Origin of the sequence: Curtobacterium sp. 179-B 9B NHS (assembly GCF_045370965.1) — a bacterium.
Classification (GTDB): Bacteria; Actinomycetota; Actinomycetes; order Actinomycetales; family Microbacteriaceae; genus Curtobacterium.
In genome coordinates, this window is sequence record NZ_JBIQDQ010000005.1 from 57,322 (window position 1) to 112,652 (window position 55,331).

At 70.3% G+C, this 55,331-nt stretch carries 61 protein-coding genes (1 of these 61 running past the window's edge); 57 read left to right on the plus strand and 4 right to left on the minus strand.

Annotated features, from left to right (window positions below; all coding sequences use genetic code 11):
• The 43 genes from ACH0A8_RS06565 to map form a co-directional block, all read left to right on the plus strand.
• A protein-coding gene (locus tag ACH0A8_RS06565) for an ATPase, T2SS/T4P/T4SS family (RefSeq protein ID WP_326495852.1) crosses the window boundary here: on the plus strand, nucleotides 1-1,466 show its 3' portion. Its footprint begins 205 nt before the window's first position; 1,466 of the gene's 1,671 nt are visible here — the last part of the coding sequence; its start codon lies off the left edge, out of view; it ends in the stop codon at nucleotides 1,464-1,466.
• Nucleotides 1,467-1,485: 19 nt separating this feature from the next.
• Entirely contained in the window at nucleotides 1,486-3,159 is a 1,674-nt protein-coding gene (locus ACH0A8_RS06570; protein WP_406906853.1) for a type IV pilus twitching motility protein PilT, read from the plus strand.
• On the plus strand, nucleotides 3,159-4,382 hold the full coding sequence (locus tag ACH0A8_RS06575; RefSeq protein ID WP_081985133.1) for a type II secretion system F family protein: 1,224 nt from the start codon (nucleotides 3,159-3,161) through the stop codon (nucleotides 4,380-4,382). The genes ACH0A8_RS06570 and ACH0A8_RS06575 overlap by 1 nt, the downstream gene beginning before the upstream one ends.
• Before the next feature lie 192 nt (nucleotides 4,383-4,574).
• Nucleotides 4,575-5,006, plus strand: coding sequence for a type II secretion system protein (locus ACH0A8_RS06580; RefSeq protein ID WP_066657068.1), 432 nt, complete (start codon nucleotides 4,575-4,577; stop codon nucleotides 5,004-5,006).
• Between the two features lie 73 nt (nucleotides 5,007-5,079).
• Entirely contained in the window at nucleotides 5,080-6,540 is a 1,461-nt protein-coding gene (locus ACH0A8_RS06585) for a hypothetical protein (protein WP_144411395.1), read from the plus strand.
• The gene (locus ACH0A8_RS06590; RefSeq protein WP_144411394.1) at nucleotides 6,537-7,241 is read left to right on the plus strand and encodes a type II secretion system protein J; all 705 of its coding nucleotides are present in this window, start codon (nucleotides 6,537-6,539) and stop codon (nucleotides 7,239-7,241) included. Before ACH0A8_RS06585 ends, ACH0A8_RS06590 begins: the two co-directional genes overlap by 4 nt.
• Nucleotides 7,242-7,291: 50 nt before the next feature.
• Nucleotides 7,292-9,112: a hypothetical protein gene (locus ACH0A8_RS06595; protein WP_406906854.1), complete on the plus strand. Its 1,821-nt coding sequence runs from the start codon at nucleotides 7,292-7,294 to the stop codon at nucleotides 9,110-9,112.
• Nucleotides 9,109-9,939 (plus strand): A24 family peptidase, encoded by an 831-nt coding sequence (locus ACH0A8_RS06600; RefSeq protein ID WP_271826700.1) that lies wholly within the window; start codon nucleotides 9,109-9,111, stop codon nucleotides 9,937-9,939. The genes ACH0A8_RS06595 and ACH0A8_RS06600 overlap by 4 nt, the downstream gene beginning before the upstream one ends.
• Nucleotides 9,940-9,959: 20 nt before the next feature.
• Nucleotides 9,960-11,012: a type IV pilus assembly protein PilM gene (gene pilM / locus ACH0A8_RS06605; RefSeq protein WP_066657057.1), complete on the plus strand. Its 1,053-nt coding sequence runs from the start codon at nucleotides 9,960-9,962 to the stop codon at nucleotides 11,010-11,012.
• Nucleotides 11,009-11,725 (plus strand): hypothetical protein, encoded by a 717-nt coding sequence (locus ACH0A8_RS06610; RefSeq protein ID WP_066657054.1) that lies wholly within the window; start codon nucleotides 11,009-11,011, stop codon nucleotides 11,723-11,725. Before pilM ends, ACH0A8_RS06610 begins: the two co-directional genes overlap by 4 nt.
• Nucleotides 11,722-12,417 carry a hypothetical protein gene (locus ACH0A8_RS06615; RefSeq protein WP_066657051.1) on the plus strand — a complete coding sequence of 232 codons (696 nt, stop codon included), beginning with the start codon at nucleotides 11,722-11,724 and terminating at the stop codon, nucleotides 12,415-12,417. Before ACH0A8_RS06610 ends, ACH0A8_RS06615 begins: the two co-directional genes overlap by 4 nt.
• A 173-nt stretch (nucleotides 12,418-12,590) precedes the next feature.
• Nucleotides 12,591-13,244 carry a hypothetical protein gene (locus ACH0A8_RS06620; RefSeq protein ID WP_406906855.1) on the plus strand — a complete coding sequence of 218 codons (654 nt, stop codon included), beginning with the start codon at nucleotides 12,591-12,593 and terminating at the stop codon, nucleotides 13,242-13,244.
• Between the two features lie 52 nt (nucleotides 13,245-13,296).
• Nucleotides 13,297-13,755 (plus strand): DUF6121 family protein, encoded by a 459-nt coding sequence (locus ACH0A8_RS06625; RefSeq protein WP_066657046.1) that lies wholly within the window; start codon nucleotides 13,297-13,299, stop codon nucleotides 13,753-13,755.
• A gap of 170 nt (nucleotides 13,756-13,925) precedes the next feature.
• The gene (locus tag ACH0A8_RS06630) at nucleotides 13,926-15,059 is read left to right on the plus strand and encodes a hypothetical protein (protein ID WP_406906856.1); all 1,134 of its coding nucleotides are present in this window, start codon (nucleotides 13,926-13,928) and stop codon (nucleotides 15,057-15,059) included.
• A 336-nt stretch (nucleotides 15,060-15,395) separates the two neighbouring features.
• The gene (rpsL, locus tag ACH0A8_RS06635) at nucleotides 15,396-15,764 is read left to right on the plus strand and encodes a 30S ribosomal protein S12 (RefSeq protein ID WP_058728453.1); all 369 of its coding nucleotides are present in this window, start codon (nucleotides 15,396-15,398) and stop codon (nucleotides 15,762-15,764) included.
• Between the two features lie 5 nt (nucleotides 15,765-15,769).
• The gene (gene rpsG, locus ACH0A8_RS06640) at nucleotides 15,770-16,240 is read left to right on the plus strand and encodes a 30S ribosomal protein S7 (protein WP_058742332.1); all 471 of its coding nucleotides are present in this window, start codon (nucleotides 15,770-15,772) and stop codon (nucleotides 16,238-16,240) included.
• Between the two features lie 102 nt (nucleotides 16,241-16,342).
• Nucleotides 16,343-18,457 (plus strand): elongation factor G, encoded by a 2,115-nt coding sequence (fusA, locus tag ACH0A8_RS06645; protein ID WP_066657042.1) that lies wholly within the window; start codon nucleotides 16,343-16,345, stop codon nucleotides 18,455-18,457.
• 136 nt (nucleotides 18,458-18,593) lie between these two features.
• Nucleotides 18,594-19,781, plus strand: a complete 1,188-nt coding sequence (gene tuf, locus ACH0A8_RS06650) for an elongation factor Tu (RefSeq protein WP_058728450.1) — start codon at nucleotides 18,594-18,596, stop codon at nucleotides 19,779-19,781.
• A 143-nt stretch (nucleotides 19,782-19,924) separates the two neighbouring features.
• Nucleotides 19,925-20,902: a DNA topoisomerase IB gene (locus ACH0A8_RS06655; RefSeq protein WP_066657035.1), complete on the plus strand. Its 978-nt coding sequence runs from the start codon at nucleotides 19,925-19,927 to the stop codon at nucleotides 20,900-20,902.
• Between the two features lie 81 nt (nucleotides 20,903-20,983).
• A complete protein-coding gene (locus tag ACH0A8_RS06660) occupies nucleotides 20,984-21,799 on the plus strand; it encodes a DarT ssDNA thymidine ADP-ribosyltransferase family protein (protein ID WP_406906857.1) in 816 nt (271 codons plus the stop codon).
• Between the two features lie 861 nt (nucleotides 21,800-22,660).
• Nucleotides 22,661-22,969 carry a 30S ribosomal protein S10 gene (rpsJ, locus tag ACH0A8_RS06665; RefSeq protein WP_022903286.1) on the plus strand — a complete coding sequence of 103 codons (309 nt, stop codon included), beginning with the start codon at nucleotides 22,661-22,663 and terminating at the stop codon, nucleotides 22,967-22,969.
• Between the two features lie 13 nt (nucleotides 22,970-22,982).
• A complete protein-coding gene (gene rplC, locus ACH0A8_RS06670; protein ID WP_406906858.1) occupies nucleotides 22,983-23,636 on the plus strand; it encodes a 50S ribosomal protein L3 in 654 nt (217 codons plus the stop codon).
• Between the two features lie 2 nt (nucleotides 23,637-23,638).
• Nucleotides 23,639-24,298, plus strand: coding sequence for a 50S ribosomal protein L4 (gene rplD / locus ACH0A8_RS06675; protein ID WP_066657033.1), 660 nt, complete (start codon nucleotides 23,639-23,641; stop codon nucleotides 24,296-24,298).
• Nucleotides 24,295-24,594, plus strand: a complete 300-nt coding sequence (rplW, locus tag ACH0A8_RS06680; RefSeq protein ID WP_058742338.1) for a 50S ribosomal protein L23 — start codon at nucleotides 24,295-24,297, stop codon at nucleotides 24,592-24,594. The genes rplD and rplW overlap by 4 nt, the downstream gene beginning before the upstream one ends.
• Before the next feature lie 18 nt (nucleotides 24,595-24,612).
• Nucleotides 24,613-25,452, plus strand: coding sequence for a 50S ribosomal protein L2 (gene rplB, locus ACH0A8_RS06685; RefSeq protein WP_058728264.1), 840 nt, complete (start codon nucleotides 24,613-24,615; stop codon nucleotides 25,450-25,452).
• A gap of 11 nt (nucleotides 25,453-25,463) precedes the next feature.
• Complete coding sequence (gene rpsS, locus ACH0A8_RS06690; protein ID WP_017885529.1) at nucleotides 25,464-25,745, plus strand: 30S ribosomal protein S19; 282 nt, start codon at nucleotides 25,464-25,466, stop codon at nucleotides 25,743-25,745.
• Between the two features lie 25 nt (nucleotides 25,746-25,770).
• Nucleotides 25,771-26,163: a 50S ribosomal protein L22 gene (rplV, locus tag ACH0A8_RS06695; protein ID WP_056121420.1), complete on the plus strand. Its 393-nt coding sequence runs from the start codon at nucleotides 25,771-25,773 to the stop codon at nucleotides 26,161-26,163.
• The gene (gene rpsC, locus ACH0A8_RS06700; RefSeq protein ID WP_066657031.1) at nucleotides 26,163-26,969 is read left to right on the plus strand and encodes a 30S ribosomal protein S3; all 807 of its coding nucleotides are present in this window, start codon (nucleotides 26,163-26,165) and stop codon (nucleotides 26,967-26,969) included. Before rplV ends, rpsC begins: the two co-directional genes overlap by 1 nt.
• Before the next feature lie 2 nt (nucleotides 26,970-26,971).
• Nucleotides 26,972-27,391 carry a 50S ribosomal protein L16 gene (rplP, locus tag ACH0A8_RS06705; RefSeq protein WP_066657030.1) on the plus strand — a complete coding sequence of 140 codons (420 nt, stop codon included), beginning with the start codon at nucleotides 26,972-26,974 and terminating at the stop codon, nucleotides 27,389-27,391.
• Entirely contained in the window at nucleotides 27,391-27,708 is a 318-nt protein-coding gene (gene rpmC, locus ACH0A8_RS06710; RefSeq protein WP_058728265.1) for a 50S ribosomal protein L29, read from the plus strand. The genes rplP and rpmC overlap by 1 nt, the downstream gene beginning before the upstream one ends.
• Nucleotides 27,708-27,992, plus strand: coding sequence for a 30S ribosomal protein S17 (gene rpsQ, locus ACH0A8_RS06715; protein ID WP_066657023.1), 285 nt, complete (start codon nucleotides 27,708-27,710; stop codon nucleotides 27,990-27,992). The genes rpmC and rpsQ overlap by 1 nt, the downstream gene beginning before the upstream one ends.
• 31 nt (nucleotides 27,993-28,023) lie before the next feature.
• Nucleotides 28,024-28,392 (plus strand): 50S ribosomal protein L14, encoded by a 369-nt coding sequence (rplN, locus tag ACH0A8_RS06720; RefSeq protein ID WP_017885523.1) that lies wholly within the window; start codon nucleotides 28,024-28,026, stop codon nucleotides 28,390-28,392.
• A gap of 3 nt (nucleotides 28,393-28,395) precedes the next feature.
• Complete coding sequence (rplX, locus tag ACH0A8_RS06725) at nucleotides 28,396-28,755, plus strand: 50S ribosomal protein L24 (RefSeq protein ID WP_066657021.1); 360 nt, start codon at nucleotides 28,396-28,398, stop codon at nucleotides 28,753-28,755.
• Complete coding sequence (gene rplE, locus ACH0A8_RS06730) at nucleotides 28,755-29,345, plus strand: 50S ribosomal protein L5 (protein ID WP_066657018.1); 591 nt, start codon at nucleotides 28,755-28,757, stop codon at nucleotides 29,343-29,345. Before rplX ends, rplE begins: the two co-directional genes overlap by 1 nt.
• A 179-nt stretch (nucleotides 29,346-29,524) precedes the next feature.
• Nucleotides 29,525-29,923, plus strand: a complete 399-nt coding sequence (gene rpsH / locus ACH0A8_RS06735; protein WP_065960021.1) for a 30S ribosomal protein S8 — start codon at nucleotides 29,525-29,527, stop codon at nucleotides 29,921-29,923.
• A 6-nt stretch (nucleotides 29,924-29,929) separates the two neighbouring features.
• Nucleotides 29,930-30,466 (plus strand): 50S ribosomal protein L6, encoded by a 537-nt coding sequence (gene rplF, locus ACH0A8_RS06740; RefSeq protein WP_066657016.1) that lies wholly within the window; start codon nucleotides 29,930-29,932, stop codon nucleotides 30,464-30,466.
• Nucleotides 30,467-30,468: 2 nt separating this feature from the next.
• The gene (gene rplR, locus ACH0A8_RS06745; RefSeq protein WP_066657014.1) at nucleotides 30,469-30,840 is read left to right on the plus strand and encodes a 50S ribosomal protein L18; all 372 of its coding nucleotides are present in this window, start codon (nucleotides 30,469-30,471) and stop codon (nucleotides 30,838-30,840) included.
• Complete coding sequence (rpsE, locus tag ACH0A8_RS06750) at nucleotides 30,837-31,610, plus strand: 30S ribosomal protein S5 (protein ID WP_081985128.1); 774 nt, start codon at nucleotides 30,837-30,839, stop codon at nucleotides 31,608-31,610. The genes rplR and rpsE overlap by 4 nt, the downstream gene beginning before the upstream one ends.
• A complete protein-coding gene (gene rpmD / locus ACH0A8_RS06755) occupies nucleotides 31,610-31,795 on the plus strand; it encodes a 50S ribosomal protein L30 (RefSeq protein WP_031273241.1) in 186 nt (61 codons plus the stop codon). The genes rpsE and rpmD overlap by 1 nt, the downstream gene beginning before the upstream one ends.
• Nucleotides 31,792-32,256 carry a 50S ribosomal protein L15 gene (rplO, locus tag ACH0A8_RS06760; RefSeq protein ID WP_066657012.1) on the plus strand — a complete coding sequence of 155 codons (465 nt, stop codon included), beginning with the start codon at nucleotides 31,792-31,794 and terminating at the stop codon, nucleotides 32,254-32,256. Before rpmD ends, rplO begins: the two co-directional genes overlap by 4 nt.
• 146 nt (nucleotides 32,257-32,402) lie before the next feature.
• Complete coding sequence (secY, locus tag ACH0A8_RS06765; RefSeq protein ID WP_066657008.1) at nucleotides 32,403-33,725, plus strand: preprotein translocase subunit SecY; 1,323 nt, start codon at nucleotides 32,403-32,405, stop codon at nucleotides 33,723-33,725.
• Nucleotides 33,722-34,312 carry an adenylate kinase gene (locus tag ACH0A8_RS06770; RefSeq protein ID WP_209684904.1) on the plus strand — a complete coding sequence of 197 codons (591 nt, stop codon included), beginning with the start codon at nucleotides 33,722-33,724 and terminating at the stop codon, nucleotides 34,310-34,312. The genes secY and ACH0A8_RS06770 overlap by 4 nt, the downstream gene beginning before the upstream one ends.
• Before the next feature lie 59 nt (nucleotides 34,313-34,371).
• Nucleotides 34,372-35,151, plus strand: a complete 780-nt coding sequence (gene map / locus ACH0A8_RS06775) for a type I methionyl aminopeptidase (protein ID WP_209684942.1) — start codon at nucleotides 34,372-34,374, stop codon at nucleotides 35,149-35,151.
• 209 nt (nucleotides 35,152-35,360) lie between these two features.
• On the opposite strand, the gene ACH0A8_RS06780 is transcribed toward map, so the two are convergent.
• Nucleotides 35,361-36,638, minus strand: a complete 1,278-nt coding sequence (locus ACH0A8_RS06780; protein WP_406906859.1) for an LCP family protein — start codon at nucleotides 36,636-36,638, stop codon at nucleotides 35,361-35,363.
• A gap of 285 nt (nucleotides 36,639-36,923) precedes the next feature.
• Here ACH0A8_RS06780 and infA point away from each other — a divergent pair, with 285 nt between their 5' ends.
• The 7 genes from infA (at nucleotide 36,924) to ACH0A8_RS06815 (ending at nucleotide 41,372) form a co-directional block, all read left to right on the plus strand.
• Nucleotides 36,924-37,145: a translation initiation factor IF-1 gene (gene infA / locus ACH0A8_RS06785; RefSeq protein WP_017885509.1), complete on the plus strand. Its 222-nt coding sequence runs from the start codon at nucleotides 36,924-36,926 to the stop codon at nucleotides 37,143-37,145.
• Between the two features lie 70 nt (nucleotides 37,146-37,215).
• Entirely contained in the window at nucleotides 37,216-37,332 is a 117-nt protein-coding gene (gene rpmJ / locus ACH0A8_RS06790) for a 50S ribosomal protein L36 (protein ID WP_022903266.1), read from the plus strand.
• Nucleotides 37,333-37,481: 149 nt separating this feature from the next.
• Nucleotides 37,482-37,856, plus strand: a complete 375-nt coding sequence (gene rpsM / locus ACH0A8_RS06795; RefSeq protein WP_058728274.1) for a 30S ribosomal protein S13 — start codon at nucleotides 37,482-37,484, stop codon at nucleotides 37,854-37,856.
• 9 nt (nucleotides 37,857-37,865) lie between these two features.
• Nucleotides 37,866-38,264, plus strand: a complete 399-nt coding sequence (rpsK, locus tag ACH0A8_RS06800; protein ID WP_017885507.1) for a 30S ribosomal protein S11 — start codon at nucleotides 37,866-37,868, stop codon at nucleotides 38,262-38,264.
• Nucleotides 38,265-38,469: 205 nt separating this feature from the next.
• A complete protein-coding gene (locus ACH0A8_RS06805; RefSeq protein WP_066656999.1) occupies nucleotides 38,470-39,465 on the plus strand; it encodes a DNA-directed RNA polymerase subunit alpha in 996 nt (331 codons plus the stop codon).
• 66 nt (nucleotides 39,466-39,531) lie between these two features.
• Entirely contained in the window at nucleotides 39,532-40,089 is a 558-nt protein-coding gene (gene rplQ / locus ACH0A8_RS06810) for a 50S ribosomal protein L17 (RefSeq protein WP_271826942.1), read from the plus strand.
• A 170-nt stretch (nucleotides 40,090-40,259) separates the two neighbouring features.
• On the plus strand, nucleotides 40,260-41,372 hold the full coding sequence (locus tag ACH0A8_RS06815; protein WP_209684907.1) for an aromatic acid exporter family protein: 1,113 nt from the start codon (nucleotides 40,260-40,262) through the stop codon (nucleotides 41,370-41,372).
• 12 nt (nucleotides 41,373-41,384) lie between these two features.
• Here ACH0A8_RS06815 and ACH0A8_RS06820 read toward each other — a convergent pair whose 3' ends face one another.
• Nucleotides 41,385-42,533, minus strand: a complete 1,149-nt coding sequence (locus ACH0A8_RS06820) for a hypothetical protein (RefSeq protein WP_406906860.1) — start codon at nucleotides 42,531-42,533, stop codon at nucleotides 41,385-41,387.
• A gap of 105 nt (nucleotides 42,534-42,638) precedes the next feature.
• On the opposite strand from ACH0A8_RS06820, the gene ACH0A8_RS06825 reads away from it, so the two are divergent.
• Nucleotides 42,639-45,842 carry a BTAD domain-containing putative transcriptional regulator gene (locus ACH0A8_RS06825; RefSeq protein WP_406906861.1) on the plus strand — a complete coding sequence of 1,068 codons (3,204 nt, stop codon included), beginning with the start codon at nucleotides 42,639-42,641 and terminating at the stop codon, nucleotides 45,840-45,842.
• A gap of 42 nt (nucleotides 45,843-45,884) precedes the next feature.
• Here the strand turns inward: ACH0A8_RS06825 and ACH0A8_RS06830 are convergent, their stop codons facing one another.
• On the minus strand, nucleotides 45,885-46,721 hold the full coding sequence (locus ACH0A8_RS06830) for an ABC transporter permease (RefSeq protein WP_209684910.1): 837 nt from the start codon (nucleotides 46,719-46,721) through the stop codon (nucleotides 45,885-45,887).
• Nucleotides 46,718-47,725 carry an ATP-binding cassette domain-containing protein gene (locus ACH0A8_RS06835; RefSeq protein WP_406906862.1) on the minus strand — a complete coding sequence of 336 codons (1,008 nt, stop codon included), beginning with the start codon at nucleotides 47,723-47,725 and terminating at the stop codon, nucleotides 46,718-46,720. Before ACH0A8_RS06835 ends, ACH0A8_RS06830 begins: the two co-directional genes overlap by 4 nt.
• Before the next feature lie 233 nt (nucleotides 47,726-47,958).
• On the opposite strand from ACH0A8_RS06835, the gene truA reads away from it, so the two are divergent.
• The 6 genes from truA to glmM all read left to right on the plus strand — a co-directional run bounded on the left by truA (nucleotide 47,959) and on the right by glmM (nucleotide 55,190).
• A complete protein-coding gene (gene truA, locus ACH0A8_RS06840; protein WP_406906863.1) occupies nucleotides 47,959-48,891 on the plus strand; it encodes a tRNA pseudouridine(38-40) synthase TruA in 933 nt (310 codons plus the stop codon).
• Complete coding sequence (locus ACH0A8_RS06845) at nucleotides 48,888-49,634, plus strand: MBL fold metallo-hydrolase (RefSeq protein ID WP_251155202.1); 747 nt, start codon at nucleotides 48,888-48,890, stop codon at nucleotides 49,632-49,634. The genes truA and ACH0A8_RS06845 overlap by 4 nt, the downstream gene beginning before the upstream one ends.
• A 139-nt stretch (nucleotides 49,635-49,773) precedes the next feature.
• Complete coding sequence (locus tag ACH0A8_RS06850; RefSeq protein WP_406906864.1) at nucleotides 49,774-52,569, plus strand: ExeM/NucH family extracellular endonuclease; 2,796 nt, start codon at nucleotides 49,774-49,776, stop codon at nucleotides 52,567-52,569.
• Between the two features lie 253 nt (nucleotides 52,570-52,822).
• A complete protein-coding gene (rplM, locus tag ACH0A8_RS06855) occupies nucleotides 52,823-53,269 on the plus strand; it encodes a 50S ribosomal protein L13 (protein ID WP_022904636.1) in 447 nt (148 codons plus the stop codon).
• Nucleotides 53,270-53,305: 36 nt separating this feature from the next.
• Complete coding sequence (gene rpsI / locus ACH0A8_RS06860; RefSeq protein ID WP_066656983.1) at nucleotides 53,306-53,791, plus strand: 30S ribosomal protein S9; 486 nt, start codon at nucleotides 53,306-53,308, stop codon at nucleotides 53,789-53,791.
• A gap of 22 nt (nucleotides 53,792-53,813) precedes the next feature.
• Nucleotides 53,814-55,190, plus strand: coding sequence for a phosphoglucosamine mutase (gene glmM, locus ACH0A8_RS06865; protein ID WP_066656981.1), 1,377 nt, complete (start codon nucleotides 53,814-53,816; stop codon nucleotides 55,188-55,190).
• Nucleotides 55,191-55,331 lie beyond the last annotated feature (141 nt).

Sequence of the window (55,331 nt, forward strand, 5' to 3'; positions counted from 1 at the left end):
GCACGGCGGTGTCGATGCTGCCCGCGGCGCTCTGCCGTCGGCACGGTGTGCTCGGTGTCGGGTTCGAGGGCGAGACGCTCGTGCTGGCGATGGTGAACCCCTCGAACGTGCTCGCGATCGACGACGCCCGCACCGCCTCCGGTCGCTCGATCAAGCCGCTGCAGGTCGACGAGCGCGACCTGGTGAGCGCCCTCGACCGGTACCTGCGCGCCGACGACGAGCTCAACGACCTGACCTCGTCGTTCGAGGACCAGTCGGCCGCCCCGACCCAGCAGCAGGTGGACCTGACCGACGGCGCGCTCGACGACGTGCCGATCGTCCGCTTCGTGAACCTGCTCGTGTCGCAGGCCATCCAGGACCACGCGTCCGACATCCACATCGAGCCGGGCGAGCACGAGGTCCGGGTGCGCTACCGCATCGACGGCGTGCTGCACGAGATGGCCCCGGCGCCGAAGAACATCCAGAACGGTGTCATCAGCCGGCTCAAGATCATGAGCGACATCGACATCGCCGAGCGTCGGAAGCCGCAGGACGGCCGCATGTCGGTGCGCCACGGCGGTCGGCAGATCGACCTGCGTGTGGCGACGCTGCCGACCGTGTGGGGCGAGAAGGTCGTCATGCGGATCCTCGACAACACGAACACGTCGCTGACGCTCAAGGACCTCAACCTGCTCGAGCAGAACTTCCAGGCGTACCAGCGGTCCTACTCGAAGCCGTACGGCATGATCCTGGTCACCGGGCCCACCGGTTCGGGCAAGTCGACCACGCTGTACACGACGCTGAACGCCGTCGCGAAGCCCGAGATCAACGTCATCACGGTCGAGGACCCGGTCGAGTACCGGATGGCCGGCATCAACCAGGTGCAGGTGAACCCGAAGGCCGGGCTGACGTTCGCGTCCGCGCTGCGCTCGATCCTGCGCTCCGACCCCGACGTGGTGCTCCTCGGTGAGATCCGCGACCACGAGACGGCGCAGATCGCGATCGAGGCCTCGCTCACCGGTCACCTGGTGCTCTCGACGCTGCACACCAACGACGCACCGTCGGCCGTCACCCGTCTGACCGAGATGGACATCGAGCCCTTCCTGGTCGGCTCCGCACTCGACTCGGTGGTCGCCCAGCGTCTGGCCCGCCGGCTCTGCGACCGGTGCAAGGCCCCGGCGGTGTACGAGGCCGAGCAGCTGCACGCGCTCGGGTTCCTCGACCGTGCGGACGCGGCCGTGCCGGAGTTCTTCGCGCCGATCGGCTGCGCCGTCTGCTCGAACACCGGCTACCGCGGCCGGATCGCCCTGCACGAGGTCATGACCGTCACCGAGGAGATCGAGCGGCTCGCCGTCGCGCGGGCCTCGAGCGCCGAGATCAGCCGCGTCGCCCAGCAGCAGGGCATGCTCACCCTCCGACAGGACGGGTGGGAGAAGGTCAAGCTCGGCATGACCAGCGTCGACGAGATCCTGCGCGTGGTCGCGTAGTCCCGGGAGCACGAGGACGATGAACGAATCGGTGTACGACATCGAGGCCGGCGACGACCCCGTCGCCGGATGGCACCCCGGACAGCCGGGCAACGAGGTCGGCGGTCGTCGGGCTGCGCGGCTCGCTGCCGCTGCTGCGGCCGCTGCGGCGTCGGCACCCTCGGCGTCGTCGAGCGACCGCTCGCCCGTGCCGACGTCGAGCAGTGCCGTGTACGACCTGTCGACCGAGCCCGCGTGGGGCGCACCGGCGGCGTGGGGCGGCTCGTCCGCGGCTGCGACCTCCAGCGGATCCTCGTGGCCGCCGCCCGCCGGCGACCCCGTCGCCGTCCCGGTCGCGCAGCCGCAGGCCGCGCCGGCCACGCCCCCGGCGGCCGTCCCGCCGTCGACCGCCGCGTACGGCTACGCCGAGACGGTGACCGAGCACCTGCCGGTGGCGCCCGCGGTGCCGACCACGAGCCTCCAGGCCGTCACCACCACGACGCAGGGCCGCGCCGTCGACGCCGGCGCGCACCCCGAGATCGGCTTCACGCGCCACGCGCGCGAGGTCGCCGACGCCGACCTCATCACGGCGCTCTCGCAGGTCGTGTACCAGGGGGCCTCGGACCTCCACGTCACCGCCGACGCCCCGCCCACCGTGCGGGTCGACGGCTCCCTGCGGCCCGCGGTCCCCGGGGGACCCTGGGCACGCAACAAGGTGATCGCCGCACTGAAGACCCTGTTGAGCCCGGAGCAGGCCGGGCAGTTCGACCACGAGCAGGAACTCGACTTCGCGTACTCCCTGTCGCCGGAGTTCCGCTTCCGCGTGAACTACTACCAGCAGCGCGGCAACTGGGGCGCGGCCTTCCGCATCATCCCGACGAAGATCAAGACGCTCAAGCAGCTCGGCATCCCGGAGCACGTGGGGGAGTTCGCGAAGCTGCCCCGCGGCCTCGTGCTCGTCACCGGGCCGACCGGTTCCGGCAAGTCGACGACCCTCGCAGCGCTCATCGACCTGGTCAACGAGACCCGGGCCGACCACATCGTGACGGTCGAGGACCCGATCGAGTTCATGCACGACCACAAGAAGGCGATCATCAACCAGCGCGAGGTCGGGGCGGACACGCACTCGTTCGCCGCCGCGCTGAAGCACGTGCTGCGGCAGGACCCCGACGTCATCCTGATCGGTGAGCTCCGCGACCTCGAGACCATCTCCGTCGCGCTCACCGCGGCCGAGACCGGCCACCTCGTCTTCGCGACGCTCCACACGCAGAGCGCTCCGGGCACCATCGACCGCGTCATCGACGTGTTCCCGCCGCACCAGCAGGGGCAGATCCGAACGCAGCTCGCGGCGACACTCGAGGGTGTCGTCTGCCAGACGCTCGTGCCGAAGGCGAACGGCACCGGCCGGGTCGTCGCCACCGAGATCATGCGGACGACGCCGGCGATCGCGAACCTGGTGCGCGAGGGCAAGACGTACCAGATCACCTCGGCGATGCAGGCCGGCCGAGACGCCGGGATGCACACGATGGACCAGGACCTGGCCGAGCTGGTCAACGTCGGCACCGTCACCCGGGCTGCGGCGATGGAGAAGGTGCACGACGAGGACGGCTTCGACCGGCTCGTCCAGCGCGTCGAGTCGCCCTCCGACTCGTCCGCCGCCGCGATCGCCGCATCCGAGATCGACTTCGGCGACAAGTACTCCGGAGGCCACTGATGTCGCTCGCGTTCGACTACCGGGGCCGCGACGGCGCCGGCAAGCTCGTCAAGGGTCGGCTCGACGCCGCGTCCGAGGGTGCGGTCGTCCAGCGCCTGCGCGGCATGGGCGTCTCGCCGATCGCCATCACCGAGGCGAAGCCCGGCACCGGGCTGCAGACCGAGATCAAGATCCCGGGGCTCGAGAAGGGCGTCGGGCTCAAGGACCTCGCGATCATGTCGCGCCAGGCCTCGACGATGCTCTCGTCCGGGCTCTCGCTCCTGCGTGCGCTGACGATCCTGGCGGGCCAGACCGAGAACAAGAAGCTCAAGGAGATCCTCGGCAAGGTGCGGGACGACGTCGAGCGCGGCGTCTCGTTCTCGGACGCCGTCGCGAAGTACCCGGTCGACTTCCCGCCGATCATGATCAACATGATCCGCGCGGGGGAGACCGGCGGATTCCTCGACCAGGCGATGGACTCGATCGCGACGAACTTCGAGAAGGAGCACAAGCTCCGGTCGACGATCAAGTCGGCCATGACCTACCCGGTCGTGGTGCTCGTGATGTCGCTGCTGGCAGTCGTCGTCATGCTCGTCTTCATCGTGCCGATCTTCCAGGACATGTTCGCGTCGCTCGGTGGGCAGCTGCCGTTGCCGACCCGGATCCTCGTGCAGCTCTCGCACGCGATGCGCTGGGCCGGACCGATCCTGGCGGTACTCGTCGTCGTCGGGTGGCTCTGGTACCGGGGGAACAAGAACACGGACCGCTTCCGGGCGTTCCGGGACCCGATCCTGCTGCGGATGCCGGTGTTCGGGCAGTTGACGAAGAAGATCGTCATCGCCCGGTTCGCCCGGAACTTCTCGAACATGATCGGGGCCGGCGTCCCCATCCTGCAGGCATTGAAGATCGTCGGAGAAGTATCCAACAACTTCGTCGTGCAGAAAGCGCTCGACCGGGTCGCGGAAAGCGTCCGGAAAGGCGAATCGATCGCCGAGCCACTGGCAAAGGAGAACGTCTTCCCGCCGATGGTCGCGCAGATGATCGCGGTCGGCGAGGACGCCGGTTCGCTCGAGGTCATGCTGGAGAAGATCGCAATCTTCTACGACTCCGAGGTGGAATCGACCACGGAATCCCTGACGTCGCTCATCGAGCCGTTGCTCATCGCATTCCTCGGCGTCGTGGTCGGCGGCATGATCGTCGCGCTCTACCTGCCGATCTTCCAGATCTCCTCGCTCGTCAAGTAACTCGACGGCGCACGCCCTCCGTTCGGGGGTCGGTCAGGAATTCCGCACCCCCGGTACTGGGGGCATTTCGCAGCACGGATCACCCCCGTTCTCGGGATTATGCCCGGAAAGTGCCGTCAATACGCTTGCCAGCGGCGGCGGAGCAGTCTGCGGCACAACCCCCATCGCATTCCCGAGAAGAACGGAACCACCATGTACTTCGCTCTCATGGGCAAGCTCGACGCTCGCCGCAAGGGCCTCCTCGAGGACAAGGAGAAGGGCTTCACGCTCATCGAACTCCTGGTCGTCGTGATCATCATCGGCATCCTCGCCGCGATCGCCATCCCGGTGTACCTGAACGTGCAGAACAACGCGAAGGACGCGACGGTGAAGTCCGACCTGGCGAACGCGAAGACGGCGGTCATCGCGTTCCAGACGGACAAGAACGGGACGCTGCCGACGATAGCGGAGTTCGCCGTTCCGGCGACGATGACGCCGTACGGCTACACGAAGAGCACGGGAACGGAATTCAACTACAAGCCCGGCGCGACGCCCGACTCGTTCTGCATCGGCGGCAAGGGCGCGACCGGCAAGTGGTTCAACATCACCGCCACCACCGCGGCCGCCGACGGCAACTGCGCCTGATCGATCCTGATGCGAGAGGCGGCCCGCGACAGCGGGCCGCCGTTCTCGTCGCTCGGCCCCTGAGGAGGTGACCGTGATCCGCACCCTGCAGCGCGTCCTGCGCCCGGTCGACCCGACGACCCGTGAGGCGGGCCTCTCGGTCATCGAGGTCATGGTCGCCATGATGGTCTTCGCCGTGATGAGCGTCGGGATCGCCTACGGCATCGCGAACACCCTCCAGCTCACCCAGACGAGCCGTGGCCGCGAGACCGCGGTGGCGCTCGCCTCGCAGGACATCGACTCGATGCGGCAGACGGCCGCCGCGACGACCGCCGGCATCTTCAAGGTCATCAGCAAGGACGGGGCGGTCAACACGAAGACCCTCGGCGGCGTGACCTACCAGATCGACCGGTCGGTGCGGTGGGTGCAGAGCGACGGTGCGAGCGGCGCGTGCGGCACCTCGAACGGCAAGCTCGCCTACAAGAGCGTCGTCGCGACGGTGTCCTGGCCGAACGCCCGCGGCGGTACGTCCTCCACGTCGATGACCTCGGCGATCGCCCCGAGCGACGCCGTCACGGACCCGGGCTACGGCACCGTGATCGTCTCGGTCGCGAACGCGTCCGGTGCGCCGTTCGCCGGCGTGACCGTCTCGTTGACGCCGATCTCGGGCAGCGGCGCCGTCGCACCGAGCACCTCCCCGCTGCCGACCGACTCCCAGGGCTGCTCGTACGCGGTCAACGTGGCGCCGGGTGACTACACCGTCACCGCCAGCGTCGCGGGCGGCATCGACACCGACCAGAAGCAGCCCTCCCAGCAGACCCCGATCACCGTTGCCGCCGGCGCGAGCGCCCCCGTCCCGTTCGTCTACGACCGCGCGAGCCGACTGACGCTCGGGTACGCGCAGTCCTACGGGGCGACGCTCCCCACGAACATGCCCACCGTGCTCTCGAGCACCGGCGGCGGGCTCGACACGGTGACGCCCTGGGACACGACGAGCACGACGCTCGCGATCACCTCGACCTCGACGCCCTCGCTCCCGGTCTTCCCCTTCACCTCCGGGTACACGGCCTACGCCGGCCCCTACTCGAACAGCCCGAACGCCAGGGTCAACTGCCTCAGCCCGAGCCCCGCCGCGTGGACCACGCCCAACGCGGACGGAGCGGTCGGAGCCACCCTCGACGTGATCACGACGAGCGCGGGTGAACCCTCGAGCGGTTCCGTGCGCATGGGTGTCGCGACGGTCAAGGGCGTCAAGGGGCGCTACGTCACCGCGGTCTCCTCCGCGAACCCCGGTCCGGGCGATCCGGGCTGCGCAGCGGGCATGACGATGAAGTTCCCGGTGTCGTCCGCGGACACCGCCACCATCGCCCTGCCCTTCGGCACGTGGACCATCTCGTCCGGCACGACGTTCGGGTCGACGTCGCGCAACGAGATCGCCACGAACGCCTCCAACGTCGCGCCGGTCACGCCCGGGACGGTCAACAGGAAGACCGCGCTCATCGTCATCAGCTACGACAACACGCTCACCCTCGACCCGCGCGGGCAGACCTCGTGATGCGGGTGCTCCGTCGCTTCCGGCACGAGGACGACGGCGTCGGGCTCATGGAACTCATCGTCGCGATGAGCATCTCGATGGTGATCCTCGTCGCGGTCGGGGGCTTCTTCACCGCGACGCTGCGTGCCGGGTCGACGAACACCCGGTCCGACCAGAACGCGCGATCGGCGTCGGTCGTGATGAACTCGCTCACCCGCTACGTGCACGCGGCGAGCCTGCTGCCGAAGGCGGACGGCACCTACGCGTCCGCGGTGACCCAGGCCGACGGTTCGAGGATGACGTTCACCGCCTTCGTGAACCTCGACGGCAACGCCACCGACGTCCCGGTGCAGGTGCGGTACTCGCTCAACGGGGCGAAGGGCATCGTGCTCGACCGGTGGACGGGCACCACGACGAAGGGCTTCACGACCTTCCCCGCACCGACGCAGCCGCCCACCACCTCGACCGTCCTCGGCGGAGCGGTGTCCTCCCCGACCGGGGACGGCGACCCGCTCTTCACCTACCTCGGTGCGAACGGGACTCCGCTGCCGACCCTCGCCGACGGTTCCCTGGCCACGACGCAGCTCGGAGCGGTCCGCGCCGTCCGCGTGAACCTCGAGCTCGGAGCCCCCACGGCGGACACCCCGGGCAACACCCACATCCAGAACACGCTGTACCTCTTCAACGTGGCGTACGGCACGAACTCCGGAGCGACACCGTGATCGGCCGGATCAGCGCTGCCCTCCGCCGCGCGCACGGGGACGAACGGGGCATGGCCCTGGCGAACGTCGTGATCTTCGGCACGGTCATGCTCATGCTCGTCGCGACGATGGTCGCGGTGTCCACCTCGGGGGCGGTGAAGTCGGCGACGGACCGGAACTTCCAGAACGCCATGGCCGCGGCGTACGCCGGCCTGGCCGACTACCAGTCGAAGCTGTCCAACGACAACGGCTACGCGCTCTACGGCAATGCGGCAGCACAGTTCAGCAAGACGAGCGGGTCGACGTTCACCGGCGACGACAAGAACACCGCCTTCACCAGCAGCGGCTCGCAGTGGGCGTCCGTCGTGGGCTCCACGGACCAGTTCTTCCGGTACGAGGTCGACAACGCCGACTACTCGTCGAAGGGCGTGCTCCGGGTCCGCGTCACGGGGAAGTCCGGCGGGAGCGTCCGGTCGCTCGTGGCGAACCTCAAGGGCGACGGCTTCATCAACTACCTGTACTTCACGAACTACGAGTCGTCGAGTCCGTCGATCTCCGGCAGTGACTGCACGACCGCCTACCAGTGGCAGGGAGGCGTGTCGAACAGGTGCCAGGCCGTGCAGTTCGCCGGGACCGACGTCCTCAACGGCCCGATCCGGACGAACGACGTCTTCACGGCGGCGTGCGCGACGACCTTCAACGGCAGCGTCGAGCAGCACGACACGCGGGTGCGTCCGTCCAGCGGGACCTGCAGCGGCCAGTTCCTCGGTGGTGACCCGTCACCCGTGCCGTACCTGGGGCTTCCGGCGCTGAACTCGAACATGTCCCAGGAGACCCGGACCGACATCCCGGCGACGGTTCCCCGTCCCGGCTGCCTGTACACGGGCCCGACCCGGGTGACCTTCCTCGGAGGCGGCAAGATGACGGTCTGGTCGCCGTGGTCGAAGGCGACGCAGATCCGGGTGGACAGCCAGTCCGGCGAGGTGTCCGCGAGCGTGGACACCGCGAAGGCAGCGTCGCTCTGCGGGTCGATCGACGCCCTGCAGAGCCAGGGCGGCGCGACGATCCCCACGCTGCCCGCGAACCTCGTGTACGTGCAGGACGTCCCGTCGGCGACGAACAACGTGAACACCTGGTCGGGGACCTTCCCGTCGAAGTACACCAACACCTACTGCACGACGACGGTCACGGTCGGGGCGAACGGCCGGGCGACGACGAAGGCGAACCAGCCGTTCAGCAACGGCATGGGCTACCCGGCCGCAGGGGAGTGGGTGAACGGCCGCAGCGCCGGCCGCAACAACACGACGCAGGCCGGTTCCGCGCCGGACACCTACTCGTGCACCGCCGGCGACGTCTTCGTCAGCGGGCCGTTCGCCGGCGCGATGACGATCGCCTCGTCGGGCACGATCTGGGCGACCGGCAGCGTGACGTACGCCGACCCCACCACCGACATCCTCGGCCTCGTCGGCCAGAACGCGGTCGAGGTGTACAACCCGACCAAGTGCACCTCGTACGCGTCCGACGGCACCGCCTGCAACAACTCGGGGATCGCCCTGCTGAACCGCTCGACCGGGGACGGCATCACCATCAGCGGTGCCATCGCCAGCAACGCCGGGACGTTCTGGAACCAGAACTACGACGTCGGACCGAAGCTCGGCACGCTCAAGGTCGTCGGCTCCATAGCGCAGAACTGGCGCGGACCGGTCGCGACCACCGGGAACACCGGCTTCTCGAAGAACTACGTGTACGACCAGCGGCTGCTCACCACCGCCCCGCCGAAGTTCCTGCAGCCCGTCTCGACCTCGTACGGCGTGACGACGCAGGTCGAGGTGCAGTCCGCGTACCAGGTCGACGGTGCGTGCGCGAGGACGAGCACGGGAGCCTGCCGGTGAGCGCGGCCTGGGTCCTCGCCGCCCTGGCCGGTGTGCTCGGTCTGGCGATCGGCTCCTTCCTCAACGTCGTCGTGCACCGTGTCCCCGCCGGGATCTCCGTCGTCGCGCCGGCGAGCGCGTGCCCGCGGTGCGACCACCCGATCCGCAGGCGGGACAACGTCCCGGTCCTCTCGTGGATGCTGCTGCGCGCGCGGTGCCGCGACTGCGCCGCTCCCATCTCGGCCCGCTACCCCGCGGTCGAGGGCGCGACCGCGGTCCTGTTCGTGCTCGTCGCCCTCGTCGTCCCCCAGCCGCTCGGCGCCACCACCGTCGGCGAGGCCCTCGGTCGGACCGTGATGCTCGCCGCTCTCCTGTTCCTGATGGCGGTGAGCGTCGCGCTCTCGCTGATCGACCTCGACACGCACCGGCTGCCGAACGCCGTCGTCTACCCGGCTGCCGTCGTGCTGCTGGTGCTCCTCGGCGCGGTGTCCGCGGTGTCCGGGGACTGGGGCGCCCTGCTGCGCGGTCTCCTCGGCGCCGTCGTGCTCGGTGGTGCGTACCTGGTCTTGGCGCTCGCGGTCCCCGGGGGGATGGGGCTCGGCGACGTCAAGCTCGCCGTGGTCCTCGGCCTCGTGCTCGCGTACCTCGGATGGGGACCCCTCGCAGTGGGAGCTTTCGGCGGCTTCCTCGTCGGCGGTACGGTCGCGATCGCACTCGTCGCCGTCGGTCGCGCACGGATGGGCAGCGGAGTCCCCTTCGGGCCGTCGATGCTCGTCGGCGCCTGGATCGGAATCGTCCTCGGCGCACCCCTCTGGTCGGCCTACCTCGGGCTCCTCGGCCTCTCCTGACCCTCAACGAAAGCAGCACCATGGGAAAGAGCATCGTCGGCGTCGACATCGCCGCGTCGTCGATCCGCGCGGTCGAGGTCGGGGACGCCGACCGTGACCGCCCCGTCGTCCTCCGGGTCGCCGAGGTGCCGACACCCGAGGGTGCGGTCAGCCGCGGCGAGGTGCTCGAGCCGAACACGGTGGGGGCCGCGCTGCGGCAGCTCTGGTCGGTCGGCAGGTTCCGGTCGCGCGACGTCGTCCTCGGCATGGGCAACCAGCGGGTCCTCTCGCGTGACCTCACCGTGCCGCACGCTCCGCTCGCGCAGATCCGCGAGAGCCTCCCCTTCCACGTGCAGGACATGCTGCCGGTGCCGGTAGGGGACGCCATCCTCGACTTCTACCCGGTCAGCGAGGGTGTCGACGAGACCGGTCCGGTGATCAAGGGCCTCCTGGTCGCGGCGATCAAGGACGCCGTGCTCGCCAACGTGCGCGCCGTGCGGCTCGCGGGTCTCAACCCGGTCGGTGTCGACCTCATCCCGTTCGCCCTCACCCGGGTCCTGAGCCCGACGCAGGCGCAGCACGGCACCATCGCGATCATCCAGGTCGGTGCGGACACCACGAGCGTCGTGCTCGCCACGGACGGTGTGCCGCAGTTCGTGCGGATCATCCCGTCCGGCGGTGACGACATCACCCGGTCGCTCGCCGGTCGACTCGACATCCCCTTCGCCCAGGCCGAGGCGGTGAAGCGGCACTTCGGCATCGGACCGGGGGCCCGCACACCGGACGACGTCCGCGCCGTCGCGGCGGTGTTCGACACGGTGAACGAACTCGTGACGAGCCTCCGCAACACCATCAACTACTACGTCAACACCCGTCCGGACGAGGTCGTCGCCGGGATCGCACTCGTGGGCGGCGGCGCGCAGCTCATCGGGCTGCGCGAGGCACTCGCCGACACGACACACCTGCCGGTCTCGACCCCCTCCGCCTTCCGCGGTGCGGGCTTCGGGCGGGCGGTGCGCGAGGAGGACGTCCTCGCGCACGGCGACTCGGTGGCGGTCGCGTACGGACTCGCGGTGGGGAGCAAGGCAGCATGACCAGCACAGAGGAACGCACGGACGCGATGCAGGGTCGTCGGGGTCGGGCAGGCCGTAGAGCGGCTGCGGACTCGACCGCGGGGCGCACGCCCCGTGTAGACCTCCTGCCCGCGGAGGTCTACGTCGAGCGTCGGCAGCGCGCGGTCACGCGTCGCGCCTGGCTCGGTGTCGTGGTGGCGGCAGCCGCCGTCGTGCTCGCGAGCGGTGGGGCGATGGCGCACCAGATGGCCACGGCGGCGGCGCTGACCGCGGCGCAGGGTGAGACCACGACGCTCCTCGCCCAGCAGCAGCGGTACGCGGAACTGCGTGCGGCAGAACGCGACACCGACCTCCTCGACTCCGCCCGCGCCGTCGGCGGGTCGACGGAGGTCGACTGGGACGGCACGCTCGGCGGCATCCGGGACGTCCTGCCGGCAGACCTCGCGATCAGCGGGATGACCATCGCGTCCGCGACCGTGACGGAGCCGTTCGGGCAGCCGGCGGACGCAGGACCCACGCCGAGGGTCGCCACCCTCACGTTGACCGCCCGGTCGACGACGATCCCGTCCGTCCCGGACTGGACCTCGCGCCTGTCCGGGACCACCGGCTACCTGGACTCGTCGATCTCGTCGATCTCGTACGACGAGGACCGCGGCGAGTACACCTCCGTGATCGAGCTCGAGCTCGATGCGCGGGCCTACGACGGCAAGTACGAGAAGGACGCCGACCGATGACGAAGCACCACCTGTCCCTCGTGATCGCGCTCGTGGTCTGCGCGGTCGTCCTGGCCGGGGGCTGGTTCCTCGGTGTGCAGCCGCAACTCGCGGCGGCGTCGTCGAACCAGGCGCAGCAGAGCACCATCGACGCGACGAACGACAAGAACCGTGCGGAGCTCACGCGGCTCGCCGCGGCGTTCGCCGGACTCGACGCCACGAAGGCCGAACTGGCGCAGCTCCGGGCATCGGTGCCGTCGACGACGGACAGCGAGTCCTTCGTCCGGCAGATCGACGCGAACGCCGCCGCGGCCGGCGTCCAGGTCACGAACGTCACCATCGGGGACGCCACCGCCTACGCCCCCGCCACCGAGCCCACGGCGGAGACGACGGCATCCGCGGCGCCGTCCGCGGCCGCGACCTCGAGCACCGACGAGGACGTGCCCTCGGCGCAGCCGGCGACCGACCCTGCGGTCACCGACGCGAACTTCTCGCTCGTCCCCGTGACGGTGGCGGTGCAGGGGTCGTACGACCAGGCGCTCGCGTTCACGAAGGCGATGCAGTCCGGGTCGCGGCTCTTCCTCGTCTCCGGCATCGCGGCCGCGAGCGAGGAGGAGGACGACGCGCCCCCGATGGAGTCGCAGTCCTGGTCGCTCTCCGGATCGGTCTACGTCTTCACGGACACCTCGTCGACGGCCTCGGCGAACGGCTGACACCCCCTCCGCAGAGCCCCCCGCGAAGTGGGTGCGACACGCCACGCCGCACCCACTTCCGCGACACCCGTCGGTGTGCCTACGATGCTCCCGACGCCGCACTCGCGGCTGCTCACACCCCTCTCGGACGGTCGCCTCAGGACGGCCGTTCCTCGTCGTGCCCGGAGTCGCGCGTGTTGGTCGGAATCGTGGAGTTCCTCGGCTGGTTCGGAGCCGTAACCGTTCTCGCAGGTTACCTGCTGTTCTCACTGGGCAAGATCCCGAACGGGCCGCTCTACCAGTCCCTCAACCTGGTCGGCGGCCTCTCCGTCGCCGTCAACGTCGCTGCGCACCACGCGATCCCGTCGACGATCGTGAACGGTATCTGGGCGGTCATCGCGGTGGTCGTCCTGGTCAGGATGGGCCGCGCACGTCGGGCCGCCCGGAACCAGGCTTCGGCCCTGCCGAGCGCGTCGGCCCTGCCGAGCGCGTCGGCCCTGCCGACGGCGCCGGTCCTGCACAGCGAGCCGCCGACGACGACGGCGGTCCTGCCGGTCGTCGGGCCGGCCCTGCGCGACCACGAGGCGGAGCCGGGGGAGCGCGACCGCGGCGAGTCGCGCCTCCAGGACGGCACAGTGACGGCCCCCGTCGCTCCCATGACGGAGTCCGTCCCCGTCATCACGGCGACGATCGCGCTCGCGCTCGTCGCGGCCGCGCAGCACCAGGCGACCCAGGGCGGCCCCGAGCAGCACCAGGCGACCCAGGACGACTCCGCGCAGCACCAGGTGACCCAGGGCAGCCCCGCAGCGCAGGGACCCCAGCACGCGCAGGAGCACGCCGCACGGTGACGTGACGGCGCCGCAACCCGCCACCCAGGGTGCCCGGCAGTAGCATCGAGCCATGTCCCGGTGGCTGATCGCGACGATGACGTCGGTCCTCTTCATCGCGCTCGTCATCGCGGTGACGGGCTTCGAAGCCCTGCTCGCCGACGTCGAGGCGATCCCGCAGCCGGACGCGAGTCCCTACCTCGGCCCCACGATGGTGGTCGCGGCGGCCGCGGTCGTGTTCCTCGCCACCGCCGCGGGCATCCGCGAGGGCAACCCGGGCGTCACCGGGCTCGTCGCCGCTGCCGGTACGTACCTCGTCATGCTCGGCACGGGTGCGATCGGGTACTCGATGACGCGGGGCGACGGTACCGAGCTCCTCGTGTTCCCGGCGGGGTCCGCGTTGAGCCCGTTCGTCGTGGGGTCCGTCGTCGTGGCGCTGCTCTGCGTCGTCGGCGGCGTCTCCGCCGCCCGCTACCAGGCCCGGCAGCGTCCGGCGGGCGCGACCCCCGGCGTGGAGGGCGACCGCCGCTAGGAGTCACCCGCGCGCTCGGCCCCCCCCGGCCGTCGCGCGCCGTGCATGCGTGCGCCCCCGACCCCGCTCCGACTCCGGCCCGCGCTCCACAGCGCCGGCCACAGCCCCGGTCCCGCGGCGCCGGTCGGCGGTAGGATCCGGGGGCACGCAACAGGCACGACGGGGGACGCATGACCGACCATGAGCCGGACGGGTGGGCACGTGTCCCGCACGTCGACACGATCCGCGGGACGCAGGAAGCACCGGTCCCGGCGGCCGTCCCCGTTGCACGACGGCCTCGTCGCCGGATGCGCCGCGGCGCACTGGTCGGGATCATCGCCGGCGGTGCCGCCGTGGTCCTGCTGCTCGCGACGGGGGTCGTCGGGTACGCGCTCCAGTCCTCCTCGCACTCGGCCGACCGGCCGGTGCGGGCCTTCCTCGACGACCTGACCGCCGGTCACGTCGACGACGCGCTGCGTCTGGCGGGTGTCGACCACGACGACGAGGACGTCCTGCTCACCGACGCCGCCTACGCGAAGGCGACCGACCGGGTCACCGGGTACCGCATCGCGGCCACGCGCACCGACGGCGACACCGCGACCGTGCGTGCCTACCTCCGTCAGGGCGGCCGGGACGTCGCCTCCACCTTCACGCTCGACCGCACGGCGACCGACTGGGGGGTCTTCCCGGTGTGGGAGCTCGAGGCCCCCGACCTCGGCCGGGTGCAGGTCTCGGTGCGCGGCCCCGGCGGGACCCCGGTCGAGGTCGCGGGCCAGCGTGTCCGGACGTCCGACGACGGCATCGCGAACCTGACCGCGCTGCCCGGGACGTACGACGTGACCGTCGACGGCGGGAAGTGGTTCACGGCAGAGCGCGCCTCCGCTCGTGTCCCCGGGTTCAGCGGGACCGGTTCGGTGCCGGTGTCCTTGACGACGGAGCTCACCGACGACGGCAAGCAGGCCGCGCAGCAGGCGGTCGACCGCTGGGTGGACGGCTGCATCGCCTCCACCGACCCCGCCCCCGCGGGCTGCAGCTTCTACGCCTACGGCGAGGACCCGGCGTACACCTACACCAACCAGAAGTGGACGCTCGAGCAGCGCCCGGAGGTCACGGTCGGCGGTTGGCTGTCGCGCGGGTGGACGATCTCGACGACGACGCTCGGCCGCGCCACCTTCACCGCGGACATCTCCGGACCCGACGGTGTCGGCACGGCCACGGCGGGGCCGATGAACGTGAACGCGAGCGGGTACGTGTCGGGCTTCTCCGACGACGGCGCCACCTTCGAGTCCGCCGTCGGGAACGGGTCGTCGGACTCGGGTTCCTGACGCGGACCGGCCCGGACCCGCGGTCGACGGCCGGGAGGCCCGCCCCGCCTCCGCCCCGACCGGTGCGGTCCGGTACGGGGCTGGGCTGGCGCGTCGGCGGGTCGCTCGGAGCGCGACGCGCCCGGATTGATTTCGCCGTGTGACGCGGGTAGTCTCTACCGGGTGTGCGCTCTCGGGCGCGCCCGAAATCCCGGGTCACCCTCGTCGTCCTCGACGAGACCGTACCGGGTCATCCATCCCACGACCTCCCCTCCGCCGTCAGGCGGTGATCAGCGTGGGATGAGGAAGCCGACGGAAGGCGTCGGCCAGAACACGAGCGAAGAACCAGGAGAACAGTTGCCTACCATCCAGCAGCTCGTTCGCAAGGGTCGTACGCCCAAGGTCGTCAAGACCAAGGCGCCGGCACTGAAGGCGAACCCCCAGCAGCGTGGTGTCTGCACCCGCGTCTACACCACCACCCCCAAGAAGCCGAACTCGGCCCTGCGCAAGGTCGCTCGTGTCAAGCTCTCGAACGGCACCGAGGTCACGGCCTACATCCCCGGTGAGGGCCACAACCTGCAGGAGCACTCGATGGTGCTCGTCCGCGGCGGTCGTGTGAAGGACCTCCCCGGTGTGCGCTACAAGATCATCCGCGGTGCCCTGGACACCCAGGCCGTCAAGAACCGTAAGCAGGCCCGCAGCCGCTACGGCGCGAAGAAGGGTTGAGTTAGATGCCTCGTAAGGGTCCCGCCCCGAAGCGTCCCGTCGTCGCCGACCCGGTGTACGGCGCGCCGATCGTCTCGCAGCTCGTCAACAAGATCCTCCTGGACGGCAAGAAGGGCCTCGCCGAGCGCATCGTCTACGATGCACTCGAGGGCGTCACCGCCAAGAACCAGCAGGACGCCGTCGCAACGCTGAAGAAGGCGCTCGACAACGTCCGTCCGACCCTCGAGGTCCGCAGCCGCCGCGTCGGTGGCTCGACCTACCAGGTCCCGGTCGAGGTCAAGCCGCACCGCGCGAACACCCTCGCGCTCCGCTGGCTCACCTCGTACGCCAAGGCCCGTCGCGAGAAGACGATGACCGAGCGTCTCATGAACGAGATCCTCGACGCGTCGAACGGTCTCGGTGCCGCGGTCAAGCGCCGTGAGGACACGCACAAGATGGCCGAGTCGAACAAGGCCTTCGCCCACTACCGCTGGTAAGTCCGGCGCTGGTAGTCCCGGCTCCGGGTGGGTGCCGGCGGTCATGAACCGTCGGCGCCCACCCGGACGCCAACCTCTCCTACAACTCTTCCGGAGGAACCTGTGGCACAGGACGTGCTCACCGACCTGAACAAGGTCCGCAACATCGGCATCATGGCGCACATCGATGCCGGCAAGACCACGACGACCGAGCGCATCCTGTTCTACACGGGCATCACGCACAAGATCGGTGAGGTCCACGACGGCGCCGCGACGATGGACTGGATGGCGCAGGAGCAGGAGCGCGGCATCACGATCACGTCGGCCGCGACGACCTGCTTCTGGGACAACAACCAGATCAACATCATCGACACCCCCGGTCACGTGGACTTCACGGTCGAGGTGGAGCGCTCGCTCCGCGTCCTCGACGGTGCCGTCGCCGTCTTCGACGGCAAGGAGGGCGTCGAGCCCCAGTCCGAGACCGTGTGGCGTCAGGCGGACAAGTACGACGTCCCGCGCATCTGCTTCGTCAACAAGATGGACAAGCTCGGCGCTGACTTCTACTTCACCGTCGACACGATCATCAACCGCCTCGGTGCGGAGCCGCTCGTGCTCCAGCTCCCGATCGGTGCCGAGAACGACTTCGTCGGCGTCATCGACCTCATCGAGATGCACGCCAAGGTCTGGCCCGGCGACGCCAAGGGTGACGTGACCATGGGCGCCCAGTACGAGGTCCAGGAGATCCCGGCGGACCTCCAGGACCGCGCCGAGGAGTACCGCGCGAAGCTGATCGAGCGCGTCGCCGAGACCGACGACGCCCTGCTCGAGAAGTTCTTCGGTGGCGAGGAGCTCACCAAGGACGAGATCAAGGGCGCGATCCGCAAGCTCACGATCGCCTCCGAGGTCTACCCCGTCCTCTGCGGCTCGGCCTTCAAGAACCGCGGCGTCCAGCCGATGCTCGACGCGGTCATCGACTACCTCCCGTCCCCGCTCGACGTGCCGCCGATGATCGGCCACGACGTCAAGGACGAGGAGAAGGAGATCATCCGCAAGCCCGACGCCACCGAGCCGTTCTCGGCCCTGGCGTTCAAGGTCGCGGTGCACCCCTTCTTCGGTCGTCTGACCTACGTCCGCGTGTACTCCGGTTCGATCGAGTCCGGTGCCCAGGTCATCAACTCGACCAAGGGCAAGAAGGAGCGCATCGGCAAGATCTTCCAGATGCACTCCAACAAGGAGAACCCGGTCGACAACGTCACCGCCGGTCACATCTACGCGGTCATCGGCCTCAAGGACACCACCACCGGTGACACCCTGTGCGACCCGTCGGACCAGGTCGTCCTCGAGTCGATGACGTTCCCGGAGCCGGTGATCGAGGTCGCCATCGAGCCGAACACGAAGGCCGACCAGGAGAAGCTCTCCACGGCCATCCAGAAGCTCGCGGAAGAGGACCCGACGTTCCGCGTCGAGCTCAACGCCGAGACCGGTCAGACGACGATCAAGGGCATGGGCGAGCTCCACCTCGACATCCTCGTCGACCGCATGAAGCGCGAGTTCAAGGTCGAGGCGTCCGTCGGCAAGCCGCAGGTGGCCTACCGCGAGACCCTGACCAAGGTCGTCGAGCGCTACGACTACACGCACAAGAAGCAGACCGGTGGTTCCGGCCAGTTCGCGAAGGTGCAGATCGCCCTCGAGCCGATGGAAGTCACGGCCGAGAAGGTCTACGAGTTCGAGAACGCCGTCACCGGTGGTCGCGTCCCGCGTGAGTACATCCCGTCGGTCGACGCCGGTATCCAGGACGCCATGCAGGTCGGCATCCTCGCCGGGTACCCGACCGTCGGCGTGAAGGCCATCCTCAAGGACGGCGCGGCGCACGACGTCGACTCGTCCGAGATGGCGTTCAAGATCGCCGGTTCGATCGCCTACAAGGAGGCCGCCCGCAAGGCCGGCCCCGCCATCCTCGAGCCGATCATGGCCGTCGAGGTGCGTACTCCCGAGGAGTACATGGGCGACGTCATCGGTGACCTGAACTCCCGTCGTGGCCAGATCGCCTCGATGGAGGACGCCTCGGGCGTCAAGGTGGTCCGCGCGAGCGTGCCGCTGTCCGAGATGTTCGGCTACGTCGGGGACCTCCGGTCCAAGACCTCTGGTCGTGCGGTCTACTCGATGACCTTCGAGACCTACAGCCAGGTCCCGGCCAAGGTCGCCGAGGAGATCATCGCGAAGAACAGCGGAGAGTAACGCTCCGGCGTTCTCTCCACAGGCGAGGGTGCCCGGCGACGGGCCCCTCGTCACCAAGTACAGTTAGACACACACCCTGCTCGCCAACGGTCGTCAGACCGGGGGCGTGCTCTCCGAGTCCTGAGGAGGACCCACAGTGGCCAAGGCCAAGTTCGAGCGGACCAAGCCGCACGTCAACATCGGAACCATCGGTCACGTCGACCACGGCAAGACCACGCTCACGGCGGCGATCACCAAGGTTCTGCACGACCAGTACCCGGACCTCAACGAGGCCCGTGACTTCGCTCAGATCGACAGCGCTCCCGAGGAGCGCGACCGCGGCATCACGATCAACATCTCCCACGTCGAGTACCAGACCGACAAGCGCCACTACGCGCACGTCGACGCTCCGGGTCACGCCGACTACGTGAAGAACATGATCACCGGTGCGGCGCAGATGGACGGCGCGATCCTCGTGGTCGCCGCCACCGACGGCCCGATGCCCCAGACGCGTGAGCACGTGCTGCTCGCCCGCCAGGTCGGCGTCCCCTACATCGTCGTCGCGCTGAACAAGTCCGACATGGTGGACGACGAGGAGATCCTGGAGCTCGTCGAGCTCGAGGTCCGTGAGCTCCTCGGCTCGCAGGAGTTCGACGAGGACGCCCCCGTCGTGCAGGTCTCGGCGCTCAAGGCGCTCGAGGGCGACGAGAAGTGGGTCAAGTCCGTCCAGGACCTGATGTCCGCCGTCGACGAGAACGTCCCGGACCCGGTGCGCGCCACCGACCAGCCGTTCCTCATGCCGATCGAGGACGTCTTCACGATCACCGGTCGTGGCACCGTCGTCACCGGTCGTGTCGAGCGTGGCACGCTGGACCTCAACTCCGAGGTCGAGATCGTCGGCATCCGCCCGACGCAGAAGACCACGGTCACGGGCATCGAGATGTTCCGCAAGCTGCTGGACAAGGCTGAGGCGGGCGACAACACCGGTCTCCTCATCCGTGGCCTCAAGCGCGAGGACGTCGAGCGCGGCCAGGTCGTCGTGAAGCCGGGTTCGGTCACGCCGCACACCGAGTTCAAGGCGAACGCGTACATCCTGACCAAGGAAGAGGGCGGTCGTCACAACCCGTTCTACGCGAACTACCGTCCGCAGTTCTACTTCCGCACCACGGACGTCACCGGCGTCATCACGCTGCCCGAGGGCACCGAGATGGTCATGCCCGGCGACACCGTCGCCATGTCGGTCGAGCTGATCCAGCCGATCGCGATGGAGGCCGGCCTCCGCTTCGCCATCCGTGAGGGTGGCCGCACGGTCGGCGCCGGTACGGTCGAGGAGATCGTCAAGTAACTCCCGGTTCTCCGGAAGACACTGCGTCAGCGGGGTCGGGCCTTCGGGTCCGGCCCCGCTTCGTCGTTGCCGGCGGCCTTCTGGTCTCCTCCGGGAACGTTCCCGGTGACGGGTCCCAGGCGCTGACGGGCAACATCGTCGGAGTGACCCGTCTCCGCCGCTCCGCGACCAACGGTCGTGGCTACCACCGTGTCCGCAGCGGCAAGGGCTTCTCGTACCGCGACCCGGACGGGAAGACCGTCACGGACGAGGCCGTCCGGCAGCGCCTCGAGGACCTCGTGATCCCGCCGGCCTGGGACGACGTGTGGATCTCGCCGTACGAGAACGGGCACATCCTCGCGACCGGCAAGGACGGCGTCGGTCGTCGCCAGTACATGTACCACCCCGGTTGGCGCGAGCGGATGGACCGCATCAAGTACGACCGCGCGCTGGCCCTGGCGGAGTCGCTGCCGTCCGCGCGACGGATGGTGACGCAGGACCTGCGACGGCCCGAGCCCGACCGTCGGCGTGCCCTCGCCGCGGCCTTCCGGATGCTCGACCAGGGCTCGCTCCGGGTCGGCTCCGAGCGGTACGCCACCGAGCACGGCAGCCGCGGGCTGTCGACGCTGCTCTGTGCGCACGCGCACGTGTCGGGCGACGACATCGAGCTCGACTTCCCGGGCAAGAGCGGACAGGAGTGGTCCTCGACCATCCACGACCACGACCTCGCGCGGGTCATCGCCGGGATGAAGCGGCGTGGCCCGAACGCCCGCCTGCTGTCGTTCCGCGACGGACGGGGCGCGGAGTGGGAGCCCCTCGCCGCCGAGGACATCAACGAGTACGTGAAGGAGCGCGCCGGCGACGAGTTCACGGCGAAGGACTTCCGCACCCTGCACGGCACGGTGGCCGCCGCCGTGGACCTCGCGCGCACCGGACCCCAACCCAGCGAGGCGAAGCGCAAGAAGGCCGTCTCGCACGCCGTGAAGGCCGCGAGCGAGGAGCTGGGCAACACGCCGACCGTGTGCCGGCAGAGCTACATCGACCCGCGGCTGCTCGACGCGTACCAGCACGGCGAGACCATCGACCCCGAGCGCCTGCACGCAGCCGAGTCCGAGGTGCGTGCCCTGCTCTACCGACAGTGACGGAAGGGGGCGGATCATGACGTACGGTTGGACACCGTGCCCGACCTCCCCCACCCGGGCACGGAAGGACCCCTCCCAGTCGTGACCGACGAGTGCATCCACGGTTTCCCCACCGAGCTCTGCGACATCTGCTCCCCCCGACAGGCCGAGGTGCCTGCCGTCCCCACCACGCCGACGCCCCGTCGGACCCGCATCACCACCGACCTCCGCTCCACCCCGGCGCCCGTGCGCGGCTCGTCGTCGCTCCGGTCTCCCGCGGCTCCCGAGCTGCCGGAGCCCCGCGTCTTCGCGTCGCTCCGCGCGCACCACGCCACCCACGTCGACAACCTGTCGTCGATCGTCGCCGAGGGTGCGATCCTCGCTGCCGACGCGGCCGCCCCGGTCGTCGACGTCAGCTCGGCCGAGACGCGGGCCGCCCGCGCCGAGGCGAGTGCTCCCGACGGCGGACCCGTCTCCGGGCACGTGCCCTTCACCCTCTCGCCCGACGCCACCCGCTGGGACGAGCTCCGTCACGGTGCCGAGGGCACCCGGTGGTCGGACGCCGCCCGCCGCACCCGCGCGACCGAGTACGTCGTGCTCGTCGTGCCGGTGTCCGCGTTCGGCGCGTCGGTGATCGTGGCCGACCAGGACGCCGACGCCGACGACGTGCGGTTCGCCGTCGGTCCCGAGGCCGCGACGAACCTGATCCGCCGGACCGACTTCACCGACCCGGACATGCACGGGCTCGAGCTGCTCGCCGGTCCCCGGGTGCCGTTCTCGTCCGTCGCCGTGATCGGTGTGCCGAACGACCGCGTCCGACAGCAGGTCAAGTCGCTGCTCGCGCAGCACCGGGTCACCGGGCCCCGCGTCGCGGTCTTCCCGCCCTGGTTCGTCCCGCCCGTGCCCGAGGAGTTCTGACCGGGTCGGACGACCTCCCCACCATCGTGCCCGCTCGGCCTCGCCGAGCGGGCACGATCGGTTCCACCGGGCTCGCCGGGTTGCCCGGTCCTCGACCGCGCCGTGCCGAGCGGGCCGTTTCCGTCACGCTCGGCACCTCGACCCGACCGATCCCGCCCGCTCGGCGCGCACCGCGCGGCGTGTCCTGCCCGCTCGCGGAGCGACGGGGGCCGCACTTGCACCCGCCTGACCGGCGTCGTCCGCACTGGCACCCGCCGGACCGACGTCGGCCGCACTGGCACCCGTAGGACCAACAACGGCCGCACCGGCGCCCGCCGGAGCAGCGCCGGCGTGACCGATCCCGGCCACCGGAGGCGCCGCCGCGAGCACACCGAGCACCTCGGGAACGCGCCCGACGCGCCCGGGGTGCGCCGTGCCTCCAGGCCGACCGGAACCCCGCCGTTCCGGGGGAGCGACCCCTCTCGCACCCCACCGGACCGGGCGACACGCCCGGGTTGCACGCACGGACGTGCTGTGCGAGACTTGTCCGGTTCCGAATTCCGCGGGCGTTCGCGCGCGCAGGATCACTGCTCTGGCAGTGCACAACCCCTCCGTCCAGCGGAGCTGGGTTGGGCCGCAGGCAGCAGAACACGATCGAGTCCCTCGTGAGCGCCTGGCCACTGCTGTGTCCAGGTGTGGGGGAAGCGACATGCCCACGCTGGACGGCCACGGTCGCCCTGCGCGGTTGACAGGAGAACAGCGGTCATCCCCCGAGGATGCGGCCGGTTGGTTCAGGAAAACAGCCAAGCCCTGCAGGAATGCACGGTGACGGCGGCGTCAGGCGGCCCGAGGGTGCGCGGCGCAGAGAGGACAGAGAGACACATGGCGGGACAGAAGATCCGCATCCGGCTCAAGTCGTACGACCACGAGGTCATCGACACGTCGGCCCGGAAGATCGTCGACACGGTGACCCGTGCCGGTGCGACCGTGGTCGGCCCGGTGCCGCTCCCCACCGAGAAGAACGTGGTCACCGTGATCCGTTCTCCCCACAAGTACAAGGACTCGCGCGAGCACTTCGAGAAGCGCACGCACAAGCGGGTCATCGACATCGTCGACCCGACGCCGAAGGCCGTCGACTCGCTCATGCGACTCGACCTCCCGGCTGACGTCAACATCGAGATCAAGCTGTAAGGGGGACCGACCAATGGCGAACTCAACCAAGACCGTCAAGGGCCTCCTCGGCAAGAAGCTCGGGATGACCCAGGTGTGGGACGAGAACAACAAGTTCATCCCCGTCACCGTGATCGAGGTCGGCCCGAACGTGGTCACCCAGATCCGCAACGTCGAGCGCGACGGCTACGAGGCGATCCAGATCGCCGCCGGTGCCATCGACCCGCGCAAGGTGAACAAGCCGGCCACCGGCCACTTCGAGGCTGCCGGTGTGACCCCGCGTCGCACCCTCACCGAGATCCGCACCAACGACTCCGCCGAGTACACGCTCGGCCAGGAGCTCACCGTCGACACCTTCGAGGCCGGCCAGAAGGTCGACGTCGTCGGGACGTCGAAGGGCAAGGGCTTCGCCGGTGTCATGAAGCGCCACGGCTTCGCCGGTGTGTCCGCTTCGCACGGTGCCCACCGCAACCACCGCAAGCCCGGTTCGATCGGTGCTTCGTCGACCCCGTCGCGTGTCTTCAAGGGCATGCGCATGGCCGGCCGCATGGGTGGCGAGCGCGTGACCGTCCTCAACCTCACGGTGCACGCCGTCGACGCCGAGAAGGGTCTGCTGCTCGTCAAGGGCGCCGTCCCCGGTGCGCGCGGTCGCTCCGTCTTCGTCCGCACCGCCGTGAAGGGTAAGTGATCATGGCCACCGAGACCGCAACCACGATCGACGTCCTCGACGCGACCGGAGCCGTCGCCGGCAGCATCGAGCTGCCCGCCGCGCTCTTCGACGTCGAGACCAACGTCCCGCTGATCCACCAGGTCGTCACCGCGCAGCTCGCCGCCGCGCGTCAGGGCACCCACAAGACCAAGAACCGCGGCGAGGTCCGCGGTGCTGGTCGCAAGCCGTTCAAGCAGAAGGGCACCGGCCGCTCCCGTCAGGGTTCGGTCCGCGCTCCGGAGCACACCGGCGGTGGCGTCGTCCACGGACCGACCCCGCGCGACTACTCGCAGCGCACCCCGAAGAAGATGATCGCCGCAGCCTTGCTCGGCTCGCTCTCGGACCGCGCCCGCGGTGGCCGCATCTCCGCTGTCGAGTCCTTCGTCGCGGCCGAGGTGCCGTCGACCAAGACCGCTCGCACGCTCATCGAGAAGGTCGCGCCCGTCAAGAACGTGCTCGTCGTGCTCGAGTCGGACGACGAGCTCACGCTCAAGTCGATCCGCAACCTGCCGGGTGTCCACGCACTCTCGTACGGCCAGCTCAACGCCTACGACGTGCTCAAGTCGGATGCCCTCGTCTTCAGCAAGAGCGCACTCGACGCCTTCATCGCGTCGAAGACCGCGAAGGAGATCTCCGCATGAGCGGCTTCAACAAGGACCCGCGCGACATCATCATCTCGCCGGTCGTCTCGGAGAAGAGCTACGGCCTGATCGACCAGGGCAAGTACACGTTCATCGTGGACCCCCGTTCGAACAAGACCGAGATCAAGCTCGCCATCGAGAAGATCTTCGACGTCAAGGTCGCGAGCATCAACACGCTGAACCGTCCGGGCAAGACCCGTCGCACGAAGTTCGGCCTGGGCAAGCGCAAGGACACCAAGCGCGCCATCGTGACGCTCAAGTCCGGTTCGATCGACATCTTCACGGCTGTCGGCTGAGGACCAGAGGGATAAATCATGGCTATTCGTAACTACAAGCCGACGACCCCCGGTCGTCGCGGCTCGTCGGTCGCCGACTTCGCTGAGATCACCCGTTCGACGCCGGAGAAGTCGCTGCTTCGTCCGCTGCCGAAGACCGGTGGCCGCAACAGCTCGGGCCGCATCACCACCCGCCACATCGGTGGTGGCCACAAGCGCCAGTACCGCGTGATCGACTTCCGTCGTCACGACAAGGACGGCGTGGACGCCAAGGTCGCACACATCGAGTACGACCCGAACCGCACCGCGCGCATCGCGCTCCTGCACTACGTCGACGGCACGAAGCGCTACATCATCGCGCCGAACAAGCTCAAGCAGGGCGACGTCATCGAGCAGGGCCCCGGCGCCGACATCAAGCCCGGCAACAACCTGCCGCTGCGCAACATCCCCGTGGGTACGGTCATCCACGCGATCGAGCTCCGCCCCGGTGGCGGCGCGAAGATGGCGCGTTCGGCCGGTGCCTCGGTGCGTCTCGTCGCCAAGGACGGCCCCTACGCGCAGCTCCGCCTGCCGTCGGGCGAGGTCCGCAACGTCGACGCCCGCTGCCGCGCCACGATCGGCGAGGTCGGCAACGCCGAGCAGTCCAACATCAACTGGGGCAAGGCCGGCCGCATGCGCTGGAAGGGCGTCCGCCCGACCGTGCGTGGTGTCGCGATGAACCCGGTCGACCACCCGCACGGTGGTGGTGAGGGCAAGACGTCCGGTGGTCGTCACCCGGTCAGCCCCTGGGGCCAGGCCGAGGGTCGTACGCGCAAGCCGAACAAGCCGAGCGACAAGCTCATCGTCCGTCGCCGTAACGCCGGCAAGAAGCGCAAGTAGGAGTTCAGAAGATGCCACGCAGTCTGAAGAAGGGCCCCTTCGTCGACGAGCACCTGCTCCGCAAGGTCGTCACGCAGAACGAGGCCAACACCAAGAACGTGATCCGTACCTGGTCGCGTCGCTCGATGATCGTCCCGAACATGCTCGGACACACGATCGCCGTGCACGACGGCCGCAAGCACATCCCGGTGTTCGTCACCGAGTCGATGGTCGGTCACAAGCTCGGCGAGTTCGCGCCGACCCGCACCTTCCGTGGTCACGTGAAGGACGACAAGAAGGGCCGTCGCCGCTAAGGCGGCGACGCAGAGGAGGAACGAAATGGTGGAGTCGATCGCACGCGTGCGACACATCCGCGTCACGCCTCAGAAGGCCCGTCGCGTCATCGAGCTGATCCGCGGCAAGCAGGCCCACGAGGCCCTCGCCATCCTGAAGTTCGCCCCCCAGGGCGCTTCGGAGCCCGTGTACAAGCTGGTCGCCTCGGCGATCGCGAACGCACGTGTCAAGGCGGACTCGACGAACAGCTTCCTCGACGAGCGCGACCTCTACGTGAGCCGCGTCTTCGTCGACGAGGGCACGACCCTGAAGCGGTTCCAGCCGCGTGCCCAGGGCCGCGCCTTCCGCATCAACAAGCGCACCAGCCACATCACGGTCGTCCTCGCGACGCCGGACGAGGCCGAGGCTGCCGCGACGAGCAAGAAGGCGAGCAAGTAATGGGCCAGAAGGTCAACCCGTACGGCTTCCGTCTCGGGATCACGACGGACCACGTCTCGCACTGGTTCACCGACAGCACGAAGGCCGGTCAGCGCTACGCCGACTACGTGGCCGAGGACATCAAGGTGCGCGAGTACCTGAAGAAGACCCTCGACCGCGCCGGTGTCGCCCGCATCGAGCTCGAGCGCACCCGTGACCGCGTCCGCGTGGACATCCACACCGCGCGTCCGGGCATCGTCATCGGTCGCCGTGGCGCCGAGGCGGAGCGCGTCCGTGGCGAGCTCGAGAAGCTCACCAAGAAGCAGATCCAGCTCAACATCCTCGAGGTCAAGAACCCCGAGACCGAGGCCCAGCTCGTCGCGCAGGGCATCGCCGAGCAGCTCTCCGCTCGTGTCGCGTTCCGTCGCGCCATGCGCAAGGGCCTGCAGGGTGCACAGCGTGCCGGCGCCAAGGGTGTCCGCATCCAGGTGTCGGGCCGTCTCGGCGGCGCCGAGATGTCCCGCTCGGAGTTCTACCGCGAGGGCCGCGTGCCCCTGCACACGCTCCGCGCGAACATCGACTACGGCTTCTACGAGGCCCGGACCACGTTCGGCCGCATCGGCGTGAAGGTCTGGATCTACAAGGGCGACATCACGAACAAGGAGCTCGCTCGCGAGCAGGCGAACCAGCGTTCGTCGCGCCCCGAGCGTCGTGGCGGCCCGCGTGGCGAGCGCGGCGACCGTGGGGACCGCCGTGGCGGCGACCGCGGCGGCCGTCAGCAGCAGGCTCCGCAGGACGCGCCGGCCGGCGCAGGAGTTGAGGCGTAACCATGCTTATCCCCCGTCGAGTCAAGCACCGCAAGCAGCACCACCCGAAGCGTTCGGGCCAGGCGACGGGCGGCACCAAGGTGTCGTTCGGCGACTTCGGTATCCAGGCGCTCACGCCCGCCTACGTGACCAACCGTCAGATCGAGTCCGCTCGTATCGCCATGACGCGTCACATCAAGCGTGGCGGCAAGGTCTGGATCAACATCTACCCGGACCGCCCGCTCACCAAGAAGCCGGCTGAGACCCGCATGGGTTCCGGTAAGGGCTCGCCCGAGTGGTGGGTCGCCAACGTCAAGCCGGGTCGTGTGCTCTTCGAGCTCTCCGGCGTCAGCGAGGACATCGCCCGTGAGGCGCTGACCCGTGCAATCCACAAGCTGCCCCTCAAGGCACGCATCATCAAGCGCGAGGAGGGCGACGCATAATGGCGATCGGTTCCAAGGAGCTCCGTCCGACGGAGCTCGACACCTTCGAGAACGAGCGTCTCGCTGACGAGCTGAAGAAGGCCAAGGAGGAACTCTTCAACCTCCGCTTCCAGTCGGCCACCGGCCAGCTGGAGAGCCACGGTCGTCTCCGCGCCGTCAAGCGCGACATCGCACGCATCTACACGGTCCTCCGTGAGCGCGAGCTCGGCATCCGTGCCACCCCCGCGCCCGTCGAGACCGCCACCAAGGCCAAGAAGACGAAGAAGGCTGACAAGCCCGCCGAGTCGACCGAGGCCGCTACCGCCGAGGAGAACTGATGGCGAACGAAGAGAACAACTCCGCCGCCTCGACCCGCGGCTACCGCAAGACGCGTCGCGGCTACGTGACGAGCGACAAGATGGACAAGACCATCGTGGTCGAGGTCGAGGACCGCGTGAAGCACGCGCTCTACGGCAAGATCATCCGTCGCACGTCCAAGGTGAAGGCGCACGACGAGCTCGGCACCGCCGGTGTCGGCGACCTCGTCGTGATCAGCGAGACCCGTCCCCTCAGCGCCTCCAAGCGCTGGCGCCTGGTCGAGATCCTCGAGAAGGCCAAGTAGGCCCCGGCCTGCTTCGGAATAGGAGACAGCAGTGATTCAGCAGGAATCCCGCCTGAAGGTCGCCGACAACACGGGTGCCAAGGAGATCTTGACCATCCGCGTGCTCGGTGGCTCGGGTCGTCGCTACGCCGGCCTCGGTGACGTCATCGTCGCCACGGTGAAGGACGCCATCCCCGGCGGCAACGTGAAGAAGGGTGACGTCGTCAAGGCGGTCATCGTTCGCACCAAGAAGGAGACCCGTCGTCAGGACGGCTCCTACATCAAGTTCGACGAGAACGCGGCAGTGATCCTCAAGGCCGACGGCGACCCGCGCGGTACGCGCATCTTCGGGCCGGTCGGTCGTGAGCTCCGTGACAAGAAGTTCATGAAGATCATCTCGCTCGCGCCGGAGGTGCTGTAAGCCATGGCGAACATCAAGAAGGGTGACCTCGTCCAGGTCATCACGGGAGCCAAGCAGGAGCGTGGCGGCGACCGTGGCAAGCAGGGCAAGGTCATCGAGGTCCTCAAGGACAAGAACCGTGTCGTCGTCGAGGGCGTGAACTTCGTCACGAAGCACGTCCGCGTCGGCCAGACGCAGCGCGGGTCGAAGACCGGTGGCGTCGAGCAGCACGAGGCTCCGATCCACGTGTCGAACGTCGCCATCGTCGACCCGAAGACCAAGAAGCCGACCCGCGTCGGCTTCCGCATCGAAGAGGTGGAGAAGGACGGCGTCAAGAAGACCGTCCGCGTCCGCTACGCCAAGAAGTCGGGTGAGAAGCTCTGATGACCGACACGACTGCCGCGCCGGAGACCAAGGTCGAGCCGCGCCTCAAGCAGAAGTACAAGAACGAGATCAAGGCTGCCCTCACCGAGCAGTTCGGGTACGCGAACGTCAACCAGGTCCCCGGCCTGGTCAAGGTCGTCGTGAACACCGGTGTCGGTGAAGCAGCTCGTGACTCGAAGGTCATCGAGGGGGCCGTCAAGGACCTCACGGCGATCACGGGTCAGAAGCCGGTCGTGACGAAGGCCCGCAAGTCCATCGCGCAGTTCAAGCTGCGTGAGGGTCAGGCCATCGGCGCGCACGTCACCCTCCGTGGTGACCGCGCGTGGGAGTTCATCGACCGCCTCGTCACCCTCGCACTGCCCCGCATCCGCGACTTCCGCGGGCTCAGCGACAAGCAGTTCGACGGCAACGGCAACTACACGTTCGGTCTCACGGAGCAGTCGATGTTCCACGAGATCGACCAGGACCGCATCGACCGCGTGCGTGGCTTCGACATCACCGTCGTGACCACCGCGAAGACGGACGACGAGGGCCGCGCGCTGCTCCGCCAGCTCGGCTTCCCGTTCCGTTCGGCCGACCAGACGGTCTAAGCTGGTCCGGGCGCTGCGGGCCGGAGGATTCACGTCCTCCGGCCCGCACGCACGAACACCGGCCGACGGCGACAGCCGCCGGCCCCCAGGTCTCCGGGATCCGCTCGGAGACCACCCGATCGCTCAGGTCGGCATTCGTGGAACGGGTGTCGAAACCAGGCGAAGAATGGACGACCATCATGACGATGACCGATCCGGTCGCAGACATGCTGACCAGATTGCGGAACGCGAACTCGGCGCACCACGACGCCGTCTCGCTCCCCAGCTCCAAGCTGAAGAAGAACATCGCCGAGATCCTCAAGCGCGAGGGCTACATCAGCGAGTGGAAGATCGAGGACGCCCGCGTCGGGCAGACCCTCACGATCGACCTGAAGTACGGCCCCGAGCGCGAGCGTTCGATCGCCGGCATCAAGCGCGTCTCGAAGCCCGGTCTCCGGGTCTACGCGAAGTCGACGGAGCTCCCCCAGGTCCTCGGTGGCCTCGGCGTGGCGATCCTCTCGACCTCGTCGGGGCTGCTCACCGACCGTGAAGCCGAGCAGAAGGGCGTGGGTGGGGAAGTCCTCGCCTACGTGTGGTGATCGACAATGTCTCGAATCGGACGTCTTCCCATTGACATCCCCGCGGGTGTGACCGTCGCCATCGACGGCCAGACCGTCGCGGTCAAGGGCCCGAAGGGCGAGCTCGCGCTCACCGTCGCAGAGCCCATCCAGGCCAAGGTCGAGGAGAACCAGGTCCTCGTCACCCGTCCGGACGACGAGCGCAGCTCGCGTGCGCTGCACGGCCTGACCCGCACCCTCATCGCGAACAACATCGTCGGCGTGACCCAGGGCTACTCCAAGGGCCTCGAGGTCGTCGGTACCGGTTACCGCGTCGCGGCGAAGGGCAGCAACGTCGAGTTCGCGCTCGGCTACTCCCACCCCATCACGGTCGAGCCGCCGGCGGGCATCAGCTTCGCCGTCGAGGGCAACAACAAGCTCACCGTGTCAGGCATCGACAAGCAGGCCGTCGGCGAGGTGGCTGCCAACATCCGCAAGCTGCGCAAGCCCGAGCCCTACAAGGGCAAGGGTGTCCGCTACGCGGGCGAGATCGTGCGCCGCAAGGCCGGAAAGTCAGGTAAGTGATCATGGCTCTCGGTATCCGAGGAAAGAGCAAGTCGGCCGCCAAGGCGCGCCGTCACAACCGTCTCCGCAAGAAGATCACCGGCACCGAGGCGCGTCCGCGTCTCGCCGTCACCCGTTCGTCGCGTCACGTGTTCGTCCAGGTCATCGACGACGCGAAGGGCCACACCCTGGCCAGCGCGTCGACGATGGAGGCCGACCTCCGTTCGTTCGACGGCGACAAGACGGCCAAGGCCCGTCGCATCGGCGAGCTCGTCGCCGAGCGTGCGAAGGCCGCTGGCGTCGAGGCCGTGGTCTTCGACCGCGGTGGGAGCAAGTACGCCGGTCGCGTCGCCGCGATCGCCGATGGTGCCCGTGAAGGAGGGCTGAACCTGTGAGCGACATCGCGAACAACAACGAAGCGGCCGAGACCGAGACCGCTGCTGCGACGGAGACCGTCGCCAAGGCCGCGGCCGGCAAGGAAGCGGAAGCCCCTGCCGTCGCCGAGCGTCCGGTCGAGACCGCCGCGGGCTCCGCGTCGAACAACCGCGACAACGCCGACCAGCGCGGCCGTCGTGGTGGCGGGCGTGACCGTCAGCAGGGTCGTGACCGCAACAACCGCGGTGGCGACAGCCAGTTCCTCGAGCGCGTGGTGACCATCAACCGCGTGTCGAAGGTCGTCAAGGGTGGTCGTCGCTTCAGCTTCACGGCGCTCGTCGTCGTCGGTGACGGCAACGGCCTCGTCGGTGTCGGCTACGGCAAGGCGAAGGAAGTCCCCACCGCGATCTCGAAGGGCGTCGAGGAGGCGAAGAAGAACTTCTTCCGCGTCCCGCGCGTCGGCAACACCATCCCGCACCCGGTGCAGGGTGAGGCCGCTGCCGGTGTCGTGCTCCTGCGTCCGGCCGCTGCCGGTACCGGTGTCATCGCCGGTGGTCCGGTCCGCGCCGTGCTCGAGTGCGCCGGCATCCACGACGTCCTGAGCAAGTCGCTCGGCTCGTCGAACACCATCAACATCGTGCACGCGACCGTCGAGGCGCTGCAGCAGCTCGAGGAGCCCCGCGCGGTCGCGAGCCGTCGTGGCCTCGACGTCGACCGGGTCGTCCCGGCCCGTCTGCTCCACGCCGAGGCTGCGGCGCTGCGTGCCGCGACCGAGAAGGCAGGTGCGTGATGGCGATGCTGAAGATCACGCAGACGAAGTCCGTTATCAGCGAGAAGCAGTACCAGCGCGACACCCTGCGCAGCCTGGGCCTCAAGCGCATCGGCCGTACGGTCCTGCGTGAGGACAACGCCCAGAACCGCGGGTACATCGCGACGGTGGCGCACCTCGTGAAGGTCGAGGAGGTCGACGCATGAGCGACGAGAAGAACGAGCGGGTCCAGGTGCTGAAGCTGCACCACCTCCGCCCGGCTGCCGGTTCCAAGAAGGACCGCACCCGTGTCGGCCGTGGTGAGGGCTCGAAGGGCAAGACCGCCGGCCGTGGTACCAAGGGCCAGAAGGCTCGTTACCAGGTCAAGGTCGGCTTCGAGGGTGGGCAGATGCCGCTGCACATGCGCACCCCGAAGCTCCGCGGGTTCAAGAACCCGTTCCGCGTCGAGTACCAGGTCGTGAACCTGGACAAGATCGCGGAGCTCTACCCCAACGGTGGCGACGTCACCGTCGCGGACCTGGTCGCCAAGGGCGCCGTCCGCAAGAACGAGAAGGTCAAGGTTCTCGGTCAGGGTGACATCAGCGTGAAGCTCACGGTCTCGGTCGACAAGGTCTCGGCGTCCGCCGCCGAGAAGATCGTGGCTGCTGGCGGAACCGTCTCCCAGTAACCCCCGTCGGCGGCCCGTGCGTTTGCGCACGGGCCGCCGTTACGGTTTCCTTGACAGTGGCTGACGTCCGTCGGCCAGGTCGGCGCTGCCGATCGACACCGTGAAGACCCCGATCGGGTCGCCGGTCCCAGAAGTTCGGAGTCCTCGTGTTCAGAGCGGTCGCGCGCATCATGCGCACCCCAGATCTTCGCAAGAAGATCGGCTTCACCCTCGCGATCATCGCGCTGTTCCGTCTCGGGTCGTACATCCCCGCGCCGTTCGTCGACTACGCCGCCGTGCAGAGCTGCCTGGCGAGCGCCGGCTCCTCGGGTGGGCTCTACGACCTCATCAACCTCTTCTCCGGCGGCGCGCTGCTGAAGCTGTCGGTCTTCGCGCTCGGCATCATGCCGTACATCACGTCGTCGATCATCGTGCAGCTCCTGCGCGTGGTGATCCCGCACTTCGACGCCCTCTACAAGGAGGGCCAGTCCGGCCAGGCGAAGCTGACGCAGTACACGCGCTACCTCACCATCGCGCTCGGTGTCCTGCAGTCGACCACCCTCATCACGGTCGCGCGCTCGGGTGCCCTCTTCGGCACGAACGCGTCGGCGTCCTGCTCGTCGATCATCTCGAACGACAGCTGGTACGCGATCATGCTCATGGTCGTCACGCTGACCGCCGGTACCGGCCTGATCATGTGGATGGGCGAGCTCGTCACCGAGCGCGGCATCGGCAACGGCATGTCGCTGCTCATCTTCACGTCCATCGCCGCGCAGTTCCCGTCGGCCCTGTGGGCGATCGAGCAGTCGCAGTCCTTCGAGCTCTTCCTGTTCGTCATCCTCGTCGGTCTGGTCATCATGATGGCCGTCGTCTTCGTCGAGCAGTCGCAGCGACGCATCCCGGTGCAGTACGCCAAGCGCATGGTCGGGCGCCGCACCTACGGCGGCAACAACACCTACATCCCGATCAAGGTGAACATGGCCGGCGTCGTGCCCGTCATCTTCGCCTCGTCGCTGCTGTACCTGCCGGCCCTGGTCGCGCAGTTCAACCAGCCCTCGGACGGCTCGGAGCCGGCCGCCTGGGTGACCTGGATCCAGAACAACCTGACCTCGGGTGACAACTGGTTCTACATGGTCCTGTACTTCCTGCTCATCGTCGGGTTCACGTACTTCTACGTCGCGATCACCTTCAACCCCGAAGAGGTCGCCGACAACATGAAGAAGTACGGCGGCTTCATCCCGGGCATCCGGGCCGGCCGTCCGACGGCCGAGTACCTCGACTTCGTCCTGACCCGGGTGACGTTGCCCGGCTCGCTCTACCTCGGTCTCATCGCGCTCATCCCGCTGGCAGCACTGGCGCTGTTCGGCGCGAACCAGAACTTCCCGTTCGGCGGCGCGAGCATCCTCATCATCGTGGGTGTCGGTCTCGAGACCGTGAAGCAGATCGACTCGCAGCTGCAGCAACGTCACTACGAAGGGCTTCTCCGTTGAGCGCACGCCTCATCATCGTCGGACCTCCCGGAGCCGGGAAGGGCACCCAGGCCGGTCGCATCGCCGAGGGCTTCGGCGTCCCCGCGATCTCCACGGGTGACATCTTCCGCAAGAACGTCTCCGAGGGCACGCCGTTGGGCGTGCAGGCCAAGGCGATCATGGACGCGGGGAACTACGTCCCCGACGAACTGACGAACGAGCTCGTCAAGTCGCGCCTCGCCGAGCCGGACGCCGAGCAGGGCTTCCTGCTCGACGGCTACCCCCGCACGGTGGGCCAGGTCGAGTACCTCGACGCGCTGCTCGCGGAGCAGGGCGCCGGGATCGACGCCGTGGTGCAGCTCGTCGCCGACCAGGACGCGCTCGTCGCGCGGCTCCTGAAGCGCGCCGAGGACCAGGGGCGCAGCGACGACAACGAGGAGACCATCCGGCGTCGCCAGGAGGTCTACACGGAGCAGACCGCGCCGATCGTCGCGGCGTACGCCGAGCGCGGTCTCGTGGTCGACGTGGACGGCCTCGGCGGCATCGACGAGGTCGGGGACCGCATCCAGGCGGCGCTCAGCTCGCGCGGCCTCACCGCGGGCGTCTGACACCCCTCGTGCGTCGTCGCAAGCCCTCGATCTACAAGTCGCCGGAGGAGCTCCGCGCGATGCTCCGTCCCGGATTGCTCACCGAGGCCGCGCTCGTCGCGGTCCGTGCTGCGATCCGCCCGGGCGTCACCACGGGCGAGCTCGACGCGATCGCCGAGCGGACGATCCGCGAGGGCGGCGGCGTCCCGAACTTCCAGCTCGTCCCGGGCTACCGGCACACCCTGTGCGTCTCCGTGAACGACGAGATCGTCCACGGGATCCCCGGCGACCGCGTGCTCGAGCCGGGCGACATCGTCTCGGTCGACGCCGGTGCAGAGGTCGACGGGTGGAACGGTGACAGCGCCTTCACGACGGTGCTCCCCGGCGGCGACGCTCCCGTGACTGCGGCGCGCCAGACGCTCTGCGACACCACGGAGCGCTCGCTCTGGCACGGCATCGCGGCGCTCGCACACGCGCGGAACCTCAACGAGGTGGGCGCGGTGATCGAGGACGCCATCGACGAGACGGGCGCCTGGGGCATCGTCGAGGACTTCACGGGGCACGGGATCGGCCGGTCCATGCACGAGGACCCGCCGGTCTTCAACTACCGGGTCCGCGGTGCCGGTCCGGCGGTCCGGCCCGGCTTGGTCGTGGCGATCGAACCGATGGTGACGGCCGGGACGATCGACAGCTCCACGGACGACGACGACTGGACGATCAGGACCCTCGACGGTTCCGACGCGGCGCACTGGGAGCACTCGGTGGCCGTGCACGCCGAGGGCATCTGGGTGCTCACCGCATCGGACGGCGGCGCCTCCGGCCTCGTGCCGCTCGGCGTCACGCCCGTCCCCGTCCCGTAGGGCGACCGGACGCGTCCGGTCCGTGACCGGTGACCGCGCGGTCGGCCGGGAGGCGCGGTGCGACTCCGCGCACCGGCCCGGTCACCGACGACGGCCGGGCCGACGCCGGGACCGCTCCGCGCGCGTCCGCGCCGGTCCCCGGCGGGCTGAGCCCGACGGGTTCAGTCCCCGACGCGCTCAGTCCCCGACGGGCGCAGTCCCCGACGCGCTCAGTTGCCGACGGTGCAGGTCTGCTCGGACGCCGACTGGCCGGAGATGCTCGAGGGCAGCGGGGTCGCCGTCGGCGTCCCGGCAGCGGTCGCCGTACCCGTGGGCGTCCCGGTCGCAGCTCCGCTCGCCGCGTCGTCCCCCGCGGCCGGCGCGTCGGACGACGGTGCGTCGCTCCCCGGGGTGCCCGCCGCGGTCGGGGACTCCTCCGACGCCCGGCCGGTGGACGAGTCGCTCAGCGAGGTCTTGCGGTCCTGCTGCAGCACGACGTTGAGGTCGTGCGCCGCCGCCTCGTCGACGAGCACGTGCGCGGTGTCGGAGGGGTCGTCGACGACCGGGTACTGCACGAACAGCATGTCCGAGGTGCTCATGCCCCGCAGGGTCGAGGCGAGTCCGACGAGGGTGCGGGTCTGCGCCAGGCCGTCGGAGAGCGTCATGTTCGACAGCGCCGCACCGGCCAGCTTGTAGAGGGTCACCGGGTTCGACAGGGTGCCGTCCGAGGTGACCTTCCGGAGCAGGGCGGACAGGAAGACCTGCTGGGAGCTGATGCGCGCGAGGTCGCTGCCGTCACCGACGCCGTGCCGGCTGCGCAGGAACGCGAGCGCGTCCTGGCCGGCGAGGGTGTGCTGACCGGCCGAGAGCTGCAGGCCGGTGTACGAGTCGTCGATGGGCTTCGCGACGCAGACGTCGACGCCGCCCACGGCGTTCGACATCTCGATCACCCCGTCGAAGGTGATGAGTCCGGCGTAGGGGATCGTCAGCCCGGTCAGGTTCTCGACCGTGTCCACGGCGCAGGAGATCCCGCCGTGCCCGAGGGACTCGTTGATGAGCTCGCTGTCCACGGCCGGGTACGAGGTGCCCGTCTCGGGGTTCGTGCACGCCGGGATCGGGACCTTGAGGTCGCGGGGGAAGCTGACGGCCGTGAGCTGCTGGTGGTCCTGCGAGATGTGGACGAGGATCGTGACGTCGTTCCGGGCGCCCTCGACGTTCTCGTCCGAGTCGAACTGCCCGACGCGGGTGTCGCTGCCGAGGAGCAGGATGTTCGCGCCGCCCTGCATCGCCGTGATGTCGGCGGTCTTCGCGGTGTTCTGGTCGTCGGTGCTGAGCTCGACCGTGTGCGGTGCCGCGGCGAGCTGTGCGCCGGCGATCGCCGCGACGCTCGTGCCGCTGACCAGGACGACGGCGACCGTGGCCGCGACGAACCCCAGCAGCGTGCCCCATCCGCGACGGCGCGGCAGTCGACCGTGACGGGCGAGGGGGCGGCGGGGCGCGTCAGGCACGTGGTCTCCGATCGGTTCTCCGGCGCGGGCGTCCGGGGGGCAGCGACGGCCAGGCTACGGCGACGGGCCCGTTCCGGACCTCGGAAGCGGCCGCTGATCCACTGTGGACCGTTCAGCTCCGGACGGCGAGCCCCAGACGGAGGGTCGCGGCCCGACCGGCACTTGGCAATCTGCGCCGGATCGCATAGGGTTGATCTTTGGTGTGTCATGCCCTTCGGCGTGGCGCCCGACCCGCAGACCGGCTCGGGGATCACACCGGTAATCCAACCAAGCGACAGTGAGGCTATGGCCAAGAAAGACGGCGTCATCGAGATCGAAGGCTCGGTGCTCGAAGCTCTGCCCAACGCGATGTTCCGCGTTGAGCTGACCAACGGACACAAGGTCCTCGCGCACATCTCCGGGAAGATGCGCCAGCACTACATCCGCATCCTCCCCGAGGACCGCGTGATCGTGGAGCTGAGCCCGTACGACCTGACCCGCGGCCGGATCGTCTACCGCTACAAGTGATCCGCGAGCTGGAAAGGAACGGCTCGGCGAACCCGCCGGGCACGAAGCCAGCGAGCAACAGGAAGCAATCATGAAGGTCAACCCCAGCGTCAAGCCCATCTGCGAGCACTGCCGTGTCATCCGCCGCAAGGGCCGCGTCATGGTGATCTGCAAGAGCAACCCGCGCCACAAGCAGCGCCAGGGCTGAGCTCCCAGCAGGACCCACAACTCAACACTGAACACGCAGTACCAGAACTCCGCCACTGACCTCGGTCGTCGGCGGGGGGACACCTCGGGGCGGAGGCCCGGGCACCGGTACTGCGCCACACCTCCACCGAAAACAGGAGCAGCCAGAACATGGCACGTCTAGCAGGCGTCGACATCCCGCGCGAGAAGCGCGTGGAGATCGCACTCACGTACATCTACGGCGTCGGCCGTACCCGCGCGGTCCAGGCACTCGCCGAGACCGGTATCTCCGGTGACATCCGCGTCAAGGACCTGACCGACGACCAGCTCGTCGCCCTCCGTGACTTCATCGAGGGCAACTTCAAGGTGGAGGGTGACCTCCGCCGCGAGGTCGCCGCCGACATCCGCCGCAAGGTCGAGATCGGTAGCTACGAGGGTCTCCGCCACCGTCGTGGTCTCCCGGTGCGTGGTCAGCGCACCAAGACCAACGCGCGTACCCGCAAGGGACCGAAGCGCACCGTGGCAGGCAAGAAGAAGGCCCGATAGGAGATCATCATGGCTACCCCCAAGACTGCCGCGCGCAAGCCGCGTCGCAAGGAGAAGAAGAACGTCGCCGTGGGCCAGGCCCACATCAAGAGCACGTTCAACAACACCATCGTCAGCATCACCGACCCGTCGGGTGCCGTCCTCAGCTGGGCGTCCTCGGGTGCCGTGGGCTTCAAGGGTTCGCGCAAGTCGACGCCGTTCGCGGCGCAGCTCGCCGCCGAGTCCGCTGCGCGTCAGGCGCAGGAGCACGGCGTCAAGAAGGTCGACGTCTTCGTCAAGGGCCCGGGCTCGGGTCGCGAGACCGCGATCCGTTCGCTCCAGGCCGCTGGCCTCGAGGTCGGCTCGATCAACGACGTCACCCCGCAGGCGCACAACGGCTGCCGCCCGCCGAAGCGTCGCCGCGTCTGACGCGAGGAGCAACCGGCCGTTCCCCGCTCGTCCCCTGACCGGGGCGAGCGGGGCCGGCCATTCCTGGTCGTTCGATCGCGTACGTCGGGCCCTCCCGGCCCCGCGCTGCGCGTGATCACAACTCAACAGACCCGTCGGGGCCCGGTCGGCCCCGTCGTACCGCCGAGTGTCATATAGCGGACACTCCGCCGAAAGGAATCCCACAGTGCTCATTGCACAGCGCCCCACCCTGACCGAGGAGTCGATCTCCGAGCACCGCTCGCGCTTCGTCATCGAGCCGCTCGAGCCGGGCTTCGGTTACACCCTCGGCAACTCGCTGCGCCGCACGCTCCTCTCCTCGATCCCCGGCGCGGCTGTCACCAGCATCCGCATCGACGGCGTCCTCCACGAGTTCAGCACCGTCCCCGGTGTCAAGGAAGACGTCACCGAGATCATCCTCAACATCAAGAGCCTCGTCGTCTCCAGCGAGCACGACGAGCCGATCACCGCGTACCTGCGCAAGCAGGGTGCCGGTCAGGTCACCGCGGCGGACATCTCCGCCCCGGCCGGCGTCGAGATCCACAACCCGGACCTCGTCATCGCGACCCTGAACGACACCGCGCGCTTCGAGCTGGAGCTGACGATCGAGCGTGGCCGCGGCTACGTCTCGGCGACCCAGAACCGTTCGGAGTTCAGCGAGGCCGGGCAGATCCCGATCGACTCGATCTACTCGCCGGTCCTCAAGGTCACCTACCGCGTCGAGGCGACGCGTGCCGGTGAGCGCACGGACTTCGACCGCCTGGTCGTCGACGTCGAGTCGAAGCCGGCGATCACGCCGCGCGACGCCATCGCGTCGGCCGGTCGCACGCTGGTCGAGCTGTTCGGTCTCGCCCGCGAGCTGAACACGGCGGCCGAGGGCATCGAGATCGGCCCCGCGCCGGTCGACGCGGTGCTCTCGAACGAGCTGCAGACCCCGATCGAGGACCTCGACCTGTCGGTGCGCAGCTACAACTGCCTCAAGCGGGAGGGCATCAACACGGTGTCCGAGCTCGTCGCCCTGTCGGAGACGCAGCTCATGAACATCCGCAACTTCGGTCAGAAGTCGGTGGACGAGGTCAAGGACAAGCTCACCGAGCTCGGCCTGTCCCTCAAGGACACCGTCCCCGGATTCGACGGCGCCCACTTCTACAGCGGGTACGACGAGGACGAGTCCAACAACTGACCTCGCGCTCACGCGCACGCGCACCGATGAGTCGGTGCGCACCACCATCACCACTGGAGAACTGACATGCCGAAGCCCACCAAGGGCCCCCGCCTCGGTGGCGGCCCCGCCCACGAGCGCCTGCTCCTGAGCAACCTCGCCAACGCCCTCTTCACGCACGGTCGCATCACGACCACCGAGACGAAGGCCAAGCGCCTGCGTCCCGTCGCCGAGCGTCTCATCACGTTCGCGAAGCGTGGCGACCTGCACGCGCGTCGTCGTGTGATCGCCCAGCTGCGCGACAAGTCCGTCGTGCACACGCTGTTCACGGAGATCGCCCCGCAGGTCGAGGACCGTCAGGGCGGCTACACCCGCATCACGAAGCTCGGCTTCCGCAAGGGTGACAACGCGCCGCTCGCCTCGATCGAGCTCGTCCTCGAGCCGGTGTCGAGCACGCCGGCCCCGGTCAAGCGCGACGCGGCCCCGGCTGCTGCCGCTCCGGCCGAGGAGACCCCGGCCGAGGAGACCCCGGTCGAGTCCACGGAGACGACCGAGGAGTCCGCTCCCGTCGAGGCCGAGACCGAGACCCCGGCTGCCGCCGAGGTCGAGGCCGACGCCGAGGCGAAGTCGGACGACGCCAAGTAGGTCCAGCACCACCACACGGAACCCCCCGCGACCCACGTCGCGGGGGGTTCCGTCGTCCCCGCGGACGGCGTGGCGACGGACGGGAGGCGCGGGGCGGGGCAGCCACGCGCCTCCCGTCCGGAGCGCACCCGCGTCCGCTCCCAGCGTCGCCGCCGTACGGTGATCGCGACATGGCGAGAGCGGAACGGATCACCGGCGCAGGGCGCCGTCTGTGGCGGTGGAGTCGGGACTCCGGCACCCAGCCGCGGTTGTTGCTGGCAGGCAAGGCCGCGCTGGCCGCCACGATCGCGTGGACCCTGGCGAAGTACGCACCGGGCGTCGCCGCGGAGTACCCGTACTACGCACCGCTCGGTGCGATCGTCGCGATGCGCACGACCGTCTTCGCGGGGATCCGGGCCGGCGTCCAGACGCTGGTCGGCATCACGCTCGGCATCCTGATCGCCGGGTTCACGATGCTCATCGGCGATCCCGGGGTCATCGCTGTCGCGCTCGTCGTCGGCCTCGGGGTGCTCGTCTCGGGCTTCCGGATCCTGGGCGAGGGGTACTCGTGGGTGCCGATGGCGGCGCTCTTCGTGCTCCTCATCGGCGGCGGCAACGCGGAGGGCTACTCGTTCGCGTACGTCGTGCAGATGGCGATCGGCATCGGCATCGGGCTCGCGGTGAACTTCGCCGTGGTCCCCCCGCTGCACTTCTGGGACGCTGAGCGCCGCATCGACCAGGTGAACGCCGTGCTCGCGCAGCAGCTCGACGACCTGGCAGACGTGCTCGACGAGGGCGAGCCGGACACCGGTGCCTGGGACCGTCAGCAGGAGCGGCTGGACAAGGCGATCGCCGAGGTCCGGGACCGCGTCTCGACGGCGCAGGAGGCGCGCCGGATGAACCCCCGGAGCGTGCTGCGGGGGCCGCGTGCGCGCCTGCAGACCGACGGCGCGCGCTTCCGGGCGCTCGAGCGCGTCGCCTGGTACACGACCGACCTCACCGAGCTGGTCGCCCGTTCGGGTCCGGTCGCGGAGAACATCGGGCGGCCGGACCCGGCGTTCGCAGGACCCTTCGCGGCCGCGCTCCGGAAGGTCGCCTGCGTGGTTCGCGGTGACTGCGAGGAGGACGGGGCGGACGAGTCGATCGCCGACCTCGAGCGCGCCATCGACGCCAGTGACGCGGACCCGTCGCAGGTGACGGTGACCTCCAGCGCGATCGTCGCGCTGCGCGGGGTGCTCGAGTCCGAGAAGCGGGCGACCGCCGACGTCGACACCGAGACCGGGCCCTCGGGACGACAGCGCTAGCGAGCGCCCCGGTCAGCCGCGCGAGGCCGTCGCCCAGCGCTCGACGGCCTCGGCGGTGTCCGGGGCCACCGCGCGCATCAGGACGAAGTGCTCCCACGTGCCACCGTCCGACACGACGTCGAGGGTGCACGCGGTGTCGTCGCACGTCCGCCAGGCGCCGTCGCCGTCGTCGAGGCCGTCGAGGTCGATCCGCCCGTCGCGGTCGATCGTGCCCGCGGCCAGGCGCTGCTCCACCGCCCAGCCACCGTTCGGAAGGCGGTCGTACTGCGCCTGCTGCTGGTCGTACCGCGGATCGGACTCGGCGGGCGCCACGAAGCCGCACGACGCTCCCGACAGACGGTCGAGCGCGTGCTCGACCGTCGTCGGAGCGACGTCGGTGCCCTCGAGTGCCCAGCGGAGCGTCGTGTCCGTGACCGCGTCCACGTTGTCGGCGACGCAGGGCGGCAGGCTGCCGTCGACGTGCTCGTCGACGCGGGCGGTGGTGACGGGGCTCGTGCGCACGGCGTCGCCGACCTGCTCGACGAGAGCGCGGAAGGGGGCGTCGAGTGCCGCCTCGGTCGTGTCCGGGTCGTCCTGGACGCGCTGCGCCAGGACCTGCACCCAGGCGTCACCGACGAGCACGTCGGAGACGCAGTACACGACCGCGGCGTCGCTCGCGCTGCAGCTCGGACCGTCGTCCAGGACGCCGGTCAACCCGGACGCGGCGAGGTCCTGGTACTCCGCCGTGGCGTCGGGCAGCACCGTGACGCGCACGCCCTCGTAGCGGGGGTCGTCGATCGTCCCGAGCACGGTGCCGTCGAGCGGTGCGACGCCGGTGGTCGACGTGCAGGAGGAGCCACCGGCGACCACGGGTGCCCAGTCGGCGGCCGCGACGTGCACGACGTCGGCGAGGGCGACCGCACGCGCGCCGGGGACGACGGCGTCGACTGCTGCGGCGGGCAACAGCGCCGAGCAGTCCGGTGCGCCGTCGCCAGCGGGGGCCGTCCCGAAGTCGACGGTCACCTCCGCGGACGGGCTGCTGCTCGGCGCGGACGACGCGGGCGGGCCGGAGGCGCTCGGTGTCGCGCCCTCGGTCGACGGCGACGAGCAGGCGGTGACCGCGAGGAGCACAGCGACCGACGTGGCGAGGACGGCCGCGCAGCGGGTACGAGGGAATCCCATGTCCGTGACGCTAACCCTCGCGTGTCACGGACCGGTGACGACCGCGTGCTCGCCGGTCACGATCAGGTGACGGCGTCCTCGCACGGCCGGAACTAGGATCGGGTCGTGCCCGTCGCGTCCCGTGTCGCCGTCCTCGGACCGGTGACGGTGGCGGGCCCGGACGGTGCCGCGGTCGCCGTTCCCGGTGCACTCGCGCGGTCGTTCCTGACCGCGCTGGTGCTCGCACCCGGCCGTGCACTCGGCACCGAGGCACTGATCGACGAGCTCTGGGGTGCGGACCGGCCGAGGGGCGCCCGGGCGGCCCTGCAGACCCTGGTCTCCCGACTGCGCCGGACGACGGCGGACGGTCTCGTCGTGTCGACCAGCACGGGGTACGCGCTCGGTGGCGACCCGGCGGACGTCGACCTCGTCGCCGCGGAGCGGGCCGTGCACGCACCCGACACAGCAGCGGTGGGGGCAGCGCTCGGCCGGTGGCGGGGCGCACCGGGTGCGGACGTCGACGGGGACCTGGGCTCGGCGCTCGCCGACCGCGCGGCCGCGGTCGAGCACGCCCTGCGTCGGCGGCTCGCCGTCCTGCTGCTCGAGGACGGCGACGCCGCCGCCGCTGCGACCACCTGGCTCGCCGAGGTCGACGCGGCGCCCTTCGACGACACGGCGGTCGGCGGAGCGATGCGCGCCCTCGACGTCGACGGGCGGACCCCGGAGGCACTCGCGGTGTTCGCCGCGCACCGCGGACGGCTGGCGGACGGACTCGGGGCCGATCCGTCCGCGGAGCTCGTGCGGCTGAACGCCGAGCTCCTGCGCCGGTCGGCGTCCGCGACCGACCACCCGGTCCGGCGGACCGGGCTCCGGGTCGCGCCGAACGAGCTCGTCGGGCGGCAGGACGACGTCGCGACGGTGTCCCGGTCGCTCGACGAGCACCGCCTGGTCACGGTGCTCGGCCCGGGCGGACTCGGCAAGACGCGCCTGGCGCAGGCCGTCGCCGCCGCGCTGCCCCCGACCACGGGCGTCGTCGTCTGCGAGCTCGCACCGATCGACGACGGCGAGGACCTGCTGCCTGCCCTCGGCGCACTGCTCGGGATCGCCGAGGTCCGGACGGCGCGCATGCTGCAGGACGCGGTCGTCACCGACCTGTGGGGCCGGGTGGTGCGTGCCCTCGACGACGGACCGACGGTGCTCGTGCTCGACAACTGCGAGCACCTGCTGCAGGCCGTGGCCCGCTGCACGGCCGACCTGCTCGCCGCCGTGCCCGGGCTGCGGGTGCTCACGACGTCCCGGGCACCGCTCGCCATCGCGGGCGAGGTCGTCGCACCCCTCGGACCGCTGCCGGTCGAGGCCGACGGGGCGGCGGTCCGGCTGTTCACCGAACGCGCCCGTGCCGCTCGGCCCGGTGCGGTGCTGCCCGTGGACGCGGTGCGCAGGATCTGCACCCGACTCGACGGGTCGCCGCTCGCCATCGAGCTCGCCGCCGCCCGCATCCGGGGGATGTCGGCCGACGAGGTCGAACGTCGGCTCGACGACCGCTTCGCCCTGCTGCGCGGTGGTGACCGGAGCGCTCCCGAACGGCACCGCACCCTGCTCGCCGTCATCGAGTGGAGCTGGCGGCTCCTCGACGAGGGCGCCCGGGACCTGCTGACCCGCCTCGCACTGTTCCCCGACGGTGTCGCGGTCGAGGCCGTCGAGTCGGTGGCGGAGCCCGGACGGCGGTGGGACGCGCTCGACGACCTCGCCGACCTGGTGGAACAGTCCCTCGTGCAGCTCGTCGAGGTCGAGGGGGAGCCGGTCCGCTACCGACTGCTCGAGACCGTGCGCGAGTTCGGCGCCGCACGCCTGGCGGCGCGGGGCACCACCGAGGCCGTGCGGGCGGCCATGACCGCGTGGGGCCGGGAGCTGTCGGCAGCGCGCAACCTGTTCGCACTGCGGGGTCCGGCGCAGCTCGTCGCGTTCACCGAGGTCCGCCGCGAGGCCGACACGCTCGTCACCCTGCTGCGCTGGGCGATCCGCGCCGACGACGTGCCGACGGTGGCGCAGGTCTTCGCGGCCCTCGGCGGGTACTGGACGCTCCGCGGGCTGCACCGCGAGGTCGCCGCGACCGCACCCGACGTCGTCGCGGCGCTGCGGTCGCGCGTGCCGGCGCCGGCCGACCGCACCGCGACGGTGATCGGCCTCGTGATGTGCGGTGCGACCGCGGTGTTCACCGACCTCCGCACCACCGCCCGGGCGATCAGCGGACTCCGGGAGCTGCACCGCTCCGGGCGTGCCGAGGACCCGGTCGTCGACGCGCTCGCCGGGCTCCTGCTCGCCCTGCCGCGACCCGAGCAGGGCTCCGCCGAGCTGGCACGGCTGCGTGCCCACCGGGAGCCCGCGGTCGCCCTGCTCGGCCACCTGCTCAGCGCGCCGCTGGCCGAGAACGACGGCGACCCGGCCGGGGCGCTGCGGTACATCCGGCGTGCGGAGGAGCTGGCACGGACGACCGGAGAGGCCTGGACCACGGGCACCGTCGCGGTCACGCTGACCCAGCTGCTCGCGCAGTCCGGGCGGTACCGGGAGTCCCTCGCCGCCGCCGTCACCGCCCGGGAGGACCTCGAGCTGTTCGGGGCGGAGGACGACCTGTACGAGATCGGGTGGACCGTCGGTCTCGCCTCGGCCGCGACCGGCGACGTCGACCGTGCACGTGCCGTCGCAGCAGACCTGCGGCACCGGCCCGACGGCGGCCGCGGCGGGTTCGACGACCGCGGGCTGATCGCCGTGCTCGCGGTCGCGATCACCGCCGAGTGCGCGCGGTACGAGGGCGACCTCGCCGGGGCCGCGGCGGCGTACGCCGCGGCCTGGGACGTCGTGCAGCCCGGTCGCGGACCCGCCGCGCACTGGGCGCTGACGGCGGGGGCGGCACGCATCGCGGCGGTGGACGAGGCGGGCGCGGGCCGGACCGACGGCGCGGCCCCGGGCCTCCCGGCAGCCGAACTGGCGGTCGCCCGCCGGATCCGTGTCGGCACCCTCGTGCAGCTGCGGCTCCGCCAGGCCCGCCGGGACGTGCCCGTCATCGGGACGGCCCTCGCCGGGCTCGCGATCGCGTACGCGCGCGCCGGACGTCCGGACACGGCTGCCGCGTGCTGGGGCACGCTCACGCGGATCGGCTCGCGGCAGGACTTCGCGGTGCTCGCGCACGCCCGGCTGCGACCGCTGCTCGCCGAGGCCGTGGGGGAGCCGGCGCTCGCCGACGCCGAGACGGCCGCGGCCGGCAGGGACCGGACCGAGGCCGTCTCGTGGGTGCGGCGCGTGCTCGAGGACGCTCGCCTGCCCGGCTGACCGGCGCTCGGGCCGTCCTCCCCCGGACGGTCGCCCGGACCGTCAGGCCTTCCGCATGTACGCGCGGACCGTCAGCGGGGCGAACACCGCGACGACCACGGCCGCGCCGAGCAGGCTCAGCCAGAGGTCGCCGCCGACCACGCCGTGGTTCACCAGGTCGCGCACCGCGGTGATGAGGTGCGAGACCGGGTTGACCTCGGTGAACCAGCGCAGCCAGGCGGGCAGCGTGTCGGTCGGGACGAAGGCGTTCGACAGGAACGTCAGCGGGAACAGCACGAGGTTCGCGATGCCGGAGACGCTCGACGCGGTCCGGGCGATGACCCCGAAGTACGCGAAGACCCAGCTGATCGCCCACGCCACCACGATGACGAGCAGCGCCGCGAGGAGCACGGCGCCGAGTCCGCCGGCGGGGCGCAGCCCCATGACGATGCCCACCACGAACGTGATCGTCGTCGCGATGGCGTAGCGGACGGTGTCGGCGAGCAGGGCCCCGGCGAGCGGGGCGATCCGGGCGATCGGGAGCGACCGGAACCGGTCGAACACGCCCTTGTCCATGTCCTCGCGGAGCTGCACGCCGGTGACGACCGACGACGTGATCGCCGTCTGCACGAGGATGCCGGGGATGATCACGGGCAGGTAGCTGCCGACGTCGCCGGAGATCGCGCCGCCGAAGATGTACGTGAACATCACCGTGAAGACGATCGGCATGAGCGTGACGTCGAACAGCTGCTCGGGGGTCCGGCGGATCTTCACGAGTCCGCGGTACGCCATCGTGAACGACTGGCGGACGGTGGCGGCCGGGCCGGTGCCGCCGATCCCGGGTCGGGGTGTCACGCGGGGCGACGACGTGGTGGTGGGGGTCGGGGCGAGGGTGGTCATGCGGGGCTCCCTTCGAGCGCGCGCTCGGACTCGGTGTCGGTGTCGGCGTCCGCGGACGTCGGCGAGCCGGTGATGGTGAGGAAGACCTCGTCGAGGGTCGGCTTCTGCACGCTCATCTCGGCGAGGGAGACGCCCGCGTCGCGGAACGACACGAGCAGGTCGGTGACCCGGTCGGGCGCCGTCATCGGGGCGGTGAGCCGCGCGCCCTCCGGGCTGACGACCGCCGGGGTGCCGAGCACGCGCTCGACGAGCGACGCCGCGGTCGCGAGGGCGTCCGCATCCGCGTCCGCCAGGCGGAGCTGCAGCGAGGCCGTGCCGACCGAGGACTTCAGCTCGTCCGCGGTGCCCTCGGCCACGACACGTCCGTGGTCGATGACGGCGATGCGGTCGGCGAGCTGGTCGGCCTCGTCGAGGTACTGCGTCGTGAGCAGGACGGTCGACCCGGTCGCGACGAGCTCGCGGATCGTGTCCCACATCTGCGCCCGGGTTCGCGGGTCGAGCCCCGTGGTGGGCTCGTCGAGGAAGATCAGCGGCGGCTGCGCGATGAGGCTCGCGGCCAGGTCGAGCCGGCGGCGCATGCCCCCGGAGAACTTCTTGAGCGGACGCGACGCCGCCTCGGACAGCCCGAAGCGCTCGAGCAGCTCGACCGCCTTGCGCTTCGCGTCGGTGCGGGACAGCCCGAGCAGCCGGGCGAAGATGACGAGGTTCTCGGTGGCGCTGAGCGTCTCGTCGACGCTCGCGTACTGCCCCGTCACCCCGATCAGGGAGCGGACCGTCTGCGGCTCGCGGCGGACGTCGTGCCCGAAGACGCGGGCCTCGCCGCCGTCCGGCCGCAGCAGGGTCGCGAGCATCGAGATGGTGGTCGTCTTGCCGGCGCCGTTCGGGCCGAGCACGCCGTAGACCGTGCCGGCCTCGACGCGGAGGTCGACCCCGTCCACGGCGCGGTTGCTGCCGAACGTCTTGACGAGGCCGGTCGCCTCGACGGCGAGTGGTGTGGTGGTCATCGCACAGGTCCTTTCGTCGATGTCGGGACGATCGTGCCGCCGGCCGCTCACGCGGCACTGACGTGGCGCTGACACCGGCGCACGGTCGCCGTCAGCGGGGCTGCCCGTCGCCGTCGGCGCGGCTCGGGCGGGCGTCGTCCGCGGGTACGGGCGGTCGACGTCCGTGGGCGCGGGCGGTCGTCGTCGGCGGGGCCGGACGGGAGGCCCGCCCCGGCCCCGGTACGCTCGCTCCCGTGGCAGGGACGGACGACTCGGGTGCCGGTGTCGGCGGTGCCGTGCGGCTGCGGCTGGACGTCGCCTACGACGGGGCCGCGTTCTCCGGCTGGGCCCGGCAGCCCGGCCTGCGGACCGTGCAGGGCGCGCTCGAGTCCGCGCTCGCCACGGTCTTCACCCGGTGGGGCGAGCCGCCGCAGCTGACGGTCGCCGGTCGGACGGACGCCGGGGTGCACGCCACCGGGCAGGTCGCCCACGTCGACCTGACCGCGGAGCAGTGGGGTGCGCTCACCCGTCCGCGGCGGTCGTCGCCGGACGGCCCTCCTCGCACCTCGCTCGACGGACTCGTCAAGCGCGTGAACGGTCTCGCCGGGGCGACGGGCGACGTCGTCGTCACGCGTGCGTCGGTCGCACCGGACGGGTTCGACGCCCGGTTCTCCCCGCTCTGGCGGCGCTACGAGTACCGGGTGGCGGACGCCGACGCCCCGCGCGACCCACGTCGCCGCGGGCACACGCTCTGGCACCCGACGCGCCTGGACCCGGCGGCGATGGAGCGCGGTGCGCTGACGTTGCTCGGGCTGCACGACTTCGCGACCTTCTGCAAGCCGCGCGAGGGCGCGACCACGATCCGGACGCTGCAGGAGTTCCGCTGGGACCGCGAGCCGGACGGCGTGCTGGTGGCGCGCCTCCAGGCCGACGCGTTCTGCCACTCCATGGTGCGGGCGATGGTCGGGGCGACCATCGCCGTCGGGGAGGGCCGCTTCGGCCCGGACCGCCTCGAGGAGCTGCGGGTCGCGCAGCAGCGCACGAGCGCGTTCAAGGTCGCACCCGCGGCCGGTCTGACCCTCACCGAGGTGGGCTACCCGGGGGACGACGAGCTCGCGGCCCGGGCGGCGCAGACCCGTGCGCGCCGGACGGACGACGAGCCGGACGCCGGTACCGTCGGGGGATGAGCTCCCGCAGGCCCCGGTCCGTCGTCTCCGTGGCACCCGGTGTGGTGTTCGTCGAGGGGCCGGTCTCGAACTGGGTCGTGCTCGCCGAGGAGGACGGCGTCGCGCTGATCGACGCCGGCTACCCCGCGGACACCGCGCTCGTCCTCGACACCGTGCGCTGGGCGGGGCACGACCTCGGCGACCTCCGACGCATCTACGTCACGCACGGGCACGTCGACCACATCGGGGGCATCCCAGGGATCCTCGAGCGGTACCCGCACGTGCAGGTCCTGGCGCACGCGGACGAACTCGACAACGTGCGCGGGCCGCAGCGGCAGCAGGTCCGGCCGGCGGAGATCGGCGGGCGTCTCGCCGCACCGCGGACGTTCCGCTGGCTGGCGCGGGCCGTCGGTTCCGACGCCCTGCGTCCCGTGACCGTCCCCACTGCCCGGGCCTTCACCGCGCACGACTTCGCGGGGCGTGCGATGACGCCGTTCCCCGCCGTCGGGCACACGGCCGGCTCGACCGCGTACCTGTTGCCGGCCGCGAACGCCATCGTCACCGGGGACGCGGTCGTCTCGCACCACGACACGCTCCCGGGGTCGTGGCAGCCGCGGCCACGCATGATCACGCCGTTCTTCACCGCGGACCAGGCGACGGCGCTCGAGTCCGCACGGGCGCTGCCGATCCCGGAGATCGTGCTGCCCGGGCACGGACCGGCCGTGCACCGGGTCGGCAGCGGGTGGGTGCCGGTCGCCGGCTGAGCGCGCCGCCGGGCACCGTCCCGTCGCCACGCTGCGCACCCCGGACGGGGGTGGACCGGATCGTTCACCTGCCGGAAACCTGAGTGGCCCCGCAGGTCGCTAGCGTGCTGGAGTCCCCCTCCTCCTGCCGAAGGTCAGCATGCCCAACCTCCTGCGGCGCACCGTGCTGTGCGCCACGGTGGCAGCGACGCTCGTCGCCGCCCCGCTCGTCTCCGTCTCCACCGCCGTCGCGGACCCCGCGGGCGCCGGCCTCGTCATCGCCGAGGCGTACCTGAAGGGCGGCAGCGCGAACCAGCCGTTCACGAACAAGTTCGTCGAGATCGCGAACCCGACCGACACCGCCGTCGCCGTGGACGGGTGGTCGATCCAGTACCGGGCCGCCGCGAACACCGGCACGCCGTCGGTCGGCAAGCTCAGCGGTACCGTCCCCGCACACGGGTCGTACCTCGTGCAGATGGGCTCGAACGGGACGAACGGCCAGGCGCTGCCCACCCCCGACGCCGTGACCGGCCTCAACCCGTCCGGGTCGACCGGCACGCTCGTCCTGTCCGACCAGGCCGCGGCCCTCGCGCTGCCGGTCGGCTCGGTCACCACCGGGACGCCCGGCGTCGTCGACCTGCTGGGCTACGGCACGTCGAACACCTTCGAGACCGCCGTCGCGCCGACCGGGACGGCGAACTCCGTGCCGGACGCGCTGCACCGCGACGGCACCGTCGACACCGACTCCAACGCGGCGGACTTCGCCCTGGGCTCGACGGTGACGCCGGAGAACTCCGGTGGCGCCGGCACGACACCGACCGATCCGGGCGCCCCCACCGACCCGGGCACCCCCACCGACCCCGGCACGCCGACCACACCTGCCGAAGCGGTCACGATCGCCCAGCTGCAGGGCACGGGTCCCGCGTCGCCGTACGTGGGGAAGCGCGTCGTCACCGAGGGCGTCGTGACCGCGGTCTACGCCACGGGTGGGCTGAACGGCTACACGATCCAGACCGCCGGCACGGGCGGGGTGGTCGACCTCGCCACCCACACCGCGTCGGACGCCGTGTTCGTGTTCTCCGCCGCGACCGCGGGCAGCGTCGCCATCGGGGACGCCGTGCGCCTCACGGGCACGGTCGCCGAGTACAACGGCCTCACCGAGCTCGAGGTCGGCTCGACCGCCGACGTCGAGGAGCTCCCCGCCGCGGGCGTCGTGCAGCCGGTCCCGGCCACGCTGACCCTGCCGCGCACGGACGCGCAGCGCGAGTCGCTCGAGAGCATGCTGATCGCGCCGCAGGGCGACTACACGGTCGCCGACAACTACACGACGAACCAGTACGGCGAGATCGCGCTCGCCGCGGGGACGAAGCGCCTGATCCAGCCGACCGAGGTCGCCCGCCCGGGCAGCGCCGAGGCCGCAGCGGTCGCCGCCGACAACGCCGCGCGCACGGTGGTCCTCGACGACGGCGCGAGCACGAACTTCCTCAGCGCCGCGAACCAGTCGGTCCCGGTGTCCTGGCTCACGCAGGGCCCGGTCACGGTCGGTGCCGCAGCGACCTTCTCGGAGCCGGTCGTCCTCGACTACCGCAACGACACCTGGAAGTTCCAGCCGACGTCGCCGATCACCGGTGCGACGCCCGCGGCAGACCTGCCCGCGTCGTTCTCGCAGGTCCGCACCGCGGCCCCCGAGGACGTCGGTGGGGACCTCAAGCTCGCCGGGTTCAACGTGCTGAACTACTTCCCGACCACGGGCGACCAGCTCACCGGCTGCACGTACTACACCGACCGCGACGGCGACCCCGTGACCGTCCGCGGTGGCTGCGACGCCCGTGGCGCCGCGAACGCCGACGACCTCGAGCGCCAGCAGGTGAAGATCGTGAAGGCGATCAACGCCCTCGGTGCCGACGTGGTCTCCCTCGAGGAGATCGAGAACTCAGCACGGTTCGGCAAGGACCGCGACGCCGCCGTCGGCACGCTCGTCTCGGCGCTGAACGCGGCGACCGGCCAGGACACCTGGGCGTACGTGCCGTCCCCGGCGGTGCTGCCCGCGAGCGAGGACGTCATCCGCCTCGCCCTCATCTACAAGCAGGACCGCGTCGCACCCGTCGGCGAGTCGACCATCCTCGACGACCCGGCCTTCGTGAACGCCCGCCAGCCCGTCGCGGACGCCTTCCGCCCGGTCGGCGGGGACGCGGACGACGACTTCCTGGTGATCGCGAACCACTTCAAGTCGAAGGGCTCCGGCTCGGGCGCGGACGCCGACCAGGGCGACGGCCAGGGTGCCTCGAACGCGTCCCGCGTGGCACAGGCGACGGCGCTCGCCGCGTTCTCGACCACCGAGCAGGAGAAGTACGGCACCGACAGGGTGTTCATGCTCGGCGACTTCAACGCCTACAGCGAGGAGGACCCGATGGTCGTCCTGCGCGACGCCGGCTACACCGACCTCGGGCCGGCGAAGGACCCGACCGAGTACTCCTACGTGTTCAGCGGCCTGAGCGGTTCGCTCGACCACGTGCTGGCCTCACCCGCGGCGCTCGAGGCCGTGACCGGCGTGGACATCTGGAACATCAACTCGACCGAGTCGGTGGGCCTGGAGTACAGCCGCTACGACTACAACGTCACCGACCTGTACCGCGACGACGTGTACCGGGCGAGCGACCACGACCCGATCCTGGTCGGCTTCGACCTGGCCGAGGACGAGACCCCGACGCCGGGTGACGGTGGCACGCCGGGCAACGGCGGGACCCCCGGCGGACCCGGCCACGGCGGCGACCACCCGGGCAAGCCGGGTCACGGCGGCGACCACCCGGGCAAGCCGGGTCACGGTGACGGGAAGCCGGGCAAGCCCGGCCACGGTGACGGGAAGCCGGGCGGACCGGGTCACGGTGGCTTCGTCGCGGACGTCGTCCGTGTCGTGCTCGGTGTGTTCGGCTGGCTGCGTGGACTGTTCGGCTGAGGTGACCACGGCCCGGACGTGACCGGGTGACGGACGGGAGGCGCGGTGTCGGACGGCACCGCGCCTCCCGTCCGTCACGGCCCCGTTCGACAAGGCGAGCCGCGTCGGGTAGGCTCTCACCTTGGTCTGTGCGCCCCGTGCGCCGGACAGTCAGATGAGCCCTCCACCGGGCAGTTCCACGAGCATCGCCCGCGGAACACCCACCGGAGCGGGATTCACGGACTCCTCACCTCGACACGAAAGCAGCACTCCTGTGACTCGTACGTTCTCCCCGAAGCCGGCAGACGTCCAGCACGACTGGATCGTCATCGACGCGACCGACGTCGTCCTCGGCCGTCTCGCCACCCACGCCGCGGCGCTCCTGCGCGGCAAGCACAAGGCCACCTTCGCCCAGCACATGGACATGGGTGACTACGTCATCATCATCAACGCGGACAAGGTCGCCCTCACCGGCTCCAAGCTCGCGAAGAAGGTCTACTACCGTCACTCGGGCTACCCGGGCGGCCTCACGGCGACCTCCTACCCGGAGATGCTCGAGAAGCACCCGACCCGCGCCGTCGAGAAGGCGATCCGCGGCATGCTGCCGAAGAACACCCTCGGCCGTGAGCAGCTCAAGAAGCTGAAGGTCTACGCCGGCGCAGAGCACCCGCACGCCGCGCAGCAGCCCAAGGCGTACACCTTCGACCAGGTCGCACAGTAGTTCCGGCCACGACGACTTCAAGGACTGATAAAACTCATGGCTCAGATCGCTGACTCCCTCGACCAGACCCCGGAGAGCTTCACCACCGAGAGCGCCCCGGCGTCCTCGGAGGCCGCTCCCCGCCAGATCCTCAACGTCTCGGGCGGTGCCGTCGGGCGCCGCAAGGAGGCCATCGCCCGCGTGCGCCTCGTCCCCGGTGGCGGCTCGTTCACGGTCAACGGCCGCACGCTCGAGGACTACTTCCCGAACAAGCTGCACCAGCAGCTGATCAACGACCCGTTCAAGGTGCTCGAGCTCCTCGGCGCCTACGACGTCGTCGCTCGCATCACCGGTGGTGGCCCCTCGGGTCAGGCCGGTGCGCTCCGCCTCGCCATCGCGCGTGCGCTGAACGAGATCGACCGCGAGAACAACCGCGCCACCCTCAAGAAGGCCGGCTTCCTCACCCGTGACGCCCGCGTCATCGAGCGCAAGAAGGCCGGTCTCAAGAAGGCCCGCAAGGCGTCGCAGTTCTCGAAGCGCTAGTCGCGCGACGAACCCGATCGCAATGCCGCGTCTGTTCGGTACCGACGGTGTTCGTGGACTCGCCAACGGCGAGCTGACGGCCGCGCTGGCTCTGGGTCTCGCCCAGGCCAGCGCGGCCGTGCTCACACACGGACACCATGCGGACGCCCGCCGGGCGTCCGGTCGACCGCGCCCCCGCGCGGTCCTGGCGCGCGACCCGCGCGTCTCCGGTGAGTTCCTGGGTGCCGCGGTCGCGGCCGGTCTCGCCTCCGCCGGTGTCGACGTGCTCGACGCCGGGGTCATCCCCACCCCCGCTGCGGCGTTCCTCGTCGCGGACATCGACGCCGACTTCGGCGTGATGATCTCCGCGTCCCACAACCCCGCGCCCGACAACGGGATCAAGTTCTTCGCCACGGGCGGCCGCAAGCTGCCGGACGAGGTCGAGGACCGCATCGAAGCGGCCATGCACGACCAGTCCGCCCCGACGCCCACCGGTGGCGACGTCGGCCGGATCACCCGCTTCGCCGACGCCGAGGACCGCTACGTCGTCCACCTGCTCGGCACGCTGCCGCACCGGCTCGACGGCCTGCACGTCGTGCTCGACTGCGCGAACGGTGCCGCCGCGGGCGTCTCGCCCGAGGTCTTCGTCAACGCCGGCGCTCGCGTCACGCTGATCGGCGCGGACCCGGACGGCATGAACATCAACGACGGTGTGGGCTCGACCCACATCGACAACCTCGCCGCCGCCGTGCTGGCGCACGGCGCCGACGTGGGCATCGCGCACGACGGCGACGCCGACCGCTGCCTCGCGGTGGACGCCGCCGGCAACGCCGTCGACGGCGACCAGATCATGGCGATCCTGGCGCTCTCGCTCCAGGAGCGGGGCCGGCTCGCCGACGACACGCTCGTCGCGACCGTCATGTCGAACCTCGGGCTCAAGCGGGCCATGGCGGACGCGGGCATCACGGTGCTCGAGACCGGCGTGGGCGACCGCTACGTGCTCGAGAAGATGAACGAGGGCGGCTTCTCGCTCGGTGGCGAGCAGTCCGGCCACATCATCTTCAACGACTACGCCACCACCGGCGACGGCGTGCTGACGGGCCTGCACCTGGTGGCCGAGATGGCCCGCACGGGCAAGAGCCTGCAGGAGCTCGCGTCGTGCATGACCGTCTTCCCGCAGGTCCTCCTCAACGTGCGCGGTGTCGACCGCCACGGGCTGGACGACCAGGGCGTGCAGGACGCGATCGCCGCGGCGACCGAGGCCCTCGGCGACGCCGGTCGGGTGCTGCTGCGCCCGTCGGGCACCGAGCCCGTCGTCCGCGTGATGGTCGAGGCGGCGTCGCAGGAGGATGCGCAGCGGGTCGCCGAGGAGCTGGCCGCCGTCGTGCGCGACCGGCTGGCGATCGACGCGGCCGCGTAGGGCACTCGCACGCGACGTCCCGGGTCGTCGGAACAACCGGAAGCGGCTCGCGCCACGAGATCACGAAGAGCGGCCCCCCGAAGCACTATTGGGGCAGAGAGGACAGGCCCACAAAACCCAACCGCACGGCGCCCCACCCCA

Excerpts from the sequence above, each read along its gene's own strand:
- rpsI (WP_066656983.1), top strand. The coding sequence starts at position 53,306 with ATGGCTCAGATCGCTGACTCCCTCGACCAGACCCCGGAGAGCTTCACC.
- ACH0A8_RS06570 (WP_406906853.1), top strand. The coding sequence starts at position 1,486 with ATGAACGAATCGGTGTACGACATCGAGGCCGGCGACGACCCCGTCGCC.
- ACH0A8_RS06625 (WP_066657046.1), top strand. The coding sequence starts at position 13,297 with ATGTCCCGGTGGCTGATCGCGACGATGACGTCGGTCCTCTTCATCGCG.
- ACH0A8_RS06610 (WP_066657054.1), top strand. The coding sequence starts at position 11,009 with ATGACCAGCACAGAGGAACGCACGGACGCGATGCAGGGTCGTCGGGGT.
- rpsQ (WP_066657023.1), top strand. The coding sequence starts at position 27,708 with ATGGCGAACGAAGAGAACAACTCCGCCGCCTCGACCCGCGGCTACCGC.
- rplF (WP_066657016.1), top strand. The coding sequence starts at position 29,930 with ATGTCTCGAATCGGACGTCTTCCCATTGACATCCCCGCGGGTGTGACC.
- rpmJ (WP_022903266.1), top strand. The coding sequence starts at position 37,216 with ATGAAGGTCAACCCCAGCGTCAAGCCCATCTGCGAGCACTGCCGTGTC.
- ACH0A8_RS06845 (WP_251155202.1), top strand. The coding sequence starts at position 48,888 with ATGAGCTCCCGCAGGCCCCGGTCCGTCGTCTCCGTGGCACCCGGTGTG.
- rpsJ (WP_022903286.1), top strand. The coding sequence starts at position 22,661 with ATGGCGGGACAGAAGATCCGCATCCGGCTCAAGTCGTACGACCACGAG.
- rpsS (WP_017885529.1), top strand. The coding sequence starts at position 25,464 with ATGCCACGCAGTCTGAAGAAGGGCCCCTTCGTCGACGAGCACCTGCTC.
- rplX (WP_066657021.1), top strand. The coding sequence starts at position 28,396 with ATGGCGAACATCAAGAAGGGTGACCTCGTCCAGGTCATCACGGGAGCC.
- rpsM (WP_058728274.1), top strand. The coding sequence starts at position 37,482 with ATGGCACGTCTAGCAGGCGTCGACATCCCGCGCGAGAAGCGCGTGGAG.
- rpsG (WP_058742332.1), top strand. The coding sequence starts at position 15,770 with ATGCCTCGTAAGGGTCCCGCCCCGAAGCGTCCCGTCGTCGCCGACCCG.
- ACH0A8_RS06830 (WP_209684910.1), bottom strand. The coding sequence starts at position 46,721 with ATGACCACCCTCGCCCCGACCCCCACCACCACGTCGTCGCCCCGCGTG.
- pilM (WP_066657057.1), top strand. The coding sequence starts at position 9,960 with ATGGGAAAGAGCATCGTCGGCGTCGACATCGCCGCGTCGTCGATCCGC.
- rplQ (WP_271826942.1), top strand. The coding sequence starts at position 39,532 with ATGCCGAAGCCCACCAAGGGCCCCCGCCTCGGTGGCGGCCCCGCCCAC.
- rplW (WP_058742338.1), top strand. The coding sequence starts at position 24,295 with ATGAGCGGCTTCAACAAGGACCCGCGCGACATCATCATCTCGCCGGTC.
- rplV (WP_056121420.1), top strand. The coding sequence starts at position 25,771 with ATGGTGGAGTCGATCGCACGCGTGCGACACATCCGCGTCACGCCTCAG.
- rpsK (WP_017885507.1), top strand. The coding sequence starts at position 37,866 with ATGGCTACCCCCAAGACTGCCGCGCGCAAGCCGCGTCGCAAGGAGAAG.
- ACH0A8_RS06835 (WP_406906862.1), bottom strand. The coding sequence starts at position 47,725 with ATGACCACCACACCACTCGCCGTCGAGGCGACCGGCCTCGTCAAGACG.
- rplO (WP_066657012.1), top strand. The coding sequence starts at position 31,792 with ATGAGCGACGAGAAGAACGAGCGGGTCCAGGTGCTGAAGCTGCACCAC.
- ACH0A8_RS06630 (WP_406906856.1), top strand. The coding sequence starts at position 13,926 with ATGACCGACCATGAGCCGGACGGGTGGGCACGTGTCCCGCACGTCGAC.
- glmM (WP_066656981.1), top strand. The coding sequence starts at position 53,814 with ATGCCGCGTCTGTTCGGTACCGACGGTGTTCGTGGACTCGCCAACGGC.
- rplB (WP_058728264.1), top strand. The coding sequence starts at position 24,613 with ATGGCTATTCGTAACTACAAGCCGACGACCCCCGGTCGTCGCGGCTCG.
- infA (WP_017885509.1), top strand. The coding sequence starts at position 36,924 with ATGGCCAAGAAAGACGGCGTCATCGAGATCGAAGGCTCGGTGCTCGAA.
- ACH0A8_RS06595 (WP_406906854.1), top strand. The coding sequence starts at position 7,292 with ATGGCCCTGGCGAACGTCGTGATCTTCGGCACGGTCATGCTCATGCTC.
- rplE (WP_066657018.1), top strand. The coding sequence starts at position 28,755 with ATGACCGACACGACTGCCGCGCCGGAGACCAAGGTCGAGCCGCGCCTC.
- ACH0A8_RS06615 (WP_066657051.1), top strand. The coding sequence starts at position 11,722 with ATGACGAAGCACCACCTGTCCCTCGTGATCGCGCTCGTGGTCTGCGCG.
- ACH0A8_RS06580 (WP_066657068.1), top strand. The coding sequence starts at position 4,575 with ATGTACTTCGCTCTCATGGGCAAGCTCGACGCTCGCCGCAAGGGCCTC.
- rplP (WP_066657030.1), top strand. The coding sequence starts at position 26,972 with ATGCTTATCCCCCGTCGAGTCAAGCACCGCAAGCAGCACCACCCGAAG.
- rplC (WP_406906858.1), top strand. The coding sequence starts at position 22,983 with ATGGCGAACTCAACCAAGACCGTCAAGGGCCTCCTCGGCAAGAAGCTC.
- ACH0A8_RS06820 (WP_406906860.1), bottom strand. The coding sequence starts at position 42,533 with ATGGGATTCCCTCGTACCCGCTGCGCGGCCGTCCTCGCCACGTCGGTC.
- rplR (WP_066657014.1), top strand. The coding sequence starts at position 30,469 with ATGGCTCTCGGTATCCGAGGAAAGAGCAAGTCGGCCGCCAAGGCGCGC.
- ACH0A8_RS06575 (WP_081985133.1), top strand. The coding sequence starts at position 3,159 with ATGTCGCTCGCGTTCGACTACCGGGGCCGCGACGGCGCCGGCAAGCTC.
- rplD (WP_066657033.1), top strand. The coding sequence starts at position 23,639 with ATGGCCACCGAGACCGCAACCACGATCGACGTCCTCGACGCGACCGGA.
- rpsH (WP_065960021.1), top strand. The coding sequence starts at position 29,525 with ATGACGATGACCGATCCGGTCGCAGACATGCTGACCAGATTGCGGAAC.
- rpmC (WP_058728265.1), top strand. The coding sequence starts at position 27,391 with ATGGCGATCGGTTCCAAGGAGCTCCGTCCGACGGAGCTCGACACCTTC.
- ACH0A8_RS06815 (WP_209684907.1), top strand. The coding sequence starts at position 40,260 with ATGGCGAGAGCGGAACGGATCACCGGCGCAGGGCGCCGTCTGTGGCGG.
- map (WP_209684942.1), top strand. The coding sequence starts at position 34,372 with ATGCTCCGTCCCGGATTGCTCACCGAGGCCGCGCTCGTCGCGGTCCGT.
- ACH0A8_RS06850 (WP_406906864.1), top strand. The coding sequence starts at position 49,774 with ATGCCCAACCTCCTGCGGCGCACCGTGCTGTGCGCCACGGTGGCAGCG.
- rpmD (WP_031273241.1), top strand. The coding sequence starts at position 31,610 with ATGGCGATGCTGAAGATCACGCAGACGAAGTCCGTTATCAGCGAGAAG.
- rpsC (WP_066657031.1), top strand. The coding sequence starts at position 26,163 with ATGGGCCAGAAGGTCAACCCGTACGGCTTCCGTCTCGGGATCACGACG.